The organism is Rhodococcus sp. MEB064 (assembly GCF_000834565.1).
GTDB lineage: Bacteria > Actinomycetota > Actinomycetes > Mycobacteriales > Mycobacteriaceae > Rhodococcoides.
This window is the reverse complement of the sequence record NZ_JXQS01000005.1, coordinates 1-57,671: the sequence shown is the minus strand read 5'-3', so window position 1 is coordinate 57,671 and position 57,671 is coordinate 1. Positions and strand designations below refer to the sequence as shown.

Annotated in this window: 40 protein-coding genes (1 of these 40 running past the window's edge); 16 read left to right on the top strand and 24 right to left on the bottom strand. The window is 63.2% G+C overall.

From position 1 onward, the window contains the following. The 3 genes in view from RU01_RS02520 to hydA are tightly spaced (at most 6 nt apart) and all read left to right on the top strand, a layout consistent with a single transcriptional unit that may run on beyond the window. Positions 1-510, top strand: partial view of an NAD(P)/FAD-dependent oxidoreductase gene (locus RU01_RS02520; RefSeq protein ID WP_231568572.1) — the 3' end only. It extends 645 nt beyond the left edge of the window; only the last 510 of its 1,155 coding nucleotides appear in the window; the start codon falls outside the window, past its left edge; it ends in the stop codon at positions 508-510. Positions 511-516: 6 nt separating this feature from the next. Beyond that, complete coding sequence (locus RU01_RS02515; RefSeq protein ID WP_042572931.1) at positions 517-903, top strand: allophanate hydrolase-related protein; 387 nt, start codon at positions 517-519, stop codon at positions 901-903. Beyond that, a complete protein-coding gene (hydA, locus tag RU01_RS02510) occupies positions 873-2,294 on the top strand; it encodes a dihydropyrimidinase (protein ID WP_231568571.1) in 1,422 nt (473 codons plus the stop codon). Before RU01_RS02515 ends, hydA begins: the two co-directional genes overlap by 31 nt. Before the next feature lie 23 nt (positions 2,295-2,317). Here hydA and RU01_RS02505 read toward each other — a convergent pair whose 3' ends face one another. From RU01_RS02505 to RU01_RS02495, 3 genes are all read right to left on the bottom strand, one after another. Continuing rightward, positions 2,318-3,043 (bottom strand): hypothetical protein, encoded by a 726-nt coding sequence (locus RU01_RS02505; RefSeq protein ID WP_042572930.1) that lies wholly within the window; start codon positions 3,041-3,043, stop codon positions 2,318-2,320. 46 nt (positions 3,044-3,089) lie between these two features. After that, on the bottom strand, positions 3,090-3,971 hold the full coding sequence (locus RU01_RS21985; RefSeq protein WP_269430084.1) for a DUF1942 domain-containing protein: 882 nt from the start codon (positions 3,969-3,971) through the stop codon (positions 3,090-3,092). Between the two features lie 86 nt (positions 3,972-4,057). Continuing rightward, positions 4,058-4,945: a hypothetical protein gene (locus RU01_RS02495; RefSeq protein WP_156148763.1), complete on the bottom strand. Its 888-nt coding sequence runs from the start codon at positions 4,943-4,945 to the stop codon at positions 4,058-4,060. A 384-nt stretch (positions 4,946-5,329) separates the two neighbouring features. Here RU01_RS02495 and RU01_RS02490 point away from each other — a divergent pair, with 384 nt between their 5' ends. The 3 genes from RU01_RS02490 (at position 5,330) to RU01_RS23505 (ending at position 9,666) form a co-directional block, all read left to right on the top strand. After that, positions 5,330-6,604, top strand: a complete 1,275-nt coding sequence (locus RU01_RS02490; RefSeq protein WP_042572928.1) for an MFS transporter — start codon at positions 5,330-5,332, stop codon at positions 6,602-6,604. A gap of 24 nt (positions 6,605-6,628) precedes the next feature. Next, positions 6,629-7,918 (top strand): competence/damage-inducible protein A, encoded by a 1,290-nt coding sequence (locus RU01_RS02485; RefSeq protein WP_042572927.1) that lies wholly within the window; start codon positions 6,629-6,631, stop codon positions 7,916-7,918. A gap of 1,043 nt (positions 7,919-8,961) precedes the next feature. After that, a complete protein-coding gene (locus RU01_RS23505) occupies positions 8,962-9,666 on the top strand; it encodes a hypothetical protein (RefSeq protein ID WP_331386520.1) in 705 nt (234 codons plus the stop codon). A gap of 126 nt (positions 9,667-9,792) precedes the next feature. On the opposite strand, the gene RU01_RS02475 is transcribed toward RU01_RS23505, so the two are convergent. Both RU01_RS02475 and RU01_RS02470 read right to left on the bottom strand, forming a co-directional pair. Next, complete coding sequence (locus tag RU01_RS02475; protein WP_042572926.1) at positions 9,793-10,101, bottom strand: hypothetical protein; 309 nt, start codon at positions 10,099-10,101, stop codon at positions 9,793-9,795. Positions 10,102-10,182: 81 nt separating this feature from the next. Beyond that, positions 10,183-11,775: an MFS transporter gene (locus tag RU01_RS02470; protein ID WP_042572925.1), complete on the bottom strand. Its 1,593-nt coding sequence runs from the start codon at positions 11,773-11,775 to the stop codon at positions 10,183-10,185. 117 nt (positions 11,776-11,892) lie between these two features. On the opposite strand from RU01_RS02470, the gene RU01_RS02465 reads away from it, so the two are divergent. Genes RU01_RS02465 through RU01_RS23495 form a run of 3 tightly spaced genes read left to right on the top strand, consistent with a single transcriptional unit; the run spans position 11,893 to position 12,855 of the window. Further along, entirely contained in the window at positions 11,893-12,489 is a 597-nt protein-coding gene (locus RU01_RS02465) for a TetR family transcriptional regulator (RefSeq protein WP_052493087.1), read from the top strand. Positions 12,490-12,510: 21 nt separating this feature from the next. Next, positions 12,511-12,651, top strand: a complete 141-nt coding sequence (locus tag RU01_RS23500; protein WP_331386519.1) for a hypothetical protein — start codon at positions 12,511-12,513, stop codon at positions 12,649-12,651. Positions 12,652-12,657: 6 nt separating this feature from the next. Next, entirely contained in the window at positions 12,658-12,855 is a 198-nt protein-coding gene (locus tag RU01_RS23495; protein ID WP_331386518.1) for a DUF2834 domain-containing protein, read from the top strand. A 282-nt stretch (positions 12,856-13,137) separates the two neighbouring features. Here RU01_RS23495 and RU01_RS02455 read toward each other — a convergent pair whose 3' ends face one another. The 3 genes from RU01_RS02455 to RU01_RS02445 are packed head-to-tail and all read right to left on the bottom strand — an operon-like array spanning position 13,138 to position 16,285. Further along, entirely contained in the window at positions 13,138-13,953 is an 816-nt protein-coding gene (locus RU01_RS02455) for a sugar phosphate isomerase/epimerase family protein (protein WP_042572924.1), read from the bottom strand. Further along, the gene (locus RU01_RS02450) at positions 13,950-15,131 is read right to left on the bottom strand and encodes a dihydrodipicolinate synthase family protein (protein ID WP_082042833.1); all 1,182 of its coding nucleotides are present in this window, start codon (positions 15,129-15,131) and stop codon (positions 13,950-13,952) included. Before RU01_RS02450 ends, RU01_RS02455 begins: the two co-directional genes overlap by 4 nt. After that, positions 15,128-16,285: a Gfo/Idh/MocA family protein gene (locus RU01_RS02445; protein WP_042572923.1), complete on the bottom strand. Its 1,158-nt coding sequence runs from the start codon at positions 16,283-16,285 to the stop codon at positions 15,128-15,130. Before RU01_RS02445 ends, RU01_RS02450 begins: the two co-directional genes overlap by 4 nt. A gap of 214 nt (positions 16,286-16,499) precedes the next feature. Here RU01_RS02445 and RU01_RS02440 point away from each other — a divergent pair, with 214 nt between their 5' ends. The 4 genes from RU01_RS02440 to RU01_RS02425 all read left to right on the top strand — a co-directional run bounded on the left by RU01_RS02440 (position 16,500) and on the right by RU01_RS02425 (position 20,401). Next, on the top strand, positions 16,500-17,531 hold the full coding sequence (locus RU01_RS02440; protein ID WP_042572959.1) for a LacI family DNA-binding transcriptional regulator: 1,032 nt from the start codon (positions 16,500-16,502) through the stop codon (positions 17,529-17,531). A 116-nt stretch (positions 17,532-17,647) separates the two neighbouring features. Beyond that, positions 17,648-18,517, top strand: a complete 870-nt coding sequence (locus tag RU01_RS02435) for an ABC transporter permease (protein ID WP_042572922.1) — start codon at positions 17,648-17,650, stop codon at positions 18,515-18,517. A gap of 40 nt (positions 18,518-18,557) precedes the next feature. Next, on the top strand, positions 18,558-19,583 hold the full coding sequence (locus RU01_RS02430) for an ABC transporter substrate-binding protein (RefSeq protein ID WP_042572921.1): 1,026 nt from the start codon (positions 18,558-18,560) through the stop codon (positions 19,581-19,583). A gap of 8 nt (positions 19,584-19,591) precedes the next feature. Continuing rightward, entirely contained in the window at positions 19,592-20,401 is an 810-nt protein-coding gene (locus RU01_RS02425) for an ABC transporter ATP-binding protein (protein ID WP_042572958.1), read from the top strand. Between the two features lie 84 nt (positions 20,402-20,485). On the opposite strand, the gene RU01_RS22705 is transcribed toward RU01_RS02425, so the two are convergent. The 7 genes from RU01_RS22705 to RU01_RS02395 form a co-directional block, all read right to left on the bottom strand. After that, positions 20,486-22,801, bottom strand: coding sequence for a pentapeptide repeat-containing protein (locus RU01_RS22705; RefSeq protein ID WP_156148762.1), 2,316 nt, complete (start codon positions 22,799-22,801; stop codon positions 20,486-20,488). Positions 22,802-22,914: 113 nt separating this feature from the next. Next, positions 22,915-25,095 (bottom strand): 3'-5' exonuclease, encoded by a 2,181-nt coding sequence (locus RU01_RS02420; RefSeq protein ID WP_231568570.1) that lies wholly within the window; start codon positions 25,093-25,095, stop codon positions 22,915-22,917. Between the two features lie 23 nt (positions 25,096-25,118). Further along, positions 25,119-31,523: a DEAD/DEAH box helicase gene (locus RU01_RS02415; RefSeq protein ID WP_042572919.1), complete on the bottom strand. Its 6,405-nt coding sequence runs from the start codon at positions 31,521-31,523 to the stop codon at positions 25,119-25,121. Further along, complete coding sequence (locus RU01_RS23030; RefSeq protein WP_197074667.1) at positions 31,523-32,305, bottom strand: hypothetical protein; 783 nt, start codon at positions 32,303-32,305, stop codon at positions 31,523-31,525. The genes RU01_RS02415 and RU01_RS23030 overlap by 1 nt, the downstream gene beginning before the upstream one ends. Positions 32,306-32,370: 65 nt before the next feature. Next, complete coding sequence (locus RU01_RS02405; RefSeq protein ID WP_042572918.1) at positions 32,371-36,252, bottom strand: DNA methyltransferase; 3,882 nt, start codon at positions 36,250-36,252, stop codon at positions 32,371-32,373. Further along, a complete protein-coding gene (locus tag RU01_RS02400; RefSeq protein ID WP_197074666.1) occupies positions 36,249-39,101 on the bottom strand; it encodes a helicase-related protein in 2,853 nt (950 codons plus the stop codon). Before RU01_RS02400 ends, RU01_RS02405 begins: the two co-directional genes overlap by 4 nt. Before the next feature lie 188 nt (positions 39,102-39,289). After that, on the bottom strand, positions 39,290-40,426 hold the full coding sequence (locus RU01_RS02395; protein ID WP_082042832.1) for a DNA cytosine methyltransferase: 1,137 nt from the start codon (positions 40,424-40,426) through the stop codon (positions 39,290-39,292). Between the two features lie 129 nt (positions 40,427-40,555). On the opposite strand from RU01_RS02395, the gene RU01_RS02390 reads away from it, so the two are divergent. Continuing rightward, on the top strand, positions 40,556-41,458 hold the full coding sequence (locus RU01_RS02390) for a ParA family protein (RefSeq protein ID WP_042572917.1): 903 nt from the start codon (positions 40,556-40,558) through the stop codon (positions 41,456-41,458). Further along, positions 41,455-41,934, top strand: coding sequence for a hypothetical protein (locus tag RU01_RS02385; protein WP_052493086.1), 480 nt, complete (start codon positions 41,455-41,457; stop codon positions 41,932-41,934). Before RU01_RS02390 ends, RU01_RS02385 begins: the two co-directional genes overlap by 4 nt. A gap of 7 nt (positions 41,935-41,941) precedes the next feature. Here RU01_RS02385 and drmB read toward each other — a convergent pair whose 3' ends face one another. The 3 genes from drmB to RU01_RS21980 are packed head-to-tail and all read right to left on the bottom strand — an operon-like array spanning position 41,942 to position 48,806. Beyond that, the gene (gene drmB / locus RU01_RS02380; RefSeq protein ID WP_042572916.1) at positions 41,942-43,651 is read right to left on the bottom strand and encodes a DrmB family protein; all 1,710 of its coding nucleotides are present in this window, start codon (positions 43,649-43,651) and stop codon (positions 41,942-41,944) included. Further along, positions 43,648-46,854 carry a helicase-related protein gene (locus RU01_RS02375; RefSeq protein WP_042572953.1) on the bottom strand — a complete coding sequence of 1,069 codons (3,207 nt, stop codon included), beginning with the start codon at positions 46,852-46,854 and terminating at the stop codon, positions 43,648-43,650. Before RU01_RS02375 ends, drmB begins: the two co-directional genes overlap by 4 nt. Beyond that, positions 46,851-48,806, bottom strand: coding sequence for a UvrD-helicase domain-containing protein (locus RU01_RS21980; protein WP_197074665.1), 1,956 nt, complete (start codon positions 48,804-48,806; stop codon positions 46,851-46,853). Before RU01_RS21980 ends, RU01_RS02375 begins: the two co-directional genes overlap by 4 nt. Positions 48,807-49,055: 249 nt before the next feature. On the opposite strand from RU01_RS21980, the gene RU01_RS23025 reads away from it, so the two are divergent. Continuing rightward, positions 49,056-49,649 carry a hypothetical protein gene (locus tag RU01_RS23025; RefSeq protein WP_197074664.1) on the top strand — a complete coding sequence of 198 codons (594 nt, stop codon included), beginning with the start codon at positions 49,056-49,058 and terminating at the stop codon, positions 49,647-49,649. A 611-nt stretch (positions 49,650-50,260) separates the two neighbouring features. On the opposite strand, the gene RU01_RS21975 is transcribed toward RU01_RS23025, so the two are convergent. The 6 genes from RU01_RS21975 to RU01_RS23020 all read right to left on the bottom strand — a co-directional run. Then, the gene (locus tag RU01_RS21975) at positions 50,261-51,013 is read right to left on the bottom strand and encodes a DUF6339 family protein (protein WP_156148760.1); all 753 of its coding nucleotides are present in this window, start codon (positions 51,011-51,013) and stop codon (positions 50,261-50,263) included. After that, positions 51,010-51,828 (bottom strand): hypothetical protein, encoded by an 819-nt coding sequence (locus RU01_RS21970; RefSeq protein WP_156148759.1) that lies wholly within the window; start codon positions 51,826-51,828, stop codon positions 51,010-51,012. The genes RU01_RS21975 and RU01_RS21970 overlap by 4 nt, the downstream gene beginning before the upstream one ends. 74 nt (positions 51,829-51,902) lie before the next feature. After that, the gene (locus tag RU01_RS02355; RefSeq protein ID WP_197074663.1) at positions 51,903-53,543 is read right to left on the bottom strand and encodes a hypothetical protein; all 1,641 of its coding nucleotides are present in this window, start codon (positions 53,541-53,543) and stop codon (positions 51,903-51,905) included. 188 nt (positions 53,544-53,731) lie between these two features. Next, a complete protein-coding gene (locus RU01_RS02350) occupies positions 53,732-56,296 on the bottom strand; it encodes a Z1 domain-containing protein (RefSeq protein WP_197074662.1) in 2,565 nt (854 codons plus the stop codon). A gap of 110 nt (positions 56,297-56,406) precedes the next feature. Next, positions 56,407-56,982, bottom strand: coding sequence for a TerD family protein (locus RU01_RS02345; protein WP_042572913.1), 576 nt, complete (start codon positions 56,980-56,982; stop codon positions 56,407-56,409). Between the two features lie 349 nt (positions 56,983-57,331). Beyond that, the coding region (locus RU01_RS23020) for a hypothetical protein (RefSeq protein WP_042572912.1) at positions 57,332-57,671 on the bottom strand (340 nt) is incomplete at its 5' end.

Here is a 57,671-nt window from a genome sequence, read left to right as displayed (position 1 = left end):
GCCGGCATCGCGTCGATGGCCGGCATCTCGTTGGACCTTCGGCCGACGTCACTGCAGATGCACGCACTCGCCGCACCCCCGCACACCCTCGACGTCCTCGTGCAGCACGTCGGGGAGGGCATGTCGATCAAGCAGGACCGGCGGGGTCGCCTCGTGCTCGGCGGTGGGTGGCCGGCCGGCGCGTTCCACGACACCGACGCTGCGTCGTCCCTGCCCGAGAGCACCACCGGGAATCTCGCACAGGTCGAGCGACTGCTCCCCTCCCTCGCGGCGCTCCCCCTCGTCGACACGTGGACCGGCCCCGTACTGACGACGCCCGACGAGATGCCGGTCATCGGTGCCGTCGACGGCGCACCGGGGTTCTACGTCGCCGGCGGCACCTACTCGTTGACCTTCGCACCGCTCTGGGCGCAGCTACTCACCTCGATGGTGCACGGACGAGTGCCGGACATCGACGTCAGCGAATTCTCACCGGCTCGACTCACCTCGTTCGCAGAACACGGAAGGTAGGCATCCATGGCACTGGTCACGATGTTCGTCAACGGACAGGCGATGTCCGGAGGAACGCTCAACGACGCCCTTCACCGAGCGCGACTGCTCGGCCCGGCCGTCACCGCACCGAAGTACCAGTTCTTCTCCGTACGAGACGAATTCCCCGGACTGCACCCCGTGTCCTCCGGTGGCCACGCGGTACCCGGTGAGCTGTACGAGGTGGAGTACGACGTCCTCCGAGAAGAGCTTCTTCCTCGCGAACCCGAGGAATTGGAGCTCGGCGTCATCGAGCTCGCCGACGGGGGTGGATCCCTCTCGATGCGCATGCGCCGTGAGGCGCTCGACCGCTCGGATGTCACCGACATCAGTGAGCTCGGCGGGTGGCTCGCATACCGGGCGACGCTGCGATGAAGGTGATCAGAGGAGGAACCCTCGTCGAGTCGAATTGGCACGGGCCCGCCGATCTCCTGATCAACGACGGCACTGTCGTCGCCGTTCTTGCTCCCGGCGCCGACGTGGACCCAGCAGCGGAGGTCGTCGACGCCACCGGGAAGCTGGTGATGCCCGGAGGCGTCGACCCGCACTGCCACGTCGGCTTCACGTCGGGCGAGTTCACGTCATTGGACTCGTACCGCGAGTGCACGACGGCTGCCGTGTTCGGCGGCACCACGACGATCGTCGATTTCGCGATCCCGCGGCCCGGTCAGTCCCCGCTCGATGCCGCGGAGCAGCAGCGGCTCAAGGCGACCGACGGCCTGTGCGACTCAGCCCTGCACGCGTGCGTCGTCGACTGGGACGACACGACCGCGGACCAGCTGGCCACGATGGCGCAGGACGGCATTCGCACCGTGAAGATGTTCACGACCTATGCCGGCGAGACCATGGCGAACGAGCACACCATTCTCAAGACCATGCAGACCACTCGCGATCTGGGTGGGATGGTCATCATCCACTGCGAGTCGGACGCCATCGTCACGGATTCGCAGACGACGGCGGCCGCCACCGAGGGCATCGACGCGGCCCACATGTCGATGACGCGACCCGAGATCGCCGAGACGGCAGCCGTTGCCGCCATTCTGGCGATCGCGGAGTCTCAGGACGCGCCCGTCTATTTCGTGCATCAATCCACGGCGGCGGCAGTCGAGCTGGTGGCGGATGCCCGCACCCGAGGACTCGTCGCCTTCACGGAGTCGGTGGCCCACCACCTGATCCTGGACGACAGCGCCTACGGCGGCGAGAACCCCGAACGGTTCGTGTGCTGCCCACCACTCAGGTCGGCCGACGCAGTCGAGGAACTGGGACAGCACCTGTTCACCGGCCACATCACCACCATCGGATCCGACCACTGCTGCTACGACACAGCGCAGAAGGAGGTCCACAGCCACGATGTCCGCCACATGCCCAATGGGCTACCGGGAGTGGAGACCAGGCTGCCGGTCATCTTCTCGCGCTACGTGCGCGACTCGAACCTGACCGCCAGCAGGTTCGTCGAGCTCACGTCGACGAATCCGGCCAAGACCAACGGGCTCTTCCCTCGCAAGGGAACGCTGATGCCCGGCGCCGACGCGGACATCGCACTGTGGGATCCGGACGTCGAATGGACCGTCGACGTCGACGCGCTACACATGGCTACGGACTACACGCCGTATCAGGGGATGACGCTTCGAGGGAAGCCCGTCACCGTGCTCGTCGGAGGAACCGTCGTCGTCCAGGACGCGGAGCTGGTCGACGGGACGCCGAGGGGTAGGCATCTGCGGGCCGCCCCGCTCGACTTCGAGGGCGGGCGGCGGACATCCATGTGAGCGTGCTGCGCAGGTGGGCCGGGCTACCGCCGCGCTCGCGCAGCTGGGATTCCACGTCCCGCGTTCCATAGTGCATGATCAACTTCCCAGGCAGTGATTCGAGACCCATCCGAGGCGGAGTTGAGTCGCTCGACCACTCGCGCAATCAAGCGCGCCGCCTGATCGGGCTCCAGATCAAGCTGGTGGGACGCAAACCAGCGCAGCACCATTCGGTCCGGTTTCACACGCGAATCGTCGCCGACCAGCATCCAGAAGTAACTTCGTCGGATGCCGTGAGATCCATCTCCAGGGACACCGCTCAGGTCCGTCTCCACTCGCTCGAACAACGCGAGGTCGGTGAGCGCGCTTCTGGCGTCATCGATCGTGTGAATCCCGTGGCGGACGAGGATTCGCGCGTACTCGAGTGCCGCCTCCGACTTGAGTGCGCCCCCACTGGTCGACGTTCGTTGCCGATTCGTGCGGCCCGTCAAACTGTCCACGTCGTAGGTGTCCAAGAAGCGCTGTAGCGGAACGGGATCTGCCGTGGCCGGCGCAGAGTTCTCCACGGAGGCTTCGTGAACTCCGAGATCGTTCGCCACCCGCTTCACGACTGGCACCACTGTCGAGTCGTAGCGCGATCCGATACTCCAGACGGCGTCCAGAACACAGAACGTGACGCTCACCCATCTGCGCTTCCGGGGTTCCGGCTTCAACGCCGCGACGGCAGCGGTGACACGGTCGAGGTCGGCGTCCGATATCGGTTCAATCATGTGAGCCATCGTGCATCGGCCGAGCCGATTGCACAGAGTTTCCGTACTAGCACGGAATTATGTAGCTCGGATCGGTCGTCTCGTCCAACCACTTTCCGTACGCGCCGCCCCCGGCGGCGCCGACTGCGGCGCAGATCTCGGACTCCGTCCGCCCGGCGACGCGGTAGACGGCGTAGATCGCATTGCCTTCCGCAGTTGCCTGGCGCAGCGACGGGCACGAATTGTCCGTCCGCAAGTACCGAGAACCCAAGTTCCGGGACAGTTGCTCGGACACCTCCTGTTCGTAAAAGCCCGGCGCTGTCGCCGAATACAGAACGACGATTCCGGTGCCATCGCAGGACGGAACAGTCATCGGAGTAGGCAGATCAAGGTCGCCCCGGATGGTTTCGCTCTGCCCACCCCCGCTTCTCGGCGCCGGCGCGTTACCGGGCGCGGACTGCCCGACCCATCGTGCCAACTCCTCACCCAAGGCACCGTTGTACCGGATAGATGTGATCGGCGGACCCGTCACGTCGAAGGCGACAACACCCTTGATGCGGTCTCCGGCGGACACAGTTCCCGCGAGAAGTTGACCGTCGACGGTTCCGAGTGCGGCCCCGTACGCCGTGCCGTCAGACGCCCGCGCCGTGAAGTACAGGGGATTGACGTTCGTGGTGCCGTCCACGCCCTCCACAGTGACGGTGATTTGCTGCAGGTCACCGGCGGCCGGGAGACCGTACGGCGAAGGCTGCGCAGATGAGAGGCTCTCGACCGTGACTCTCGTGAGCACGCCACCATCGTCGACGCTCTGCATGGCACCGATAGGCGCGGCGTCCTCCAACGGGGCAACGTTCGCTGTCGCCCCGCCGCTGGCAGGGCTCGCGGAACCGCTGTCGGCACTTCCGCTGACGCTGTGGCCACAGCCTGTCAGGGCGACAGCGAGAACCATGAAGACGCTTGCTGATGTTCTGACGACCCATCGAGGTCTGTCGGACGTCGACGCAGTCCGTCCCACCGAGACGATGCGATCACGAGTCACCATGCGTCTGCCGCCACGCGCTGAGCTGCGGATGACGACAACGATGTGATCGCATCGGCCAGTTCGGATTCACTCTGCCCACCGGCGAGCCCGGGAGTCGCCGGTACGGACGACATCGTGACGCTCAAGCTCACCGTCCCCACCGACCATGCCGCCTCGACGAGACCGAATTCGTCGTTGACGATGGCGCTGCCGCCGTCGAGGGCGACCAGCCGGCCGGCGTCGGAAAGGAAGTCGTTGGTAGCCAGCTCTGCCGACAGGACATCGTCCGCCGCAGCGGCCGGATCGGCGAATTCGGTCGCGGTGAAGCCGACTTCGCCTTCCGCGGTCGAGCACACCCAGGAGGCGGTGGCACCGTCGGGGATATAGGCGGTCGGGTCGTCAGTGACGTCGCCGAGGGTCGCGTTGAAACCATTGCGGGTGAGCGCGTCGGTGTCGATCAGCGCGCAGGCGTCACGACGGCGAATGTTCGATGCAGCGGCGAGGGAGGATTCGCGTTTCTCCCGATAGTCCGCAAGTGAGCCGTCCGGGTCTGGAAACTCGACACCACCGGGGCACTGATCGATGTAGGAAGTCGCTATCGCAGACGTATCGGTCCGCCCGTCAACACCGGCGACGGGTTGCCCTGAGTACATGATCCAACACGGCCTGCCAGTGCCGTATATGTCCTGGTCAGACTCCGGCGTCCAGTCGAAAGCGGTGATGTCGTAGTCCGCGGAGTTCGCGTACCCGTAGCAGTAGGCAGCCGACGTGTCCGCCAGATAGGACTTCACGCATTGATCGGTCAGCGACACGATGTCCTCGTAGTCGACGGTGTCCGCAACGAATCGGATGTTCGACTGACCGCCCTTGGCCTCTTTCGTAACGGACTCTGTTCGCACCATCGATCGATCGAACGTCGGTCCGGCCTCGTTGGCCGTCGATTCCGGCGAGGTAAGCATCTCGCTGGGGCCGGCCGTTTCCGACGCAGACGTTTCGGTCGACGGTGCACTGCACGCAGCGAGTACTGCAACGGCTAGGGCAGGCACGAACAGCATTCGCTTCAGATACAAGGCTTCCTCAACTCACAACGGACGACGACACACCACTGCGTCAGCACTACGTCGGTGTTGTCGCCTCTGTCCCGAACCTCGTTACATGGAGGAGCCGACGAACTGCCATGTGAACGAGTGTCACGTCACTGTCGTCCGGGGCCGGCCCGTGACGACCACGCTCCTACCCCACCCGCCCGAGAAGCAGGATTCCGACGGATACGCCAGACTTCCACCGTGTCGACGACCGACAGAGCACGCGTCCCCCGTTTCGGCATCGTCGGCGGCTCGTTCGCCTTGCTCGGCGCCCTCTACTTCGCGCAGGGGTTGCCCTTCGGCTTCTTCACCCAGGCACTGCCCGTGGTGTTGCGGCGGTCCGGCTACTCCCTGGTCGCGATCAGCGCGAGCGGAGTGCTGTTCGCGCCATGGGCGCTGAAGTTCCTGTGGGCACCGTATGTTGACAGGTACGGAAGTCGACGACGGTGGCTGCTCTCGCTCCAACTCGGCGCAGCGGCAGTCGCATTGGTACTGGCCTGCCTCGACCTCGCGTCCGGCCTGCAGTGGTTGTTCGTCGGCATCGCCGTGGTGAACGTTCTGTCCGCGACGCAGGACGTCGTCACCGACGGGCTCGCCGTTCGGCTACTCGATGCACGCGACCGAGGTGTGGGCAACGGGATCCAACTCGGGGCGTACCGCATCGGCATGATCGTCGGCGGCGGCGTTCTGCTGTGGCTGTTCTCGTTCGCGGGATGGCGAGCACTGTTCGTCGCGATGGCCGTGTTGATCATCGCGTCTACGATCCCGGTCCTCCTGCTTCGCACTCAACTCGACAGAGCAGATGTGCGGCCAGCGGAATCGACGACCGCTGTCCGCCTCGCCGGGACATGGTGGGTTCGCCTACGCCGACCGGGTGTCCTGGCGTTCATCGGCCTGATTGCCGCCTACAAGTTCGGCAACTCGATGGGGTCGGCCCTCGTCGGTCCGTTCCTCTCCGACCTCGGACTCTCCCTGGGTGAGATCGCGCTCCTCGAGGGCGGTGTCGCCTCGGGCGCTGCGCTCGCCGGTGCCGCCCTCGGTGCGTGGTACGCGACGCGCTTCGGTCGACGGCGCGCCCTGCTCGTCGCCGGCATCACCCAGACCCTCGCGCTCGGCTTTTATGTCGCCGCGGCACTCGACATCGGCGGGCTCGCCCTCGTGGTGACAGCCAGCGTCAGCGAGCACGTCTTCGGCGGCGCCGCGACTGTCGTGCTGTTCGCCCTCATGATGGACGCCTCCGAACGTGTCTACGCGGGAACCGATTACACCCTGCTCGCATGTGCCGTCGTCTTCTCGCAGGGCATCGCCGGACTCGCGGCGGGCGTGGTGGGCCAGGCCTTCGGTTACGCCGCGATGTTCGGGACGGGTCTCCTGCTGTCCGGGCTGGGGTGCGCGCTCCTGCTCTGGGCACTGAAGAAGGGCATCGGGCCTGTGCAGTTCAGCGAGTCGGGCGCTATGGCCCCCGATAGAGGCTGACCGCGGCCGCCGTAGTGTCGAACCATGGCAGTGCGCGCGGGTGTGGTGGTCACGGGTAGCGAAGTTCTGGCCGGGCGGGTCAGCGACCGCAACGGCCCCTGGGTGGCTCGGCAACTTCTGCAGATGGGAGTCGACGTCGCCCATCTGACGGTGTGCGGTGACCGGCCGGCCGATCTGACGGCCCAGGTCCAGTTCCTCGCCGACCAGCACGTCGACCTCATCATCACGACTGGAGGCCTCGGCCCGACTGCGGACGACCTCACCGTCGAGACCGTCGCCGCGCTGTACGGCCGCGAGATGCACCTCGACGTCGAACTCGAAGGCCGCATCACGTCCATCGTCGAGCGCTGGCGCAGTCGGCTCGGTAGCGTCGCCGACTCCGAACCACTGCGAGCCGGCGTACGCAAGCAGGCAATGGTTCCCGCCGGAGCGCAGTCGATCTCGCCGACAGGCACGGCACCGGGCGTGGCGATGGCCGACGACTCGGGCACCCTCCCCACGGTCCTCATCCTTCCGGGCCCGCCCTCCGAACTGCAGTCGATGTGGCCGGAGGCGATCGAGAGCGCACCCGTCGCCGCGGTGCTCGCGCAGAGGACGTCGGTCACAGAGGACACCATCCGGGCCTATGGCTTGTCCGAGGCCGACCTGGCCGCGACCTTGCGCACCGCAGAGAGCTCGATTGCCGGGTTCGGCGATCTGGCGATCACGACCTGCCTGTCGCGCGGTGAACTCGAGATGGTCACCCGCTACGAGGAGTCTGCGGCCGCCGCGTACTCCGACGTGCTGGCGCTCATCGAGCAACACCATGGCGCGCAGCTCTTCTCGACCGACGGCTCCACCATCGATGACATCGTGGCAGCTCGGGCCGGTGGCCGCCGCATCGCGACGGCGGAATCGTGCACCGGCGGCATGATTGCCGCACGGCTCACCGATCGGGCAGGCTCGTCGGCCTACGTGGTCGGCGGTGTGGTGTCGTACGCCAACGAGGTGAAGATCGGCTCACTCGACGTCCCTGCCGACATGATCGACGAGCTCGGCGCTGTCAGTGAACCCGTGGCGGCTCGCATGGCCGAAGGGGCGCTGCATCGCGTCGGTGCCGATGTCGCCGTCTCGACCAGCGGTGTCGCGGGACCGGGCGGCGGCACGGAGGCCAAGCCCGTCGGCACCGTGTGCTTCGGAATCGCTGTCACGGGCCGACCGACCGTCACGCGGACGCTGCGGCTACCCGGTGATCGTGCGAGTGTCCGGGCACTCTCGGTCACCGTCGCGATGCACATGCTCGCGGATGCACTGAGCGACGCAGCTAACGCCTGACCTCGAGGTCGCCACGCGCAGACGAGCATCGGTCACTACCGTATTGGTCCTCTGCGCGTTCCGGCCGCGCTCGGAGCTCAACCGGTACCGCGACTATCCGGCCCGAAACCACCGAGCGCGACCGCGTGGTGCGCCGTTCGGGCTCAGAAGTAGTAACTGGTATTCGCCTTCGGATAGATGAATCGCACAACGGTCTGATATCCACCGCCGAAGCCCTTTTTGCAGATGAGATTTGCGGTGATCTGTACACGCTGCCCCGTCGCGGACTGAACCGGGGCCCAATTCCCTGGCCGCCAGTTGGTCGAGCCTCCCGGGGATGCCGCAACTTGGAGGCTACTGACGGTACCACCATTACTACAATTCCCATTGGAGTAGTTCGGGTAGATAGTTGCCATCGGCCCTGCGGAGGCAGGCTGTACACCGAGGCCGAGGCCTAGAGCCATGGAACCAGCAACAAGCAATACAGATGCCGGTTTGCGCAGCGACGGACGCTTCATGTGCAACCTCTCCATTCGAGCGCTCGGTAGTTCGAGCGCTGAAGGTGATCGTGCACCAAAGGCGACGCCATGGCGATACTCCGATCGGACTACAAGGTGCAGACGATTACGCCGATAGAGCGACACGACGGCCCCTGCATATCGAACTCGTCGCGAAGTGTGGAGATAAGCTTGGTTGCCTCGTGCGCAATACATGCACCTGCAGGCGCACCGGCAAGACCATGCATGCGAATTTGTTTCGGCAGGTCCAATAGAACGCACTGTGTTGCCGGCCTCAGAGGTCGATGAAAGAAGCTCACGCAAGGCCTCGTCGACAATCGGTAGGCATGATCGAAGTGGGCTCCGTCGCGGTCCCGATCGTGAGGACACGGTTCCAACGATGGCGAGATTGCCTGCAATCCCCGCCAGGCCGGAATGCTCAAACTGAGGGCCAATGAGGCATAGAGCCGATGCGATTCGAACCGAACGAGACAGAGCCGGAGACACCGAAACGTCCCACGCCCACCTAACGTCGGACAGACCAGCGGGCGGAGCAGAATTGAGATCATGACTCCGAACGGTGATCCTCCCCTCCCCCGTTGGCAGTTCGCCTCGAACGACCTCCTCACGCGATACGTCGTGGTCACCGACGAGGACATGCGCGGCTGGTCCATCCACACCCACCACGTAGACGGCACACCTGACACGGCGCCGTTCACCCCACAGCCTGCCCTTGTCAACGACACCGGTCGAGTGTTCTTCCACGATGACGGGCCGACGCAGGTGTGGGCGGCCGAGATAGATGCCGCGGCCTTGCTGGTCAGTCTCGAAACGCCGACGGGCGTCCTGCTCGAGGTCGACCAGTGGGACGCGATGACCGCGTGGCTCGTCGAGTCGATGCAGGACGAACCCGCCGGGCTCGTCATCGATCTCGGACCCAACACCGACATCCCCGACGATGAGCTCGACGACATCGAGCTCATCACCGCGCAGTTGCACCGCCTCGACGATGGCGTGGTGATGGTGCGCCGGTCACGCCGCATCCTGCACACGCTCCGGTTCGCGGACCATTCCGTGCAGGGACTGGTTCTCGACAGATGGCACCACGACGGGCATTTCGACGACTGCACCGATGGCTATCTGTTCAGCCGCGATCTCGCGCTCGCGGCCGGGGCATGTGTCGCCTGGGTACGTGATTCGGGTGGTGTCGAGGCCGCCGATCGGCTCGGGTGTTCGTTCGACTTCGCGGACGAGCTACCCGGGCAGGCATGACGTCCTGCAATCACATCGCGCTCGGGGTCACGTGGTTCGAACAGGTGCGCGGAGCCGGGCTCCGCAAGAACAGTTCTCAGAGGGGGAAACTTGGTTGTCGCGAGACCCTGTCGCTGACGGCGACCGTCATCCACGTCCTGTGATGCGCAGTCCCCGCCACCCCGCCGCAGCGGACGCCACGGCCCCGGCTGCTCCCCCGATCACCGGATAACTCCACCAGGGAACCGGAAGCGCGTTCCACCATCCAGAGCCGGCGTGGTCGAGCGTCAGGGTGGTCGAGTAGCTCCTCGTCATCTCGACACCGCGCAACGGCACGTAGGCGCCGTCGTAGATCACCTCGCTCTGATCACGATAAAGTGCGAACCCCTCGACACCCAGGAAAACCAAGCCGATCACGACGCCCGCAAGGGCGCCCCACAGAACGAGGATGCGCACGCAGCACCCTAACCGGCGTCACGCCGTGCGCGGCTTCTCTACGCCGTAGCGGTCGTACCTCGACGGTTGGAACGGCTCGAGTCAGCCCATGTGAACCGGGGTGTCGCCGGCCGGCAGGTCGGTCTTGCGGGCACGAACCAACACCAGCACGATCGGGGTGATCAGGATGACCATGATCGCCGCTGCCGCGAACGCGTGCGCGTATCCGGAGACCTCCGCGGAGAACATGTAGTCGATCGTGGAGTTGATGAAGTTGCGGATCGGTTCCGGCAGGGCAGCGAGCTCGGAATCGGACGGCAGGGTCTGCGACGCCAGAGCCTCCGGGGGCACTCCGGCGGGCGGCACGGGCGCGATGTTCGACGACAGGTACGACGATTTGGCGGACGTGTAGATCGTAGTGAAAACTGCGGTTCCCAAGGCGCCACCGATCTGCAGGGCTGCGTTGACGAGTGCGCTGGCAGCACCGGCGTCGTGATCGGCGACCCCGATGAGTGCCACGTTCTGCATCGGCACCATGAGCAGACCCAACCCGAGCCCGAGGAGCATCACTCCGGGCAGCACGTGCGTCCAGTACGAGGTGTCGACGCCGATCTGCGTGAGCAGGACCAGACCGATGGCCGAGATGACGGGGCCGGCAGCCATCAACGGCTTCGGTCCCACGCGAGGCATCAATGCGGACGCTGCGGCAGCGGTGATCATGATGCCGCCGGTCATGGGGAGGGAGGCGACTCCGGCCACGACGGGGCTGAATCCGAGCACGATCTGGAAGTAGAAGGTCAGGTACAAGGTGCCGCCGAGAAGGGCGGCGCCGATGATGGCCGAACCGAGGTAGGCGGACCCACGGTCTCGATCCAGCAGGACGCCCAGCGGCAGAAGCGGATTGGCAGACCGGGACTCGACGACGACGAACGCGGCCAGCAGAACGATGCCCAGCGCGATGAAGCTGAGGGTTGAGACGTTGGACCAGCCGTCTTCAGCCTCGGTGAACCCATAGACGAGTGAACCGAGCCCGAGGGCGACCAGGATCGCGCCGGGAACGTCGTACCGCGTGTCGCCCTCAGCCTTGCTCTCCTTGACCAACGGGATGGCGGCGGCGGCCGCGAAGATCGCGACGGGAACATTGACCAGCAGGCACCAGCGCCAGTCGGCGTACTCGGTGAGCACGCCGCCGAGCAGCAGGCCTACGGCAGCGCCACCACCGGCGATGGCACCGAAGACACCGAACGCCTTGGCTCGTTCCTTCTCGTCGGTGAACGTGGTGGTCAAGATGGCAAGTGCAGCGGGGGCGAGCAGGGCGGCGAAGACGCCCTGTCCGGCGCGGGCGATGAAGAGCTGGTAGCCCTCCTGCGCCAGGCCACCGATGGCCGAGGCGATCGCGAATCCCGCCATGCCTACGAGGAAGGACCGCTTGCGGCCCCAGTAGTCGGCGATGCGGCCACCGAGCAGCAGCAACGCACCGAACGCGAGCGCGTAGGCGGTGATGACCCACGCGCGGCTGCTGTCGCTGATGCCCAGGTCTTCCTGCGCCTGCGGCAGAGCGATGTTGACGATGGTCGCGTCCAGCACGATCGTCAGCTGCGTGATGGCGACGATGCACAGCACGAGCCAACGACGCTCGTAGTTCGGATTGGCGTCGTTCTTCTCTGACGACACGATGTCGGGCGTGCTGGTCACGGGCGTGCCTCGGTCCTGGAGAGGTAAGCGGTGGATTGTCTTTTCGACGATTCGAAAATGTACCTTCGCGGTCCGACACGGTCAAACGAACTAGTTGGTTGGCGTAGGATTCGGCCTGTGAAGTCGGACACCCCCATATCCCCCGTCGCCTCTGACACGCGTGAACGAATACTCGATGCCGCACGCCGCGAGTTTGCCGAGCACGGCCTCGCCGGCGCTCGCGTCGACCGAATCGCACTGGCGTCTCGCTCCAGCAAGGAGCGCCTGTACGCGTACTACGGCGACAAGGAGCGGCTGTTCGGCGCGGTACTGGACCAAGGTTTCCGGCGGTTCGTCGAGTCCGTGCACTTCACCCCACGCGATCTACCCGGGTACTCCATGAATGCCTTCACCCGCCTCGCGAGTGAGAAGGATGAGCACCGGATGCTGCTCTGGGCGCAGTTGCAGGGCCATCTCCCCGCGAGCGAACACTCCGAGGTGATGAGTGAGCGTGTTCGTGAGGTCGAGCAGGCTCAGCGCGACGGATACGTCGACTCCCATTGGAGTGCAGCCGATTTGATGACGTTGATTTTCGGTGTGCTGTTCAGCTGGTTCACCACACCGGACCTCGACCAGCGAGCCCATCGGCGGTGGGACGACGACGAGATCGCGCGGCATCGTCTCGTCGTCGGCGAGGCGGTCCGGAGATTGGCGGAGCCGCGGGTAGAACGGTGATCACCCGATAGAAGGAGCCCCGTGACCGTGACCGAGGAGCGCCTCCTGATCGCCATCGCCGCAGTCGTCGGCGTCGGCGTCGCTCAGAACGCCATCGCGATCCCCTACGTCCGAGAGCGCGGCACTCGTTCGGTGGCAGACTTCTTCGTCGGCAAGATCTAGTCGACGGTGCCCGGCAAGCTCGCGATGGTCGATCTGATTCTCGTCGTCGTCGCGTTTCACGCGTGGGCGCTGCCGGAGTCGGGTCGACTCGGGATCCGCCGATGGTGGTGGGCAACGCTATTCATGACCTTTACCGTGGGGATCGGCACCGCGATCCCCTTCTTCCTCGCTGCACGGGCTCGGGCGTTGCGACTGTCGACCTGACGGGGTTCCCGCGCGGGAAGACCGTGCCCCCGCTGCACAGCATTCCGCGTAGAAACTTGTCCTCGACAGACGACACCAACGACGCGCGTATCGACGCCTGCACCGACGGGTGCCTGATGATCGCCTCGACCGGCATTGCCGCGGGGTTGCCGCTGTACATAACCAACCCCGACGATTACATCCGACTGGACAAGCTGCTGCAGGTTGTCCCCGTCGCGCGCCCGCGACTCCGCACGAGAGCAGGCAGTGACGGGTGGTCGACTCTCTGCTTCACAACCACGTTCACCCCATCGCCACCAGATCCCGGTACCGCTCCACCACCGTCCCGATCACCTGATCCCCATCCGCAGCCCAGACAGCCGCGTTGAAGATCTCCACTTCCACGTCACCGCGGTAGCCGGCCTCCTCGACCCACCGCCCGATGGTGGCGAAGTCGATCACCCCGTCACCCATCATCCCGCGGGACAGGAGGGGGTCTGCTTCCATCGGCACCAACCAGTCGCACACCTGGTACGAGCTGATGCGGCCACGCTCCCCCGCCTTCTTTATCTGCGCCTCGAGGTCGGGGTCCCACCACACATGGAACGTGTCGACGACGACGCCCACCGCCTCCACCGGATGCGGCTCCGCCATGGCCAGAGCCTGACCCAGCGTCGAGATCACCGCCCGGTCGGCCACGAACATCGGATGCAACGGTTCCAACGCAATCCGCACACCTCGCTCCAGCGCGTACGGCACCAACTCGGCGAGTCTCTCGGACACCCTCGCCCTCGCACCGATCAAGTCGCGACCCGGGATCCCGCCCATCACCATCACCAGTTCGGGAGCCCCCAACTCGGCTGCCTCGTCGAGCGCGCGACGGTTGTCGTCGAGCCCGTCATCGTCGATGGCCGTGAGGAAGCCACCGCGGCATAGGGTCGACACCCGCAGCCCGGCATCGGAGATCATCTTCGCCGACTCCGTCACCCCGGCTTCCTGCACACGATCACGCCACGGCCCGATCGCACCGAGCCCTGCTCGCGCCGCGCCCTCGACGGCCTCCTTCAGGGTCCAGTTATTCACCGTCTTGGTGTTGAGAGACAGGCGTTCGAGACTCATGCCGACACCCCGTTCAGCTCCAGGTACACGCCCATCCGGTGCACGGCCAACGCCGGGTCTGCCAGTAGCCCAGCACGATCCGCCAGGACGAACAGTTGCGTCAAGTGCTCCACACTGCGCCCCGACGCCAACCCGCCGACCATCGAAAAGCCAGGCTGCTTCCCGTTCAACCACGACAGGAACGCGATGCCCGTCTTGTAGTAGTAGGTGGGCGCCGCGAAGATGTGCCGGCCCAGGTCCTGCGTCGACCGCAAGATCTCCTCGGCCCGAGCCGTGTTGCCGCGATCGAGCTCCTGCAACGCCGTGGACGCCGCGGGGTAGATGCCGGCAAAGATGCCGAGCAGCGCATCCGAGTGATGTTCACCGTCGCCCATGATGAGCTCCGGATAGTTGAAGTCGTCCCCGGTGTACAGCCGCACTCCGTCGGGCAGAGCCGCGCGAAGGGCGATCTCATGCTGAGCGTCCAGCAACGACACCTTCACGCCGTCGACCTTCGCGGCGTGCGCGTTGATGAGTCCGCGGAACGTCGCGGTCGCCTCGTCCACGGACGCGCTCCCCCAGTAACCCTCGAGCGCAGGGTCGAACATCGTTCCGAGCCAATGCAACACGACGGGCTCGTCGACTTCGTCGAGCAACGTCGAGTAGACGGACAGATAGTCGTCTGGCGACGACGCCACCCGCGCCAGCGCACGCGAGGCCATGATGATCACCTTTGCGCCGGACTCCCGCACCACCGCGATCTGCTCGCGGTAGGCGTCGAGGACACGAGCGAGGCCCTCCCGGCCCGACGGCAACGTCGTCAGGTCGAGCTGGTCCGTTCCGGCTCCGCAGGCGAGTAACCCACCGACCCGAGCGGCCTCGGCACCCGATCGTCGGATCAGCTCGGAGGTCGCCGCCCAGTCGAGGCCCATGCCGCGCTGCGCGGTGTCCATCGCATCGGCGACACCGAGGCCGTACGACCACAGCTCGTGCCGGTATGCGAGGGTGGCATCCCAGTCGATGTCGGCTGGTGCGCCAGGTGTGTTGTCGCCCGTCGTGCGCGGAATGACATGTGCCGCTGCGTAGGCGATGCGTGAGGTGATCGGGGAGGTGGGCTTCGTCCACTCACCGGGCTCCCCCAGCTGGTACGAGCCGTGGCCCGGCAGTGCGATGGTCAGGCGCGAGTCGACGGCGGTCACAGCGAGATCTCCGGCACGTCGAGGCGGCGGCCCTCCGCGGAACTGCGCAGGCCGAGTTCGGCCAGCTGGACACCGCGCGCGGCGGACAGCAGGCCGTAGCGGTGGGGGCGCTCGGCGATGACGTCGCGCAGGAACTCCTCCCACTGCAGCTTGAAGCCGTTGTCCAGATCGGCGTTGGCCGGGACGTCGAGCCACTGGTCGCGGAAGGGTTCGGTGACGGGCAGATCGGGGTTCCACACGGGCTTGGGGGTGTGTGAGCGGTGCTGCGCGACGCAGTTACGCAGTCCCGCCACCGCGGAACCGTGAGTGCCGTCCACCTGAAACTCGACCAGTTCGTCGCGGAACACACGGACGGCCCATGACGAGTTGATCTGCGCGACAACACCGTTCTGCATCTCGAAGATGCCGTACGCAGCGTCGTCGGCGGTGGCGGCGTACTCGTTGCCCTGCTCGTCCCACCGCGTCGGGATGTGGGTGGTGGCCTTGGCGGTGACGGTCTCGACCTTGCCGAGGATGCCCTCGAGCACATAGTTCCAGTGGCAGAACATGTCGACGACGATGCCGCCGCCATCCTCTGCGCGGTAGTTCCAGCTGGGGCGTTGCGCCGGCTGGCCGTCGCCTTCGAAGACCCAGTAGCCGAACTCGCCGCGTAGGGAGAGGATGCGCCCGAAGAAGCCCTCGTCGACCAGTCGCTTCAGCTTTACCAGTCCGGGGAGGTAGAGCTTGTCGTGGACGACGCCGGCCGTGACGCCCGCGTTCTGCCCGATGCGCGCCAGCTCGATGGCCTGCGTCAGTGTCTCGGCCGTCGGCTTCTCGGTGAAGATGTGCTTGCCGGCCTTCATCGCCGACGACAGTGCCTCCGCGCGACGTGAGGTCACCTGGGCGTCGAAGTAGATGTCGATCGACGCATCATCGATGACCGACTGCGCGTCGGTGGTGTACTCGGCGATGCCGTGCTGAGCGCAGAGTTCCTGCAGCTTGGCCTCGTTGCGGCCGACGAGCACCGGCTCGACCTGGACGCGCGATCCGTCCGCGAGCAGCAACCCGCCGGCGTCGCGAATCGGGAGGATGGAACGCAGAAGGTGCTGACGGTAGCCCATGCGACCGGTGACGCCGTTCATGGCGATGCGCAGGGTTCGGGTGGGGTGAGACATCGAATGGCCTTTCTGACTGCTCGGCAGCCAGGTCTGAAGAGTGCACGACCGAGGGGAACGAGGCGCGCGAGGGCCTCGGGAGACGGTGCGGCGGAAAGTCCTGCACGCGTCGAGGGGCAAGTCAGCTTCGGAATGCGCTTTCCAAGCTATGCTGTCGAGGTCGATCGGTCAACAGGCACCGGCAGACCGCAACGATTTCATGGGGGTGGCGAGCATGGCGGCAGTGCGATTGCGTGACGTGGCAGCAGCGGCCGGCGTCTCCCAGGCCACGGCATCACGGGTGCTCAACGGCTCGTCGAGGGTGCCCGGCGAGGGCGTCGCCGACCGAGTCCGCGCCGCCGCAGCCGATCTCGGTTACATTGCGAATGCCCAGGCCCAGGCTCTGGCGCGGTCGTCAACGGGGCTGATAGGCCTCGTCGTGCACGACGTCGCCGACCCGTACTTCTCCTCCATCGTCCGCGGCGTGCAGAACGAGGCACGTGACGCCGGCAAACTCGTGCTGCTCGCGAGCACCGAGCGCGACTTCGCCATCGAGCGACAGTCGGTGAGCACGTTCATCTCCCACCGCGCCGATGCCATCATCCTGGCCGGATCGCGGCAGAGCGGCGACCTCGACCGCGCCCTGGAACGCGAATTCGAGGCGTATCGGGACAACGGCGGCCGCGTCGTCGTCATCGGCCAGCCCATGCCGTTCGGAGCGGCTGTCGAACCCGAGAACCATTCTGCATCAGCAGCATTGGCCGAAGCACTGTACGAGCACGGCCATCGGCGGTTCGCCATCATCGGCGGACCGGGCAACATCCGGACGTCCGCGGACCGTCGCAACGGATTCGTCGAGGCACTCTGCCGTCACGGCATCACGCCGGAGATCGAGGTGGCCGGCGACTTCTCCCGCGACGGCGGCTACAGCGCAGCACGACGCCTCGCGGCGGCGCTGGAACTGACGCCCGGTCACGGCGCTCCCCCGTGTGTCTTCGCCGTCACCGACGTCATGGCCATCGGAGCCATCGCCGCATGGCGTGAGCTGGGCCTGAGCGTTCCTGCCGACGTCTGCGTCGCGGGTTTCGACGACATCCCGACGCTGCGAGACCATGTCCCGAGCTTGTCGACGGTGGCATTGTCTCTCGTCGACATCGGCGAGCGTGCCGTCCAGCTAGCGCTCGACCCATCGGACCGCGCCCTCGACGCGCACGAGTACGCACCGGGAACGGTCGTCCTGCGCGCGAGCAGCGCCCTGAGCAGGTAGTTGTCCGTTTTCCTTGACACTGTGGGCGCGATCACATTAGATTCGGCCGCAGCTTCGGAAAGCGCATTCCAGCGGGAGTAGTCGGACCCGCACCACTACTAGCTTTAGGACTCCTCATGGCGGTAACAACGTCGGTCGAGGCCCCACTCGCTGCACGGTCGGCACCGCATCCCGCGCCGACGCGTCGTCGACGGTTTCCCTCGTTCCGCAACACCTGGTCCGGCTTGTGGCGGCCCCTCGCTCTCGTGGCTGCGCTCGTCGTCGCGTGGTGGGCGGTCACGACCACTGAACTGGTTGCGCCCTACATCCTTCCGTCCCCCGGTGACACCTGGTCGACGATGGTGGACAACGCGTCCTACCTCGCCGGACACACCTGGGTGACCACCTACGAGACCATCGCGGGCTTCGTCATCGCCGGCCTGGTCGGCATCGCCGTCGCGGTGGTGATGATCTACTCGTCGTCGATCGAGAAGACGATGTACCCGCTCATCCTCTTCGCTCAGGTCATCCCGAAGATCGCCATCGCACCACTGTTCGTCGTGTGGCTCGGCTTCGGCGCCAGCCCCAAGATCCTGGTCGCCGTCCTCATGGCCTTCTTCCCCATAGTCATCGCCGGCATGGCGGGCCTGCGGTCCGTCGACCCGGAGATCCTCGAACTGACGTCCACGATGGGCGCGAGCAAGTGGAAGACGTTCTGCAAGGTGCGTTTTCCCGCCTCGCTGCCGCAGCTGATGTCCGGCCTCAAGATCGCGGCGACGCTCGCCGTGACCGGTGCGGTGGTCGGTGAGTTCGTCGGCGCCAACGAGGGACTCGGCTACGTGATCCTCCAGGCGAACGGAAACATCGACACCGCAATGCTGTTCGCCGCCCTCATCATCATGTCTCTGCTCGGCATCCTGCTGTTCCTCGTCATCGAGATCGCCGAGAAGTTCCTCATCCCCTGGCACGCATCGCGCCGCTCCACCGCGTCCGTCGGCGCAGTGTGACCCGGCTGCCTCACCCACACCTCCTCGAAAGAAGACTTCCATGAAGCTCAAGACTGCCCTCGTGGCTGCGGTAGCCGCGTCGCTCGCTCTCGCCGGATGTGGCGGCGGCGGTGGCGGTGCGGAGAAGGCTCCGGGCGCCGACGGTGAGACCACCGCAACGTCCCTGATGCTCAACTGGTACCCCTACGGCGAGCACGCACCGTTCTACTACGGCGTGCAGGAAGGCATCTTCGCCAAGCACGGCATCGACCTCACCATCACCGCCGGCCAGGGGTCGACCAAGACCGCGCAGGCCGCCGGCTCGAACCAGACCGACTTCGGCTGGGCCGACTCCGCCGCCGTCATGTCCAACATCGACAAAGGCGTCAAGGTCAAGAGCCTGGGCGTCTTCCTACAGACGACGCCGTCGGCCGTCCAAGTATACGCCGACGGTCCCATCCAGACCACCGCGGACCTCGCCGGCAAGACCATCGCCGTCTCCGCCGGTGACGCGCCCACCACCACGTTCCCGATCTTCCTCGACCGCGCCGGTGTCCCCGAGGACCAGGTGCAGCAGCAGAGCCTCGACTCCGCGGGCAAGATCGCCGCCATGCTGTCCGGCCAGGTCGACGGCCTCATCGGCTTCGCGCACGACCAGGGGCCGAACATCGCGAACAAGTCGGGCCGAGAGATGCGCTACCTCCGCTACTCCGACGAGGGCCTGAACTTCTTCAGCAACGGCCTCATCGCCAACACCTCCACCATCGAGAGCTCCCCGGAACTGGTGCAGGCCATGGTCGACGCCACCACCGAGTCGTTCGAGGCCGCCATCGCCAACCCCGAAGAGGCCGTCAAGGCCATGGTGGGCAAGGACCCGCAGACCCCGCCGGAGTCGGTGCTGCTGCAGCAGTGGCAGGAGACCATCCCGCTGCTCACCACCACCAACACCGAGGGCCAGGCACCGGGCGTCAACGCCGAGGAGGACTGGACCAACACCATCTCCATCCTCGGTGACGCCGGTCTGACCGAGGTCGGAGCCGAGCCGTCGAAGTACTGGGACTCCTCCTTCACCTCCAGCAAGGAATGAGCGACGACATGAGCGCCATCACCCACGAACGGCCCACCACCGTCACCGACACCGCCGTCTCGGTCGACAACCTCACCGTCCAGTTCTCGTCCAAGCGCGGCGACGTCACCGCGTTGTCCGACGTCGACCTGAAGGTCGGCAAAGGTGAGTTCGTCTCCATCGCCGGCCCGTCGGGCTGCGGCAAATCGACACTGCTCAAGGTGGTCGCCGGTCTGACCGGCGCCTCCCGCGGCTCCGTCGAACTGGCCGGCCGCGAGGTGAAGGGGCCGCAGCGCAACATCGGCTACGTCTTCCAACGCGCAGCGCTCCTCGAGTGGCGAACCGTCCGCAAGAACATTCTGCTCCAGGGCGAGATGCGCGGCATGAACAAGAAGGCTGCCGCGGCGAAGGCCGACCAACTCATCGAGATGACAGGCCTCACGGGCTTCGAGGGAGCACTCCCCCATGAGCTGTCCGGTGGCATGCAGCAACGCGTCTCCCTGTGCCGGGCGTTACTGCACGAGCCCGAGGTGCTGCTGATGGACGAGCCCTTCGGCGCCCTCGACGCCCTCACCCGCGAGAAGATGAACGTCGAACTGCACCGAATCTGGCGGGAGACCGGCACCACGGTCATGCTGGTCACCCACTCCGTCGCCGAGGCCGTCTACCTCGCCAACCGCGTGGTCGTCATGAGCCCCAGGCCGGGGCGGATCGTGGACATCCTCGACGTGGACCTCCCGGTGCACCGGGAGTACAGCGCGACGATGGAGAAGCCGGAGTTCATCTCCGTGGCCAACACGGTGAGGGACCTGCTGGGGGCTACGACGGGGGCGGATTGATACCGACGCGCTTCGGCAACTCCTGGCTATGGCTCACGGGTAGTCGTTCTCCGTTTGTGATAAAAGCAATCTTCGGCGGCGATTCTATCGACGGCGCACGAGACCAGTCATTGCCGCGAGACCGATTGCAGCAAACACCCATGCCGCTATGCGGAGCAACGCGAGAAAAATGCCGAGCAGAACCGCCCACTGGCCTGAACCCGCTAAGGTCCATTCTGGCCGGACGGCGCCAGATGCGGTCGGAAGCAAATTTTGGAGGGTGAAATTGAGCGTACTGAAGCAGGGCGTACCACCACCATCACCTCGGCACAGATCATTGGCACTCCGTCCAGATGACTGATTCACCGCTACCACTTTTGCCTTATTTGTCCAAATAAGTAAGCCAGCAAGCGTTATCGACCCGAGGAGCCAAAGAGATGGACGTGCTGGCATATAGCCATACCCAGTGACAGCTGCGTAGGAAAGTCTTAAGATCTTGGTCCGACCAAACGCCATCCGCCTGGTTATCTGACGCTCGACGTGCAACCTCATATGTCTTGCTTGGTCAGGATGGCCAATTCGCTCGTAAACATCGGCAACCTCGAACCAAGGCTGCGGTATGAACTCGACATAATCTGGCGACCTTTCGGGGTCGCGGTAAATTTTCTCAAGATAACCGCGTGCTTCTTTCCAATCACGACGAACCCCACCCCGAATGTCGGAAACGCGCCAACCCGCAGCAGAGATGGTGGCGTGCTCGAATGCGGGGTGCCACCAGTCCGTCGACCCTTCGTCTAAACGTGGCAGCTGGAGAGCATCGATAGACGAGAGATCGAGATGTAGATTACCTGTGATTTTTTCGGGTCTCAAAATGAGGCTGCCGATTTGGGCTCCTTCGAGATTCAGAGCGTCAGCACCTAGGTTCTGCAAGATCGAATCTTCGAACTCTAGCCGGCCTCGGATACTTATGTTGATGGCCCGGATCTCACCCCTTACGAGAGTTCGATGCAGGTACACCCCTCCGTCGATGCGACCACCGCTGATATTTAGCGCGCACTCTCGGTCGTCCTGGTCTCCATCAATGAAGGAAATAAGCGACGAATCAACGATCCGACAACACTTGAGCAAACTATCCGAAAACGTCAACTCACCGCCTATTCGGACACCAATTGCATTTACTTGACCCGACACACTGGATCCTCGGGCGACCAAATCGCCCGTAATTGATGTAGCATTCAAGGAAAGGGCAATTCCAAATTCACTAGCCAAGATTGCATCACTCAGATCAACGAAATTCGCAACGTTGGCGCCGTCGAGAACCAGGACGGCGCTTCCGTTACTGTTCCCAAGTCTCGCCTTCTTCATATCCAGGTGGCCGCTGACCGATGCGCTCTTAATCGCGATTTCCCCAAAGGCCGTCAAATTAGACATTTCTATATTCAGCATCCGGACTCCTTTCAAACTGAGCGCTGGTCCAGTCCTGTTGGAGAGATGTCCTCTATTCATCTCTAGACTGCCCTTTGAAGACAGCCCGTCTGCCGAGAAGCCACCGATGGCAATAAGATCATCGGCGGCTATTCCTGAAGTGATGTCTGCACTATCTAAACAAAGCGCATATTCAGAATGCGATCGTATTTCAGCGTGTTCCAAACTAATCTGACCAGACACCTTCAGACCCTGCCCTCGTAGCCCGCCCAGGATGAACGAGTGCACGGCAAAGATGCTACCGTCGATGTTCGCCCCGTCGAGATTCAGAGCCGAACCTCGGGCGGCATAAAGACGAGCACCGCAGATATTGAATTGGTCGGCGAGCTTCGTCCCGACGGCGCGGAACGCAGCACTTGTAAGCAGACCCTCCGCGAAGACCCCTAAGTCAATATGGGCTGAATCTAATACAACCGCATTATCGCAATCAGTGCCGTCAATTGCAACTTGACTCAGGTTCAGTTGGCCCTCGATTCGCGTACCCGCAGCACTGAGTTGTCCTCGGATCACACTCGCCGATAAGAGCAAACCGCCCTGAATGTTCGCAGCGTCCACCACAAGCCCGGGCAAATTGCAATTTTTGAAGGCGATAGTCGCCAGCTTGGCATCCCGCAACTTTACAACCGAATCGAAACGGCAGCCTTCGAACTCAACTCGATGTAAGAATGAGACACGGTTCCAGTTCGCGGCACCGGTGATAGATGCTCCGCTGATGCAAATGCCGTTTGGGTCACACACACCGACGGGGTAGTTCTGCGTGAAGACTCTTCTTATAGCATTTGCCGGGATAGCCGGTAACGTCGACTGTCTTCCCAACTCTCGTGCTCGACCGCATTCATTCCTGCCTTCTGGGAACAGGTTCAAAACGCCTCCTGCTGCGAGCGCATCGGTTAGTCGACTAACCCAAACATCTTCGTCTACCAGCGTTGCGTGCATGTTTAAATCTTTCTGTGCGCAGCAATTGGGAGTCGCCCGAATTTAGTTGCTCATAGTTGCGCAACGGCGAGTCGATTCGAACAAGCTTTGAGAGAACAGACAATTACCGCGAGTCACAGGGCGTTGCCACTCGGCACCAACGCGCTCCTCTCCCCCACCCACATGACCGACAACTGGTCCCTCGCCCTCGTAGCGGCGACGTACACCAGTGACCTCTCCCGCTGCAGCGCATCACCGCGATCCCCCTCTGGGAGTTGGGCGATGATGTAGTCCCTGGGCATGGCGTTGGCGCTCACACCCACGAGGATGACGTTGGCGAACTCCATCCCCTTCGCCCGGTACATGGTCATCGCCTGCACTCCACCCGAGGATGACTTACTCGTGTTGTCGACAAAGCTGGCCGTGACCCCGCGCTCCCCGAGCGCACGTGGCAGTGCCGACGCTTCCTTGTTCGCCGGCGCAAGCAAACCTATCGATGCCGTTTGCCCGCCTCCCCACGCCAACACTTGCTCGGCGACCTTGTCGTAGAGGTCGGACAGATTCGCCGCCTGCACCGTCGAGGGCGTCGGGCCTGTGCGTGCTGAGCGATAGCCCACGGAGTCTTCCGAGTCCCCCTCGAGACCGACGAAGTCGTCGCCGGTGAGAACGCTGAGGGCGTAGTGCAGGTTTTGCTGAGTCGTCCGGTAGTTGAGAGTCAGCCGTCGCGAGCGACCCACAATATTGATTCCGAGCTGCTTCAAGACGATCTTCTGGCCATAGATGCGCTGGTGTGCATCCTCGGCGAAGAAAAGATCATCGGGGCCCAGTGGGGCGAGCGCCCGCAGAAGCTGGAATCGGCTCGGTGTTAGGTCCTGCGCTTCGTCGACTATGACGTGATCAACGGGCCCCCTGGTCACCGGGGTCACCACCTCCGCCGCCAGCGCGGCCTTCTCCTCGAAGTCAGCGTATCCGGCTGCCGCGGCGGCCGAACGATAGCTCTCGACGACGTCCCACACCGCGTTGCGACGTGCGCGGTTGAGCGACACACCGCGCCCAGCGCGACGCACACGGAGGTACTCTCCCCGGTCGATAATGCGATTCGGCAGCACGACCAGGCTGTACTCCGTCTCGAAGAACGAGGGGACACTCAACTCGGGTGGGAGATCGACTCCGCCGACGACGATCGCATTCTTCCACGCATCATCGACGCGCCGGCCGAAAAGCTCCGAAGTCCTGGGCCCCAACACCCGTGCCACCGGACCCGGGTGAGCTGGATTCCCGTCGAGGTCAGTCTTGTAACGGTGCAGAATGCGCGCGGCAATGCTGTCGACGCTCGCGATGAACACTCCCGGCTGCCCGACGTCCCCGGCCAGGGTGAGAGTCGGATCGAGTAGCTTCATCTGCTCGACGAGACTGTCGGCAAGTGTTCGGTTGAAGGTCGTCAACACGATCCGCGCTGTGGGATCACGTCGAGCGAGAAACCTCGCGCGGTGAAGCAGCACCACCGTCTTTCCCGTTCCAGCGCCTCCGGTCAGACGGAAGGGGCCGGTCTGCCCCTTCTCTACCCACACCCGCTGTTCAGGGTGCAAGAACACTCTCCATGCGGCGAAGTCCGCAGCCTCGATCGCAGCACGCAATTCGTCATTATCCTCGACGAACGCAAATTGCATGCGCGCGGCCGGGTGCTTGAGTGCGGCGATGAGACGCTCGTCTTCGGTCCCCTTCTTGGGAATCTCGAGTCGAAGCGCGTAACGATCTCGAACGTCCGACAGCGCAGTTCCGGTCGCGAGATCGACGAAAGCCTCGCCTTGCCATTTCGCCGGTGCCTTTTGCGCGTACGCGAGGATCTCGTCCTCGTCTCCGATATCCAGAGCACCGTCGGCGAAGGAGCTGTCCATTCCCAGAGCAGTGAGATCCTCGAGCGCGAATCCCCGTGAGCGCAGCGTGCGATCGTCGACTTGTGTGTGCACAGGCGGCGCCGGTACCGCAGCACTTGCCGCCGCAACTCGCTCCGGCTGGTACGAAATCTCGGCGATACCGTTGCGTGGGTTGATAGCCAACCGTCGGGTTCGTGCGATCTCGATCGCTTCGTCGTGAGGGTAGGCACCGACGAACACGAACAGTCGATCGCGGTCGGGATCGGTGATCTCGAAAAGAACAGCACGCCAAAAATTGTCGACGCGACCCGTACGAGCACGAGGGTCGGCCGAGTTTGCCATCGGCTCAATGTGCAAGCCGGACGATGCGTGCGATTGCATCAGTTTCTGGAGGAAGGCAAACACCTTTCTCTGCACACTGCCGTCGATGTTGTTCATGTCGCCCAGGACGATTTGCGGCATTAGCTGCTCCCATTCGTTACGGCGTCGAGTGCGGCCGCGGCAATTTCGGCGTCAGGCAAGACGATGGTCCAACCGGCATCCGTTAGTTCCTGCCGGTCGCGGTCATTGAGGTCGAAGTCGCTTGCAATGTGCTGTTTCGGCCAGGAGATCTCGATGGGTAGCCCATCCACTTCCTCGCCGACCACCGGTACGGGAACACCAGCCGCGGCGAGTGCCAGCACAAAGGACTTGGCGACGTCGGTGACCTCGTCAAACACTTCTTGCCACGCCGCATCCAACCCGGTGGCCGCCACGGTCTCGGCAGTTGTGTCATCGACACCGATCGTCATCGACGCCGACGCGAGGTGGCGGCGCGAGCTGAGGACGGCAGCTCTGGTCCGCAGCTGCAGCAGGTTCGACCACAGCAACCATTCGCGCCAGGCATCGACCGAGCTGTCGCCCAGAACCTCCTCGCTGTCATCGAGAACGACGGCAATTTCCGACTCCTGATGTCCGCCTGCTGGGATACGAATCGCCACCGCCAGTGTTGCCGACCGCCAGACGAACGTGTCACCGTCCGCATGGGTGACTGCTCCGCCGTCGAGCGCGGCCAGCGCCAGCTGGGCGGGCGACCCTCCGCCCGACCGAACGGCCGTCGCCGCCACGGCACCGACGGCGAGAATCGGAAGATGCTGCGCGAGTGCCCGCCTTGGTGCAGGGGTGGGGTTCTGGACCCAGGCGATGAGCAAATCGAGCGCGGTGCCGAACACCAGGTCGAGAGAGCTCTTCGACAGGGTGTCGCCCGCGATGCGCAGGACCCCCGGGACGAGTTCACGACGCAGCGCACCGCTGACCACGGAGTTGTCTTGCAAATCTTGATGGGTAACCGCTACGACCTGATACCCACCGTCGCGAAGATTACGACGCTTTTCGGCGTCGTCGGCAATGCGGTTGTGTGTGGCGGTGGCGTGCCAGCGTCGTCCGTCGGTGAAGATCGCCGTCGGCGGGACACCGGGGTTGGCGGATGTCAGGAGAAAGTCCGGCTTGGATCCGAGCACATTCTCCTGGGGGCGAAGTGTCCACCGGTTGCCGGGGCCAAGCGAAATTGTGAGAACGATGCCGCGATCCGACGGCGTCTGCGACACATTGGCGCCCAGGGCGTCGAGGCGCCGGGCGAATTCGGTACGGAACCTGCGTTCAAGCGCAGATTCGGGATCATCGTCGGCCGGTTCGTCATCGACTATCACCCACGGCATTGCCGCGGGTAGAGCTGCGTCGTCGTCCGGTGTCAGTTCACGGCCGGCGAGCAGCGTTCTGAGATGTCGCTCGGCAGCGCTGCGCGAGGTGTAGCGCACCTCCGACGGGGCTGCGAACGGCAGCAGGCACTTTTCACACGCCAGCTTGCCATCACCCGCGCAAGGACACGTGGCAACGACCTCGTGCGCCAACCGCAGCACGTTCCAGATGTTCTCGGGGCGGGCGAGGTCTGCCAGATATCCGGTCCCGCCGGGTACGACGTCGTGCAAAAGCAACCCGGGAACGACAGAGCCGGACGTGGTTGGATCCTGCGCGACCACCACCTGCAGATGGTCGGGTTCGCCGCCGATGCGTTCACGCAACCCAACAAGCAAGGCCGCGGAGAGCGACGGCACCGCGAACGAGTCACCCCAGGTGATCGACGGCGGAAGCCGCAGGACGATGCCCTCGGTGGTGAGGGACCGCGCAAGCGCCAGCGTCGTCGTCGACTCCTCTATCGCCTTTCGTAACGAACACCACGGCCGGTGTTCACGCGGATGATTCTGCCGCGTGTCGGTGTCGAGCTTGCCGCACTCCGAGCAGACCCGGAACAAACCGGATTCCACCTCGGATCCGGCCAGTTGGCGCGATGACCCGCCGGTGCGGCTGCTCCCCGTGTTGATCCACCGGATCGTCATGTCACGACGATGGGTAACGCCGAAACCGAGACCGTCGACGAACCACCGCCGTACGTAGCGCGTCGGGTCGATGTCGGCGGCCGTGACAATGCTGTACGGGGTGCGATTGCGCTCATCCCTACTGTCGTCGATCGCGGCCTCGTCCCGGCGGATGACTGCAGACACACTCGTGAGTTCGATGACCGGCAACGTCTGGCCGGTATCGGCGATGGCAGCGCTCCCACATCGCGGACATGTTGTCGGTGCAACCTGGTCGATTTGCAGCTCTGCGATGAATCCACAAGCGGGACAACACGCCCATGTACGAATGGCGTCGTTGTCGACGCCAAGATCCACCGCGTCGATCTCAATGGCGTAACCGCCGGCGTAAAAAGTGGAGCCTGGCGCAAAGTCTCGAAGCGCCTGTGCAGAAGCACGTTTGAGTTCGAAGTCCGTCTGTCGCCATTCTGCGGACGCCGGGTCGATCCAGTGGACGGCGACGGACAAAGTCACCGAGTCGTCGAGGAGTGTGTAGTTGGGTAATAGCCCGAATGTCTCGAGCGCGCTGATCCAGTACTGCGAACGCAGCGAAGCGAGCTGCTTGGAGACGAGACCAGCAGAGACACGCGCCGTGCGGTAGGCAGCCTTGTCCTCCTCCGTCGCAGCAGAATTGCCGGCCTGCTGCCCGAGCTCTTTCATACCCGCGTTGATGGCCTTACTGCGATGGAGCAATGCCTCGACGCGGTGCTTCCAGTCGAAGGACGCTCGGTGACACCGCTTCGCGAGCGGGCTCGTTCCGGGCCCATGCGTTGGTTCCGAGAAAGTGCGAAGGCGCTTTGCGACACCGTCGTCCAGGTCGCGGAACCCCGCGAGAAATTCGTTGATGTAGTCGACGGCGTGTACTTCCGCGTCGAAGATGAGTTGGCCCAGATAAGTCTCCGGACCGGTCGTGCCCAGCACCTCGGAGATGGTGCGCGGGTGGATGCGGTCCGATCGTCGTGCCGAGCGGTCAGCGACCGACGCGAGGAACTGACGACGAAGGATCTCCTCGGCATCGAGATACGTCGCTGGTGGTCTGACCGAGCCATTAATCGTGGTGTCCGGTCTGGCGAACCGCGGGAGCTGGTCACCCCGCGCGGTGACATACGCGAGGGCCAGGGCGTTGCCGGTGAGGCGACCCGCTCGACCTACTCGCTGCACGTAGGACGCCACCGATTTCGGCAGCGATGACAACATCACGGCAGACAGGTCACCTATATCGATGCCCATCTCCAGGGTCGGGGTTGCTACCAGAACGTTCGGAGCATCCGGCTCGGGATCGGATGCTTTGAACTCCGATTCGTACCTCAAACGTGTTTCGTCATCGAGCAACGATGTGTGCTCGCGTGCCACGACGCGTCGAACATCATTGTCCCGATACATCTCCCGGTAGAAATTGTCCTCGATCGAATGCGGTTCGAGAATGCCACTACACCGATCGAGGAAGCAGGGTCCGAGTGCCAGCTGCACAGTTGCGGTTGCCCCGAGCACACTCACATCCCCGCACACCGAGCAGATCAGTGAGGCAAAGTGCGCCGCGATCGCGGCTGCGTCAAGCGGCTTCACAACTACGGAAGTGGGTGCAAGGGCAAAGGTTCGGTTGCCGGTGGCGGTTGAGAGTTCACCGAGAAGTCCGTCACGAGCAAGGCGTTCGACCAGTAATCGCGCGAGACCCGCACCCTCGGCGCGCGGAACGCCAAGATTTTTGGCAGCCCATTGGGCGTGCCAACCGCGCGTTGCGGCCACCGGTTCCAGGTCGGAATCACTGCGCTCTAGTGTGCCGATCAGAGCAAAGCCCGGAGCCGAGCTGCCGCGGCCGAACGCAGGCATCCCCTCGCTGCGAGGTCGCCCTCCCGTCACACGCCAGCGCGCACCGTCCTCGTAACGAAACTTCTCGAACCACACGTGGGCGATTGCTCCGCGAAGCCTCATGTGTTCGAGGACGCCTCGTACCCATCGGACCAGCTGGTCCTCCGACGGTCCATCATTGAATGCTGTCTGTACACCGGCAGATTCGAGAGCTGATCGGCCGGCGGTACGTAGAGCAGCGACGGGAACATCGACTTCGGCGACAGCGGTACCGGTACGGCTCAGTGTGCGGCCAACTGTAGATCGCAGTCCGAACTCAAGCGACAAGTCGAGCAGCAGTCGCTTGGTCACCCGTGCCCTCGACTCCCCCACCTGGCTGAGCTTTGGGCGCGTCCAGAACTTCTTGAACTCATCGCGGTCCGCGAGATCGGGCGGTAAAAGCCGGTAGCGGGCATGCTTGTCGTCACCGGCATCAGAAATCATGGTCTGCGCTAGCGATTCGAGGTCGATGCCGTCCTCGGGCACTGCCTGTCGGATCAGTGCGCGCAGGGTCAGTGATCGCGACCTTGCTTGGACGAAACCTGCCCGGTGAGCGGCATCTTGCACGCTGTCAGTGAAAACGAGTGCGCGCTTCTCAGCAGAATCGAGTTCTGGCGTGCCGAACATTGTCGACAGCGACACGGAAAGCATTGTGGCGATTGCTGATCCAAGGAAGCGGATTCCGTCCCGTTGCCCGCAGGACGGGCAGACGTCGCGCACAGCGCTCGTTCCGGCGTCCGCGCTGAGGTCGACGAGCACCGGGACTGCCCCGCCCTCGGCGAGAGTCCCGATGTCGGGGCGCGTCGTGACAATCCGGCGCTCGGGGCTAACGAGCCACGCCAGGCGTGCTGCGTCACCGGGCTCCGCTGCCGAAACTTTGGTGTCGGTGGCGAGGTCGCCTTCGGCCGGGGCATGGATGAGTGCGCGGAAGCGATCGTCGTTGGCCGCCCGGCGTCGACGGATCGTCGCCTCGTCAGTATCGAGGTCAGTTCCGGTCGGGGCGAGAACGACGCCCCATCCGGATCGGTTGCAGAGGCGGCAGTACACGGCGGGAAGCGAAAGCGCAATGTCCTGAGCACCGTCAAGCGCGTCGATCTGAATACCGTCGTCACCCCACGTGAAGGACGGGGAATCCGAGACTGCCCTATCGAGACGCGTGAGCTCACGAATCCAGAGATGGACGTCGACCGAGACTGCGTCTCGATTCGGTCCGTCGGCACGGACGTGACTGAGCGCAGTGATCAACGCGCCCAGCGCCGCCCGGCGTTGTGTGGGTTCGATACCAGACGGGTTCCGCCCGGTGCGATTTTTGGGGGTGATACCGAATGTATATGTCCCGTCGTCGGGCGTGAAGAGATCGGACTCTGCGAGATCGGCGACGGAGACTGCTGTCGTGCATGCGCCGACAAGTCGACACACCAGAGGATGGGCGCGCATGATCGCCAACTGATCGGACCGAACCTCGGCGCTGTCTATGCCGAGAGCTACACCAGTCAGAGCGCGACACACCAGTTCGGTGATCTCTGCTGGATCACGACTCGAGGCGGCTTCGGCAAGTGCGGCGACGAGGTCCTCGTCGATCACCGCGAGCGAAGACGATGCGGTGTCCAGCTCACTTGAAGCACCGCCCCGTCGCCACTCGTCCAACGAGAGCCGTGACTCGGTGATCACGGCATCATCGGTGAATTGCTGCCCGAAGACGGTTCGCGCGAAGTCCAACATCGCCGACGGATCGTTGCCGTCTCCGAGAGTTGCCGATGTGGCGATCGGAGTGATCATCCCCAGCGGATTCGATTGACTGTCCAACGAAGCGTCAGCGTCGTCACCCCTAATAGCGCGGAGGGTCATGCCGAGCCGGCGGAGGAGCATCGACACGTCGGTGCCTTGCGCGCCGTCATAAGTGTGAAACTCGTCGAGCACGAGGTACTGCAGGCTGTGGGCGCTTTGTTGCCACAACCCCGCGTCGGCGCTGCGGAGCAGTAGCTGGTCGAGCATCTTGTAGTTGGTCAGCAGGATGTCCGGGGCGACGCTGCGTATGACGTCGCGGTCGGTGATCAGTCCATCTGCTGAAACCATGGTGCGCTTGTCGCCAGCCTCACCGGTGTAGAGAGCGGCGGTGACTCCGGCCAGTGCGGTGTGGCCGGCGATGGTTCGAGCGAGGCGACCTGCTTGATCGTTGGCGAGCGCGTTCATCGGATAGAGGATGATCGCTTTGGTGCCGGTAATGCCACGACGCTTCGCCCGCTGAACGTGATCGAGAATCGGGTTCAGGAACGCTTCGGTCTTGCCCGAGCCGGTGCCCGTGGTGACGAGCGTCGGCCGGGGTTGAACCTCTTCGCCGTCCGGCCCGTACGAGCTGAGCCGTTCGAACGCCGCGGCTTGGTGTCCGTAGGGCGGGAAGCCTTCGTACCATTCGAGAGTTTCGCGCCAGCCCTCAGCGGCGGGCCGGAAAGGAAGCCTCAGCCGGAGATAGGGTCCGCGGAACATGCCGTTTGACCGGTCGGATAAAAAGTCGTCGAGAATTCGCCGAGCGTCGGGATCAGATAACGCGAATGTCGTTCCAAGATAATCGATCAGGCTTGCAGCGATCCGGTCGGCTTGCGCGAGCGGCAGTAACTCCGCCATCAACGACCCTCGGCGTTGATGGACTTCCAAGACTCGGGCGACGTCCCACCAACGATGCCGAAGCGACGCTCGAATTCCGCGTAGGCCTCTCGCATGTCGTTCTCCCGGTCCAGGAACTGGAAGGGCAGCTCGTACACGTAGGTATTGCCTGACGCGTTCGCGGCGGTCCGCTGATCGACGGTCAAAGAATCACCCCTTTTGCGCCACTCGACAAGCACAGACTGCGGGACCAGACGACCGTTCGAATCGTAAAGGTACGTCTTCCGGTCATAGCCGTACAGGACTGGAAATTGGGTACGATATATGGTGCAAAGCTCATCGGCCGTCAGGCCGAAACCCAGAGCAACAAGTGCGTCTATTTCTATATGAGCCTGACGACGGTCACGCGAAACGCGGAGTGGCGTGTCCGTCGACCATGCTGAAGCGGCAGTAACCGGAATCGAACCTATTGACATTTCGTTCCAATCCGTACGAAATACGTCTGCCCAAATCGCAGAATAGGCCTCAGTGATAACACTCAATAAAAGAAATCGAACTCGAAGTTCTCTACGAATTCTCCAGTTAGTTACCATCGGCAGCCGTGCAATCACAGATCCACGAATATCGTTCTTCGGTGCGCTCCGGATTAAGAAATCGATCGTCAACGACGATAGGACGGCCCCAACTTCAAGCAAGGATTCGCCGCTCTCGGGAACGGCCAGGCTTGATATGCCGTCTACGTGTGCCACCGATGGTGGAATCAGCGCTGGAATTAGAGTTCTCTCACCAGTGTTGCCTGCCATTCGACGCCATGCGACTCGATAGCAATCTCGAGCCCCGACTGCAAGCAGCAACCCATCCTTACTGGTCACATCCCAGGAGGTATAAGCAGCGTCGTACCGCGCCCTGCTTCCTGCAGGCTTGTACGAGGTGTCGGCAGCCAATTAGCAGATAACATCTCCAGGTTTACTGGCGTCCAGTCTTGCTGGTGCAACATTGTCGAGTTCGGCGACTTGTAAGCAGGATTCCCGACATAGATGTGGGGGCCCTGAAGGATGACATCCTCCAACGAATTCGGCACGCCCCAACTCGATTCGAAATACCCCTTGGTACGGTCGTTCTTCTCATGCCAGCCGGCGGAGAAAAATAAGCCCAATTTGTCGATCCGCGGAGCGGCTGCAAGCTTTTCAAGGACGGCAGCAGAAGAAGCGTTCACCGAGTAGACCATGCGCGTCTGGCGCGAAGGCACATCGGGCGCTTCGAGCACGTTCTTCCAAGATTCCAAGATCAAGTCATCCACTTCAATGATCCGACCCGAATGAGGTCGAAGATCCCAGTTGCCATCTGGATCTTTTATTCCCGTCTCCGGACCTAAACCGTCATGGTTCATTGATCGAAGAACGGTCTCTGGTTGATACATTGAAGATGCCGATAAAAATTTGACATCACGTGGTGTTCCATAAACATTGACACCGAAACTTTTTTGGTGCTGAATTTCAAATAGATTCAGTTCATTTACAAAATTCCAGTGACGACGAAGCCGTTTAAATGTTGCTTCACGCAGTAACCCCGCCTTTTCGTCGGTAAAATGAGATTCCAAATGAATCAAAGCCGATATTCCCTTTGGAGATTTGAGGGCCCAAACGCGCTCCATGAAGCATCGGTATAAATCTGGTTGCAATCCTTCTAGGTGGTGATACTGTCGACGGTCCCCTAGAATGGCCGCGACGGCAGCTACTTCGGACGTGCCAGCGACTGCAAGATCTCGTATCCTCGGTTCTTCTAGCACAGTCACGCGACGCGCTTTATACTCAGCCTGAGTTGCTTTCGTGGCGAGCGAGAACCAGGGATCACCCTCTGAAAGAAGCGCATCGACATCCGACCGCGGTCGGACCCACGGAGGGTTGCCAACCTGGAGGTCAAACCCACCTCGCCGAAACACGGACGCAAAATCTAGCTCCCAATGAAAAAAGCCTTGTCGCAGGGCGACTCGCTCAGCGACGGCCAGCCACGGTCGATCCGTCCGGACGTCTGCAACGGGCCGTGCTCCGGACAGCGTGCGGTCGAAACCCTCGGCTGTGTCGAGGTCGTACCAGGTACGGATGTCAAAGAGATTCATTTGGCCGTCGCGCTTCTCGCGAGCGGTCTTGGCGACGGGGGTTCCGAGAAGCTCGGTCAGCGTGTCGATCCAGTCCGCCATCGTCGGCGGCGCAACAACTACCCCGTCAACGGTCGCGTCACTGTCCACGAGCGGCCAAAACCACAGCGCGCACCACCCGTCCATCACGCGACGTAGCCGCCGGTACGCGCCATCGGGGTCAGCAAGACTCGCTTCGATCACCGCACGGGTCACTACCGGCCCTGCCGGATGCTCGGCGGGTTCCGCACCCCACAGATGCAGGTCGCGGGCTACTTGGGCCTCGGCGATCTCGAACCGCCGGGTCGCCAACAACCACAACGTCTCGACGCGCGCGGCCAGCCCTACCAGCGTGGTCACCTGCTTGGCAGAGGGAGCGGTCCGCAAAGTCCTCTGCCACGCTTTCACGCGGGCAAGTTGCTCGGGAGCGAGTTCCTTGGCATCCTTCGCTGCCGTCGTGGACCCCCACCCACTGGTCGGCACGAGGAAATGGTGAATCCCGTTCTTGGGGAACGTAATTTGCTCACCCGGCATGACATAAGCCAGGCCGATCTCGACGGGAGTGGCGTCCAGCCACCCGCGCGATCGCAACTCGGCACCGGGAATCAAGGCCCGACGCGCACCGATTAGCGAGTTACCCCGCCGCAGTCTTAGCCCGAACCAGGGTGCTTCGAGATCGCGGACCATGGTGTCCAGCCACATCGAGATTTCTGCGAACTCGACGGCCGTGGCATTCAGATCCACGCCGTACACCTGATGAAGTGCGATAGACGCTTTAACCTTCTGCAGCTCGATCGGATACTTCTCGGGGTCGATTTTCTCCCCCAGCTCGCGCTCTCGCCGCACCAAGTACTCGCGCGCGAGTTGGCGTACGGCTTCGATAGCGAATGCACCCGATCCGAGCGCCGGCTCACACACCGTCAACGCGAGAATGTCAGCAGAGGACGTGGTTTCACCGTCTTGATCCAGTAGCTCCGCGAGCGCCTGTCCCACCGTGAACCGGGTGAGTACTTCCGGGGTGTAGTAAGACGCGGACTGCTGCCGCTCGCGGCCGGCGAGACGGAACACGAAGGTCCCCCGCTCATGGCGCACGGGAACCAACTCTCCCGAATGTTCGTCTATGACACGGACGTAGTCCTCGGGTGACACACCGTCGATGCGCCGCTCGGGTACCACCCAGGTGCCCTTGGACGGGTCGCCGTTCTTTGCCACCTCGTACAGCGTTTCTTCGGCGAGGAACCCTGAGTAGCTCATCAAGCCCTCGTAGACAGCACCGAGTTGGTTGATTCCGAGTTCCGCGTAGGAGATGAACCCACGGTCCCGACCCTTGACTTCCTTGCTCAGCAGCAGGTGGCGAAGTACGCGCTGCATCGCCGCGTTTCCCAGCCCGACCTCGTCAATGAGTGGAATCGCGCTGTCCGCGAACAGGTCCGCCTCCAGCCGGCGGAACACCAACCCTTCGGCCAGGCTCGCCGCCTCGCTACCGCCGTCGTATCCCTGATCGACCCTGCGGCACAGCAGGCCCAAGGAATCGAACAGGTGCGTACCGCGTTCCGCGCGTGGAGTCACCAGGTCGACGAGAAGGAGCTCGCGTAGCCGGTCGAGGCTGTAGCCGGCCGAATACGTCGGGTCACCGACCGGGAGAACGCCCAGCTCCGGTTTTGCCTCCGCATAGAGCAGGAACAGCACCCGATACAGCAGACGCAACGACTGGCTTCCCAGATTGCGCGCTTCTACCGACGTGAGCTGGTCGAAGCCGGCGTTGCGGCGCCTCGCCACCACGTCGTTGGCGATGATCTCGATGGACAGTCGCACGCCCTCTCGGAGATCCTTCGACACACCGACCGTGTGTTTGGCGGATTCCTCGATGACCGAGGCCCACCAGAGATCGCCCTCGGCGTTGGGGGCCAGCCCATCAGCGGACAGGCATGCCAGCGCACGGTCCGTTTCACCGCCGCGTTTGTCGTCGGCGCGCTCGGCGACGAGGCGAATATCGACTGCCAGATAGCGACCTTCCGGCCAACGCCCGCGAGCGGTCAGCAGCGCCGTCGAACCAGCGAGAACGAGGACGAACTGGGGTCCGTCGTCGTCCGTCACCAGATTCGAGATCGTCTTCGCCACCGAGTGCAGCGTCTCCGACTCGTCGATGTTCGGACGGAACGGCGTCAGCAAACTTTTCTCGTCGCGGGCGAGCAGCTGCTCTACAGACAGGTTCGCGGCGGCTTCGACGATGGCCAGGGGCGCCGGCCCGGCGAGGCCGCGCGCCTTCACCGTGAGAACCGGGCCACGTTCGGTGTCGGTGGCACCGACGCGATCGACTTCGAACTGCGACCCACCCGTGTATCCGAGCGCGTCCAAGATGGTGCCGTAGAGGGATGCAACAACCGACCGGTCCGAGTTCTCCCCGAGCTGAAGCATGGTCCGCAACAACGCGGCGCGTTGCTCGACGAATCGGGTGCGCGGTGTCGCGTGGCCTTCGTCTCGGACGGTATCCCATTCCTTGCGCACGGATAGGACTTTGGCGTGGAACGACTGCGAGGTGGCGTCGGTGGTGAAGTAGTGCTCGCTGACGAATTCTTCTCCGAGAACGAATGCATCTGTAGCCGAACTCATCTCGCGGCCTCCTCAGCAGTGGTGTACGCGGAGACGTCGTCGCCAACGGGGACAACGACGAGCAGCGGACGTACCAGACGCCGATCCGGATTCATACTCGCCGCAGTTACTTTCTCGCGCTCGACCGCGTCGGCGCGAGCTATGAGATCGCCGAACGTCTTCGCGGCACTACGCTCACGCTCCCATCGATCAGTCCGGGCCATCCAGTCGTCCATTCGTGCACGAGTGTCGGCGACGATCGCGTCGGACTGCAACTGCGCCGCTGCGTCGGCGCCTCGCACCGCGGCAGCGACCAAGGGTTGCAGAGCCGCGACACCGTCGAGGTCACCCGCATTGATGTCGGCAATGTTCAGCGCGGCAATCACGCCGGCAAACGACGGATAAGGCGTGATCATCGCGGCCTCCGGCGCACCGACATCACTGAACCCGACGGTGTACCACGAGGCACCCACCACCTGGCCGCGGGTGTTGGTCTGTGTGCTCTGCACCAGAACGGTCGGCCACGGCACGCCGCCGCGCACCGCTAAGATGCTCCGACGGCCCAGCTCGGCGAGCACCCGATCCGACGCCCAGTCGAGCACGGGATGCAGAGGTGCGAGATAGTGCGCTTCCGGCCACGCGGACGACGATGCTCCCGACCTGGCGGCCACCAGCTCCTGCTCGCCCTTCAACGTGGTCAGCGCGAGGACGAATCGCTCGTCGATGCGCCGCGCTTTCAGATACGACTGCGGCAGTACTTTCAACCGCTGCGCTAGGTCGCGCGGCGGAACCAGACTCGCCAGGCTCCCCTGGTGACGAGTCCACGCAACACCGCTCGGAGGAGGCTTACCGGGGGTACCGAGCACCTGATCCAGAGCGGCCGAGAGGAAGTCGACATCGGTGTCGTAGAGCCCCGAAGCACCGTCGACAGTGGTCGTCACAGGTACCTGCTCCTCGGTCTCGGTGGCTGCGCCCTGTGCGAGCTGGGCGAGAAGTCCTTCGATCCCGCCGCCGGTAGCAATGTCGTCGACGGACTTCACCACCTCGTCCAGCGTCGACTCCCCTGCCAGGACTTTGCGAATCGCTTCTTCCTCGGCCTTCACGTCATATGTCCCCATCAGAGACGACGATTCGCCGAGCGCTCGGTGCGCCTCATGCTCACGCTCGACCAGCCGGGTCAGTACGCGCAGGTCTCCGGAGAAGCGCGGAGTCGACGGGGTGAGAAGCAGCGTCACGATTTGTGGACGCTCACGCTGGCCGAACCGATCGATGCGGCCGTTGCGCTGCTCGATTCGGATCAAGCTCCACGGAATGTCGTAATGCGCCAGGTGGTGGCACTGCGCATGAAGATTCACACCCTCCGATGCCACGTCGCCGGTCACCAGGATCCGCACCGGCGACGAAGCGAGCTTGAACGACTCCACCACGCGTTGCTGGTCGACGTCGCTGAGGCCGCCGTGCAGCACTGTCACCTGACCTACCTCGTCACCCAAGGACGCGGTCATTCGCAAGTCTGTCGCAAGTGCGTCATGTAGTGCTGTCAAGGTGGCTACCCGCTCGGCGAACACCACCACCCGCGTCTCCGAGGCCGCCGATACACCGATCTCCCTCAGGTGCACAAGGAGTGCCTGGTACTTGGCAGACTGCCGAATGGTTTGCTGGGCAGTCAGTTCGAGAAGACTGTCCAGTGCCCTCGCCTCCCGCTTCTCCGCCGCATCGTCCATGTTCATCCGGCGACGACGCTGGGTCAAAGACTGTATCAGCGCCTCGGGCGACGACAAGTAAGCCTTCGCGAGCACCCAGGGGAACAGCCGTGATGTGCTCGACGAGGGTGACCCACCGGCTCCTGGCCACAGCCACACGTCTTCGAGCTCACGCGCCACTGCATCCTCTGCCGCCGTGGCCGGAACAGTGATGTTGCGAGGTGGTTGACGTTCGGCCCAATCGGACCCGACCTCACCTGCCACGTCGGGGTGGTGACGGTGTCGTCGAATCACCAGCCGCGCAACTTGGTCCAGATCGAGCTCGCCCGACGGCAGCACCGCACTCGGGTCCAACATCCGCACCAGTTCAGCGAACGACTCTTCACGCCCGTTGTGCGGAGTAGCCGACGCCAGGATGAGAGCGTCGGTTTTCGACGCAAGGAGGCGCGCCAAGCGGTTATTCTGCGCAGCGGTGTTGGTGACGTTGTGCGATTCGTCGATCACCACCGCGTCCCACTCCTGCTTGCGCAAGTGGTCGAGATAGCGATCGCTCTTGAGGGTGTCGATCGAGATGATGACGCGCTTGTAGTACGTGAACGGGTTCCGCGTCGCCGGCAATATCTGTCGAATCCGCTGAATCCCCGCCGAGTCGAGACGCACGAACGGCAACGCGAAGCGTGTCCACAGCTCCATCTGCATCTGCTCGAGCACATGCTTCGGAGTGACAACGAGGATGCGATCACCGCGGCCGCGGCGCACCAGCTCGGACAGGATCATCCCGATCTCGAGGGTCTTACCCAGCCCAACCGCATCGGCAAGCAGGATTCGCGGCCGGAGCTTGTCCGGGTGCAGAGCCTGGCGAACCGCCTTGTACTGGTACTCGAGTGGGCGAGCGACACCGCGATGAGCAGTGGTCAGGCCGGGCTCGGAAATCGGCACCGGAGTCTTGCGCACCATCGCGTCCAACCACAGCCGCGCACTACGGAAGCGCTCCGATGTATCGGCCTCGATGGTGACAGCGGTGGGCTCGACTTCGACGATGTCGTCCAACCCCGTCGCAAAACGGGCCGACGTATCGCGGACCAACTCGCTGAGACCGATGACATCGACGACGAACCCGTCTGAGACGGACTCGACCTTGGTGACCAGCCACTCCTCGTCTCGCACCTCGACGATCGAACCGGGTGCTGCGGTGAAAGGAGATCGAGTTACCGAGGCAGACGTCACCCGGCTGATCCTGTCATCACCGTGTCGAAATAGGTACGGCGGTACGGTTCCATTCACTCACCGTAGCGGCCGCCGTCAACGCGTGTGGACCGTTCATCCGCTTCCGCCTTGTCGCGCGATCATTGGTCTCAAACAGGCTGCGTTTCAAACAGGTTTGCGTCCGCCAACCTTCGCTGAGGGTGCACCAGAGCCACGGCGGGCTGCGACTCGGGTGTCCACGGCGCTGCAACACGCGCATCCAGCGTGGCCTGATCAGGCACGCATCCGAACACGGCGGCGAGCAGGTGGACACCTAGCCGCGGCGGAATGGCGTTGCCCACCTGCTGCGCCCACCCTGACAGATCCCAGGGGTAGTCGTGAGGAAAAGTCTGAAGCGCGCCCGCCTCCCTCGCTGTGAGCCTGGGGAGAGGACGGCCGTTCCGGTCGACCAAGCGGTTCCTCGACACTTTGCCCGTCACCGTCGCCGAGGGTTGCTCGCACGTTCGCCGGCCACGAGCTGCGGGGTTGCCACCCGACCCATAGTTGGAGATGACCTCGAACCACTCCGGCCTTGCGAGAGCGTCGTTCATCGAGACCCACGGTCGAGGCTCGGTATTTCCCTGCGGGAGCCTGGCGGTGCCGATCCGATAAGCCTGGTGTGTCGGTTCCGGCGTGATCGGCTGCGTTCGTAGGTTGGCCAGCAGTACCGCTCGTCGTCGAGTTTGCGGTACCCCGAACATCTCCGTCCTCACCACCGTACAGATGACGTGGTACCCGAGCGCTTCGAGCACCGGCTTCATCGCCGTCCATATCGGCAGTGCGGCCTGCACTTGTTCCAGAACGACTGCCTCGTACGGGTGGCCGGCATCCATGGCTCCGAGGATCCACTTCAGTGGTTGAAGGATCAGACCGGACCGCTCATCTTCCAATACCTTCAGCGACGCCGTGATGTCCTTGTCGTTCGCCATCTGCCCCACCAGGTGACCGATGTGGCCGAGGGCTTTCCTGCCGCTCCCCGTCCCCGCCACGGTGAACGTCTGGCACGGCGGGCCGCCGGACAGGATGGTCGCGGCACCATGGAGCGCGGGTCCGTACGCCCTCACGTCGCCCTCCGTGGTCTCGAGCTGCGCGTTACGGCGAGTGGCGTTGGCCTCCGCGTCCCATTCGATGCCGTGCGCGGTGAGTCCGACCCAGGCGGCAGCCACATCGAGACCGCCCGGACCGGCGAAGAGATCGATCATGGAATGGTGAGACAGAACGAGCTGCGTCTCGACGTCGTCACCCATGGTTGCGGAGTTTACGACACGGAGGGTTCTGATCGGCCGCCCATCGATGTGTCGGTGGCTCGTCGTAGGGTTCACTCACGAACCGTCCGGTATGGACGTCACGCTCATCCCGGAAGGATCAGCACCATCATGGTCACCGCTATTGCCACGATCAACCTCAAGGGGGGCGTCGGCAAGTCGACGATGACGGCCGCGCTCGCGGAGTTCATGGCTGGGCGCTTCGGCAAACGCGTCCTGCTCATCGATCTTGACCCGCAGACCAACCTCACGACCATGATGATCGGTAGTGAGCGTTGGCAGGAACTGAACAAGTCTCATCGGACGCTCAAGGCGCTGTTCGAACAGGCTTTGGATTCTCGTGCGCATGCGTTCGACATCGAGGAAGCGATCCAGCGCGACGTGTCCCCGCTGTCCAGCGTCACCGGCATCGACCTGCTCGCGTCCTCGCTCGACATGATTGAGATCTCCGAAGAAGTCGCTGCGTGGCAGTACGAGGAACCCGAGTCACTGGAGCCACTGTCCGTGCTCAAGACTGCCGTCGACAAGGTCGGGCACAACTACGACTACATCCTGATCGACTGTCCGCCGAACATGGGCATCGTGACGCGCAACGGCCTGATGCTGGCCGACGCGTACGTCATCCCCACAATTCCCGACGTTCTTTCGACCTACGGCATTCCGCAGATTCAGAAGAGGGTGTCGATGTTCACGGAGAAGTCCGGCCATTCCCTGAAGGCGCTGGGGCTTATCATCACCAAGTACCGCAAAGGCACCAACCTGCATCGCGACACTATTCGCACGCTCCAGAACGCCGTACTGAATTTCGATGCGACGGCGCCGCAGGACCGGACGACGGCGGAGCGTCCACCGAACGTGATTCCGTTTTGGGTTCCCGATGCCATCTCGATCGCTGGCGCGGCTGAGTACATCGACCATCGAACACTCACCAAACGCTACGGCGGCGGTGACACCGTCGAGACTCTGCACGACCTGACCGAGCACGTGATGATGAATGCCAAGATCTACACATGACCGAACCTGGATCCGTCGTCGATGCTCGCGCTCAATTCAATGAGGCCCTCGATGCTCTCGCAGCCACGAACAAAGACGCCGCCTTGGTGGTGCTCACGATGGCCCGTCTGGCCGCACACGCGATGCTTGCCGGCGACGCCGCCCTCACCGTAGCGGCCAGCCGCGTCATCAATACTGAAGCGAAAGTACCCACCCGTCCCGCTGTGGCCACTCCTACCACTACAGCGACAACCCGATCACGAACCTCGCGCGCCGCGGCGGAATTGGATCCCTTCCAGGTCTATAGAACCGACGGCAGGGAAGGGTTGCAATCAGGACTCGCTGCGCTCGACCTCGAGCAGCTTCGCGACATCATCCATCAGTTCGGGATGGATCCGGACAAGCGAGCGATGAAATGGAAGACGATCTCCAAAGTGCGCGAGCGCATCGTCGAGCGCACCGAGTCGACTCGCAATCGGGACAGGGCCTTCCACTGAGCATCGCTCAGCCGGCGAACAACACGTCGCTGAACAGGCCGTGATCTTCGTGTCCATCCTCGGGCGTACCGAACAGCAACGCACGATCAAGGTACCGGTTTCCGAGTTCACAGGACGTCTCGGGTAACAGGACGCAGGCGTGGCACGCTGCCAAGTTAAGAGCGTCCGAACCCGACCCCCTCGATTCGATACATACCGGATCAGCCGAGCACCACGACAGTCGAGTGAGCCCCTCTTGAAGGGCAGGCCCAAAGCTGTCCGGCTCCGCCTGCGAGGCAACGCCTCCTAAGCTTCCCGCCGAATCTGAACTTGCCGTGTAGATGAGGAAGCCGGCCATCGCCTCGTCGACGTACAGCCGCTCCCTCAACGACGCGGCCGGATAGCCGGCCGTCAGCGCGAGCTGATCGATGATCAGATGTGCGAACGTGTGCAGTGCGACGCCGATCAACCCCGAGACACCGGGGAGATCCTCCCACGGTGACGTTCCCCCGGACGCGGCGGTGAACATCGCCCATCTTTCTGCAGCGAATGTGGTACCGGCCCAACGCTCCAACTCGTCGCGGTGAAACGACACGAAGATCCCTTCACCGATCACCTCCACGGCAGGGAGCCAGAACGTCTTCTCCGGCGAGAGATCGCAGAGGTTCTCCTCTCCGGTCTCATCAGCCAACCTGGTAAATCCGTAGAGCGCGCGAACTTCACGCAGTCGGGTCACTTTTCGGACGTCCGAGATGATGTGTTCGAAATCGACGGGAACATCACGCTCGACGCATACGAAGTCATCGTCAAGACCGTCTTGCTCCCGGCCCTCCAGAAGTGCGCGGTACTCCTGCTTGCGCAGGGCTGCCTCGGTCAGCAGATCATCCAGCTGTTCACCACGCCGGCGTTCGACCTCGGTCTCGATCTCCTTGGCCGTAAAACGGCGAGAGTGCCGGGCCAGACTTTGAAGAAGTGCCTGACTCACTGCGTCGGGGTCTTCGAGTGACGCCCAATTCCGGGTGACGAACTTCGCCAGCGCTTGCGAGTAGGGCGGGATGGAGATTGCGGATCTGACAGCGGGGAGCCACACGTTGGAGGCACCACGCTGCACAGCACGCGGAATCTCGTCACACGGTTGCGTGGCATCCGGACCCAACCAGGGTCGATGTCCTTGACAGGCACCGAACTCTGCCAGCGCCTTCGGGCCCGCAGATCCATCGAGTGACCGCGGCTCTACCCCGCACGTGCACGTCAGCTCGAGGTCCGCCAACGATGATGTTCGCCCGCGGGCACGGAGGTGCATCGTATGATCGCTCCCCGAGTCTTGCCCCTTGTGCAGCCACCTGAAGTAAGGGAATTCGTCGATGTGCCCACGGGTACACGCAATCACCAAGCGGAAGGGGCTGAGCTCCGTACGCTTCTCACACGTGCACCGGGCCTTTGCCGGGTCACCGGACAAGCGAACGAGCGAATCGATCCGTCGGCACGACGGGCAGACCTGCGTGATGGGGAATCGGATGACCGGAACATCGCGCCTGTTCTTCGACCCGGCGGGCGGCGACTTCAATTCTGACACCCCGAGACTGCGCGCTAATCTCGGTTCAGAAATAGTGTCACCATCGCGGGGCTTCCACTCGTGGATGCCGGCGATCATGTAGCTCGTCGTCTCCGAAGGAAACAGGCTGCCCACCCCGTACGTGCTGAGCAGCTGCGTCCGTCGGGCCTTGGCCACGCTCATGAATGACTCCTCATACGAATCGGGTAGAGAGCACTCTCGGCATCGACGTCGCGAAGACTCATCAACGTCGGCCAGGGCGTCTCGGTCTGGTTGTACTCGATGTCGATGTCCGTGAGGGCGGCGCCAGGCTCGACCATCAACGCGTGCATCGCGGATTTCCGATCCTGGTATTTCAACGTGTCTCGCGACGACGCTTCGTCGATCCACACCTTCATCATCGCGTTCAGCTGCTCGACGGTGTCTTCTGCTTCGTCGGGCGACGACGCGAGAACACGGCGCTCGATCGTGTCGATGAGCGCCCGCAGCTCGGTCTCGTGCTGCGGTGCCGCAACCGCGCCGCCCTCACCCGACATCGCGTCCACCAGAAGCCTTGCCAGCGAGACGAACACCCCGTGTAGCCCGCGATCTCGTGCACGTGCTGCGAAGGGAGTTGCACTCGTGGCCTCGACAGCGCGATACATGGCTTGATGGAACGGGATGAAGTTCTCGAAATGTGAGCGGTCCCGCGACCGAGCGGAGTTGAGGATGGTCACCACGAGGCCGGGATACTTTCGCCCCACGCGGCTTGTCGCCTGGATGTATTCCGAACTGGACTGAGGCTGACCCATCACCGTCATGAGCCCGAGGCGGTCGATATCGACCCCGACCGAGATCATGTTCGTCGCCAGGACGACATCGTCTGCGGCGCCCGAGTCGACGGTCCGCTCGAGACTCTTGAGCCGCCGGGGGATTTCGGCCGATGACACGCGGCTCGTGAGTTCGTTCGCCGACTGGAGGTTTCTGGCTGTTGTCCCCGAGCGACGGGACACCACCCCGAGCCGCTCGCGCACGTCGCCCTCGACCTGAAGGAGCGCACTTCCCAACACACGGAGGCTATTGAAATAACCCAGCAAGGTCCAGTACGGATCGCGGACAGCAGGATCCGCGTCGATGTCCTTGGCAGCTTGGAGCAGCGCTCCGTAGGTCCGCACCAGCAAGGTCGCATGACTGGTTCCGGGGCTCATCACCCCCACGTACATTCGGGTGCCCGCTACGTCCCGCGGTGCGGGCTCGGCAAAGAACGACTGGTCGGGGTCGATGCCCGGAGGCGGGAACTGGCGGGAATCACGATCGAACACACTCTTGATCTGCGCACTCGACCGTCTGATCGTTGCGGTGGACGCCACGATCTTCGGTCGTGACATGCGATCCGTTCCCGTGATCGGTACCGAACAGGCGGCATCGACCGCTGTCTCGTACAGGCCGACCATCGACCCCAACGGGCCCGAGATCAGGTGGAGCTCATCCTGAATGATCAGGTCAGGCGGACTGCCGATGCCGTCCCGCGCAAATAACTTTCGAACGTCCGACCGCCAGGCCATCATCGCGAACTTGTCGACAGTTCCCAGGATGAGCTCAGGGCGGTACTCGTAGATGTCCTGATCGACCACATAGACGGGGAGACCGGCGGAGAAGTCACAGGCAGTGTTGCCACACGCGATACGCAGGCGTGCTGCCGGTCCGGTCACCAGCGAGTACTTGGAATCGTCCATCGCCTTACCGCACCAGGGACACTGAGTCAGCTGGACGGGATTCGCCTCGGTGATTTCAGTACCTTGCCGCAAGGCACGAAGGGCCTTCTTCACGTCGTCGTGCGTGTTGGGGGTACCCCCGCGTCCCACCCAGAGCCCGATGCTGAACGGCCGGGACCCCAAGCCACCGTGCCCGATTCGGATTCGCTCGAGAGCGCACAGCAACATTGTTGCTCGCTCGAACTGCTGGATCGTAAGCAGGCGCAGGGTGTATCGCATGATCACTGCCACACCGATCGCCTCAGTATTCCTGATGCGTCGTAGCAGAAGTATGAACGCGACCAGCCCCAAGTACGCCTCGGTCTTTCCACCACCCGTGGGGAACCACAGCAGATCAGCTATATCGCGGTCATTGTGACCGGCATCAGCGAGTCCGGGGAGGTTCAAGAGGACGAAAGCGATCTGGAAGGGGTACCAAGTCTGGTCGAGGCCCTCGTCCATGGGCCCTGTCGCGCCGTTTCGGACCCACACCTGCCGTGCGCGCTGAGTCTGCATTGCCTGGTTGGCCAGCTGAAAAGCCTCGAACACCTCAGGATCATTCTCCAGAAGCGCGATTCCCGCCTCGATCCTGTCAGCGGCATCGCGTGCATTTGCGAAATGCTGCAATGCTGTCGGCTCCAGCGACTCGGGAACGTCGGTTCCGCCCGAGGTAACCGCGGCTTCACGTTCGGCGATCCACGAGCGGTAGGACTCGACGAGACGCTCCAACCCTGCGACGACGTCTGCGGAAGAGGCGTGACCCAATGTCGACATTCGCAGATCTATGCCGTCATCGTCGACGGATCCAGGGCGAGCCCGTGAAACCTCGTAGGTCGGCAGCAGCGTGGACTCGATGCGGTCGGTGACGACCTGTCCGGTGGTATCCCATGTGACAGCGCATCCATGTCCGATTCCGAACGTACGCGCCTTGCGATACATCAGATCGGCACTGAGGAGATCAGCATCGTCACCGAGACGGTTAGGGGCTCCACGATCAACGAGAGCGGCGCCTTCGGTGGTGACTGTTATGCCGACCTGAAACCACGCATTGGCGTCGCGCAGTTCACCTTTGGAGGACGCGAGGGTGTTACGTAGGACTGCGGAGATCGTGACGGTGCCGTTGCGGGGCTTTCTGGTCAGCGTGTAGAGCTGCAGGCCCGGCGCGACGTCACGTGTCTTCGTGCCAGGCGCGGTAATCGAGTGAATTATGTCGTCGGGATTTGCCGCCAACCGGCTCCACGTATCCGGCTTCGCCCGGGTACGTCGACGTGTCCCGCCGTCCGCGGGGGTGGCGTCGGGAATATCCGACGGTATGTAACGAGCGCCGGCAACGGAAAGCGTGACCGTTTCGGCGAGCTTTGAATCGACAGTGAAGGTCAGTCCCATCGATGTGGGGTATCGCATCATCGACTGAGCGACTGGGGTATCGCTTGCACTGTCCACGGGATCGGACTCGGCGCTGTCGGGTTCCGGCTCTTCCTGAAGCGCCTCTTCGGCGGGCCAGAGGACCCCGACCACGTATCGGTCGAGTGGCGCTTCGTCGAGGATTTCGCCTTCTCCCCCGCCGGGGCCGAACAAGTCCTTCTCCAGTTGTTCGACCATGTCGCCCCGGAAGGCATACATCGAATCCAGCGAGTTACCAATGTTCGTCATGACACTCCGTCCCACTTCTGATCCCATAGCGGGCGCACCAATCCCGAAAGCCGCGGCGCGAGCCAGATTCCCGACTCTCCGAGTCCAGCTTCAGCACACACCTCTGGCGTCCCAGTCACTGACTCCACCGTCATCACCGTCACGCCTGTCATCACCATCGGGTAGGCGTGCTGCCAAACTGTGAACAGTCGCTTGACACTCCGGCCGAAATCCTCGTTGGTACGGCCGAAGGCCTTTCCATCATCGCCCTTGACGAGGTAGATGGGTGCATCTCGATGGCTCCACTCACGATCGAGTTCCAAGGTCACGGAGAGCCCCGTCACCCGACCGGACGCCAACAGCTCCTGTGCGGCCATGGGCGAAGCTGCGTCCGCCGTGGAAAAGGGCGAGTCGGTATCGATGTCGCCGTTGCGGAACTCGATCGACCGTGTCACCTGCTTGCCGCCCTTGCCGAATGACTTCTCCATCCACCGCCCCGGCGGCGCAGGATCCTTTTTCATCCAGGACTTCGCCGTTTTCGGGGCGCACCGCCGAACTTCGTCCCGAGCACGACTCAGCGCCACGTAGTTTCGCCGAGCAATCGCGAAATCGTCTTGATCGGACTCGTGGTCGGTGTCCAGGAGGAACACGCGATCGAACTCGAGTCCCTTTGCCCGATGCACGGTGGAGATGACCACGTCTTCGGTGGTGTCCGCCATCAACGCCGTCGGGATGCCGTATCCCCCGATCACGCGGCGGATACGAGACATGTCTAGGTCGTCGGGGGAACGGAAGACGCCTTCTGCTTCCTTGAGAACATTCCAGGCGTCTGTCGGATCGGCAACGGATGTGAACTCGAGCGCTGCGATCACGTCGTCACGCCGGTTGACCACTCGCGGCAGAAGCCGCGCCAACTCCGACACCCACGCACTGGCACCCTGCTCCTGCGATGTCCGGCGGAGCGTGTGGCGGACCCTCAATGATGTCAGGAGCTGGGACACGCGGAGGGCGTCACCGTTCGTCTTCGTGAGGACAGCTGTGGTCCGGCCCGCACGGTAGACGTCGGCGAGCCAGGTCTCCGCCTCGGCACGCGGGAGCGCCTCGACGAACGACCCGACCTCTCCGCGGGCCGCTGCACCATCCTTCATCGTGCGAAGGCGCTGCCCGAGGTCCACGACGGCGAGAGGAACAGGACCCCGTGCACGGAAGTTCTGAGTGAGCCGTGTGACACGAACATTCTCCAGGTCTCCGAAATCGTCCACGATCTCGGAGTGGTGGGCACGCTCGGTATCGGTCAACTGGAAGTCGTACAAGGCCTGGTTGGGATCGCCCAGCGCAGTGAGACCGACATCAGCACCTGCCCGCGCGATCAGCGCCAGTGCCAATTTCGCGCGCTTCCCTACCAGATCCTGCACCTCGTCGAGAACGACGTGCCGGACATCGTCCAGCATCGGAAGCTCGACGTCGTCATCGAGCAACAGTCGCGTCGCGTGCTCGATTCGTGCGTCGAAACTACCCGTAGGTTCCTGCTCGGCGTCGATGATGACCCTGCTCGCGAACGAATCGAACGTTCGGATCTCCGCGCCTGCGAGCACCCGCGTCGCCAGTCTCTTCCTGACAGCTGACACTGCTGCGCGCGAGAAGCTGAGGACAAGGACCTCAGTGGAGAGAGACAGCTCATGTTCGCTCGCCAGGTGCTCCAACCGCGCTGCGACGACCTCGGTCTTACCCTGCCCTGCGCCCGCGACAACCACCAGTCGGTCCGAGGGCGACGCCTCGGCCACTGACCGCTGGCGTTCGTCCAGGGTGAAGGAGCCTGATGTGGGATCGGACTCGTCGAGCGAATCCGGAACAGCAACGGTGGCTGGGGTATCGACTCCCACCTGGCTCGCTGCCTGCTCCGCCGCTGCGGCGGCCGCCGCTCGACGACGATCGCGGAACCGAAGTAACGGGTCCACTGTGCCGGCGCGCACGCGAAGACGGTCCCTGAATTTGCTCGGAACCGGCAACGCTGAATCACTGATGCGGACCGTTCCCGAGGGAAGAGGGTCACTGATGCCGACCGAGTGCAGGATTCTTGCCAACTCTTGTTCCAAGGCACTCAATGCTCCCGGGGCGCCTTCGAGCAACCGCTCACTCGCGGTGGCAATTCCTGGCCATCGACTCAATTGCCCACGAAGCGCGGTGACGCCCTCGAGGGCGTCCTCGGTAGTTGACCGGTCGTGGTCGCTGATCAGCAGTGCTGGACTCATCGTCAGCGACCATTCGGCACCGTCACCGAACCGTGCGCGCAAGCCATCTTGAATCCTGGGTCGGATGTCAGCGAGCACGCGCTGCCGGACATGCGACCCCAGCGGAAGATCGTTGCGTTCGACGAGGCTTGGACGAAAGGCGTAGTCGTCCGCGGAACCGAGTTGTGCGCTCAGCGCCCGCATGTCGTAGTGAAGTGCATCATGGGGTTCCACTGCCAGCACGATCGCGCCGACCTCTTGGCCACGAATACCTTCATCGTCATCGTCGAACAAGGCGTAACGCGGATTGCGTGTCGAAATCATCTCAAGCTTCACTCGTCGGCGAGCCAGACGGGTGTCAATACCGTACTCAGGCACGGTCAAACGCCAAGCCGAGAGGTAGAGATTCTTGACCTTCGTGGCGCTGGTCTGGGCCAATTCATGAAGAGCATCGAAAAGTTCGGCACTCTCAGCCGCACGGCTCTGGCTGATCGCCCACTGATCCCACACAGGTCGATATCGTGCGAACAGGCGCTCGACATCGACGCCATACTCCTGCTGGTAGAAGACAGCTTCTCGTCGTAATTCTCCGAGATCGACGGCCAGCGGTCGCGATCCCCAATCGGTCAATTCAGACTCATCCACCAGCCCGTCCAGAGGCCACAGCATCGGGGGCGGCGTGTCGGTTGCTGCCACATCGGGTCGAACGAACTGGAGTCCGTCGGACGTTGCCGTCACACCGAACGGCAGATCACCGTGTGAATCCACGAGGTCTGCCAGAAGCGACGCAGGCTGTGGAGGTTGCTGGTCGCCGGCCTTCAACGACCGGAGAGCAGCTACATGAGTTTCGAGCGATCGAAGCGCCGCCACCCCGTCAAGCGTGTCCAACAGACTCCATCCTTGATTCCGGCCCCGACAATCCGACCATACCGCCTGCCCGGTCTATTCATACGTCTTGCAACATCTTTGCGACCGTCTTTACGTCCGGGTGGTCAGCACTGCCGCACGTCGACCCGGCAACTGCTGCAGCGACACTGCACATTTGTACGGCCGCCGTTCCGATGGATAAGTCCTGCGTCGGCCACACCGTTTGATCCCTGCCGGGCAGGCTGCTTCGCGGTGTCACCAGGTCCGCTACACCAGAGCGGGGGATGCGCCATCCATCAAGCGCCTCGACGCGTGACGGTGTGTCGACGTCAGCCGTGACGATGGACCGAAGACGAGGCCGCACCGAAGACGGCTCTGACACGGTCATCGAGCTGATCATCGGACAAGGTGGCGAAATCCACGAATGCCATCAGCCGCCGGAGCCGAGGAACAGCTTCGCGGAAAACCGCACGTCGGCTGTCACCTGAGTCGAGGCCGATCGACACGCGAGCTATGGATCGGGCGAGAGGCGTGATGCCGGCGATGGACCGCCGTTCGGTGATCTGATTCAGGTCACTCTCGGACAGGCTGCGGAGAAGCGAGTAGTCGTTACCGGCGTCTGTCACGACCACGAATGTGGTTGCTTGCCACCACAGTCGCGAGAACATGTGCCGCGTCAAGTCCGTGGCAATCCACCGCTCGATGTTCCGATTCGGGAACCGCCATTGCGTGATGTCCGGCATCGCGACGATCGCAAGGAAGGACCACACTCCGCGGGTGGAGGCCTCGACCGCCGTGATGTTCATCGACCTGTGGATGGCCTCTGCGGCGACTCGATCGAAGCGAACGAGGTCGGCAGCCTCGGCATCGTGTGGATACCCGAAGTCCTCGGCGATCGTACGCAGCGAGTCCGTGAGTTCGCGAACCCCAGTCTCACCCATTCGTCGACCACCGGTTGCCGCATAGGTCATCTGCGAGTGCTTCGTTCGTGCCGCACGAGCCATCTGCGCAGGCCCGCCCTCCAGCTTGCGATAAGCGACCGTTGCAGGTGCGAGACCCAGTCGTGGCCAGAGCTCCGTCATGAGAGCGCCCTCCCAAAACCGATGGCGCGCGTCCCGGCAACGATGGAGCTCCGGAGGTCCATCGACGAACGCAGTACGGACTCCGACGTCCACGAAGCGGGATCGTCCAGCACTCGCGACGTCAGAACGCGCGCAGCCGCCCCGAACGATTCTGAGTCGCAATCTCCCAGCTCGTCCCAGTGTGCCAACGACCACCGGACCATCTCGTCGACCAGGCCCTCCTCCATGCTCTCGATCAATGCCAGCTGATCGTCCGTATGATTCTTCACGCGTTGCACCGCCTTCACCAGCTTCGTGTCGAGCGGATTGAGCAGAAGAAGCAACGCCCCCATGGCCGGCTCGTCCGGCGTAGCAGGCATCACGAGGTGCCAACTCGCCCCAGGATCGATTCCGAATGCCTGGAAGTCCACCACCTCGGTGGGGAACATGGCCTCAGGGCCCATGAGCCGAAGCGGCTGCTCATCGCTCCAGAGAATGGACCCCGCTTGGCAGGCTTCGCCGGCCGACGAACTCAAACGGTCACGTTCGAGAACCAGACGCCGGGTCAACACGATAGACGTACCCGCGAACTGTGGGTCCACCTCGATCTCGACGTCGAACTGCCTGTTGACCACCGGAATTCGGGTACTGGGACCGACAAGATATGTATCCGACGCACGCCAGCCGAAGTGGAAGGCAAGAGGAGACCCATCGGTCAGATGCGTTTCGGCTCGGATTCGTGGAACGTCTGCCTCGATCCGGCACCGGAGCCGTAGCTCAGAGCGGTAGTCCCAATTGTCCACTGCCTCGCCCAAAGGTTCCCACTCGCCCTCCACGAGGTGGGCCCAGGGCGACATCGTCACGGTAGCTGCGCTGGGGACAAGGTACGGGCGCACGTCAGTCATATGTTTCACCCCTCCCGTGACACGGAGACAGCAAGCCGCACGACGGCATCGGTCGGCGGACGGACCGAGACAACCCACCGTCTCTCGTCCCGCGGGCCGGCTCTGAGGTCAGCGCCCTGTCGAAATTCGTTCGCTTCCAGGCTCGTCCATCCAACTACCACCGGTGCATCCAGGGACGCGTGGTGTTCGATACCTCCGTCGATCACCACGAACGGCTCGGCGGTCACCGTCGTGGTGGTGGACCAGGCCGGCAACTCGATGGTCGCCTGGATCAGCGCTTGCCCGTCCGTGACCACCAGAGCGGGGCCCTCGACCACTTTGGGCTTGGAGCTACGGACACTGGAACCACGTCCCGCGCGATGCCCACCCTCGCGACCCGCTGCTCCGGGAGACGACGCGCCTTCGGTCGCGCCGCCGACCAAGCCCGCCAAGCGTCCCGCGAGCGGAGCCAACGCGGCGTCGTGTTGCGACTCTGGGCCAACCTCTACCGAAGTGGGCTTCAGGTTGGCGTTCACGAACCGTGCGGCAAGGCGGATGACTCCCAGAGCCGTGCCGTGGAGACCACTAGTCACCCAGTCGTCGTGCGTGGGCGGTTCGGCATCCGCAAAATATCGATCGGCCTCGACCGCAGACTTGAACACGGCACCGTACTGAATCGCCTCGTTTGGATTCGGTTCCCCAGGAACGTAATCCACAACCAGGTTCGCTTGCCGCATCCGAGCACAGTGCCGTGCGGACCCTGCAAAAGGCGCGGCGAGCGCGAGCAACGGATGCTTCGCTAGTGGTGCCATCGACTCGACCTTGGCGAACCTGCCGATCTCCGTGGGTTTCGCACGACGAGGAGGGATGTCGTACTCGCCCTCCCGCGACAGCTTGCGAAACGCGTCGACGAACGGTCTGAGTTCGATCGTGTGGTCCGGGGCAGGGAGCTCCACCGGAAATCCTTCGAACTTCACCGAGCACTTCAACCGGTTGTCCACACCGTCGAGCATCTTGGGCCAGAGATTCCACATCATCGTCGATGCGATGTACTCCGCTGCGGACTGCGGATTTCGTGATTCCTCGGAATCCCCTGTTCTCACCGCGCCGAGATCGGCCGCAATGATGGCAACCGTCGTTCCGGTCTGGCCCTCTGCGAATTTCGGCAACCCAAGCGCGTTAGCCACGTCCTCTGCGTCCCTGTCGATCAAAGCCTGTGCAATGTCGCCGTCCTGCACCCCCAACCAGTGGCGACCGGTGTATCTGACCCCGTCGTGTTGGAATCCATCGCCCATGGCGGCTCCGATGAGTCGGCGCTGAACTTTGCCGCGAAAGACACACTGACTGTCCGCGACGATGACATGGCACCTGCTCACGTTGTAGAGGATTCCCTTACCGAAGCCGTAGGAACCCCCGCCGAGATCCACGCCTTTGCGCTCACCCACGTTTCGAATGAACTTGACGAAATCACCTCTCTCGCCATCGAGAGGAGGCTCGTCCGCTCGCAACGGGCCGCCGAGGCCTGTCGTTCCGCGATCGGAGATGATGAGGACGGTCGGCTTGGTCGTCATTTCCTCGACCAAGCCCAGATCGGCTCCCTCGGGACCGGGCAGCAAGAAACTTCGCCAACCTTCGAGCCTCTTGCCGGACAACTCGCGGATCTGCACGTTGAATTCCACGTCGCGACCGGGCAGTGCCGCGTCGCAGCTGTTCTGCGCCGCTTCACGGACCAACACGGTGAGCGGGTCGAGCTTGGGCTTCCCCAATTGCCGACGAATGCCTTCGGACGCGGTCGAGCCTTCGGCAGCGACACGCTGCGACCACCACGTAGCCGCCGTTGTCGAACTCACAGGGCTCAACCGTCCGACCCGACCAGCGCGACCAACTCGTCGTCTTCCGACTCGATCTCGGCGTCGGTGAGATCGACACTGACGTACGTCTGACTGACCTTGCTGTCGTCATTCGCCGATCCCGGGAAGACGAGCGCAACGCCGATCACATCGGCTCTCGCGTCCAGCGGGTCCCTCGACTTCGAGTTCGCCGGGTCCGGCTCCGACATCGGGTCGATGGGATAGAGCAGGATCAATCCCTTCGATCGCACATCTGGGTTCTTGTCTCGCGCATCCATCAGCGAATTCTCGCTCATCTTCCGCGCCTCAGACTGGTCGAGGAAGTCGACCGCACGATGGTCTTTCGACATCAGAGTCTTGATGTCGGAGCGCTCGACTCCATCCACCTTCAACTGCGATCGCACGATACGGCCGAAATCCAGCCCGCCGAGACGCACGGTTCCCCGCTCCGAACCGGGTTTGGCAGCCATGACTGCGAGATTCCACATGTCGAGACTGCCTCGACGACGTTGCTTCGCAACATATTTGCCGATCAAGTCGACGTCGAGATCAGGAGAATCCGGGTGCACGGAGTAACTGTCCAGGAAGCTCAGCACATCGTCGGCGTCGACGTTCTCGAACACGACGGACCCGGAGTCGAGGGTCCTCGGTTCGATCCCCTTGGTTCTGACACGGGACAGGAGTCCGTCGGCGGCGTCGACATTGCGGAGTAGCCAATCTTCATCCCGAGTGCGGAAATATCGGGTTTGTACACGCCGCCCACCGTACGACGCGTAGGCCGGTATCGCCGCGCCCATTTTGGCGGTGATCCGCAGAGTCGGATGCGTCCTGATGCGCACACCGAACTCCGTGGGTGTCAGATCCTCGGACTCGTAGCGATCGATATCGAGACGAATTTCTCGTTCGACCGTGGCCAGGTGACGGAACCACTGGCGCAGCTCTTCTGTCATCCAGATCCGCGGAAGATCTTCGTAACCAAAGCGGAATCCAAACCACCGGGCCATCTGCAACAAGGTGTCGTACGCCCCTGCTGCCCTGACGAAGTAGCTGACCGTCAGACCCTCGAGCGTCAGCCCGCGACTCAGGGTGTTCCCTCCGACTGCGATCGCCACCTGACCATCCTCGGAGTAGTCCAGGCGATCGTCGCTGCGGAAATTGTCTATGACCACGCGACACTTGCCGAGCACCTCACCGACGAACGGACGCACGTCCTCGAACGTGAGCGGTGCCAGTCCGAACGTCGCGGACGTCACCAGTGACGTTTCGGCCTGCCATTGGGACGACAAGCGTTGCACGGCCGTGGGATCACCGGTCTCCCACTTCTTGGCGAGCCCAGACACGAAAGCGCTGAGCGGCCCTCGGAACTGGTCGTGGATGTCCGTTTTCACCGACGTGTGAATCAGCATCGTCGCGTGGCCTTTGTCGCCCCGAGCACGCCGGGCGGCGGTGGCCAGGACGAACCAGGTCAGTGCAAGGTCGAGAGTGGGCGGTATCGACGGGAGAAACACCTGGGCGGCACTCTTGCCGGAAGGTCGCACGTCGTCGACGTCCTCGTGCGGAATGATCCGGACCATGTTCGATCCGTCCAAATCCACGCCGTTCGCCTCGTCGCCCTCGACCACGTCCCGGCCGAAAATTCGCTCGGTGCCGAAGTAACCCTCCGGTTCCGGCAGGTTGAGGATGAAGTCCTTCGGGTAGAGGTCGCCGGCAGCCGGGTCGATCAGGATGTTGGCGAACGGCGTCGCCGTGTATCCGATGTAGGTGCTCTTCGGCAGCTTGGCGATGATGCCACGGATCAGCGGGTTGATGATGCGGGTCTCGACGCTCGCCTGGTCTGCTTCGTCATCGATGATCAGTGTCGGCACATCATTGAGTGCGCGCTGTTTGACGGCAGGTTGAAGCCATTTATCGAGCCGCTTCAACACCGCGGCATTCTTCTTCACCACGGCCAGGATCACACCGCTGTCGTCGACGTGCAGCAGAGCCGTCGACTGCATGGTGGGTGCTCTGAAGTCGCCGTCCGCGTTGGTCAGTTGCTTCCACTTGGTCGGTGTCAACTTGTGAAGCTGCTCATCCAGGCGTTCTTGCGTCTGCTTACGCAGGCCGTTGTGGATTCCTGACAGAACGATGACGAACTTGTACCCGACGTCCGCAGCTTTGGCGATGACCGCAGTGAAGTTTGTCGTCTTCCCGGACTGGACGTACCCGACGACCAAACCCTTCGAGTCCCAGTCGGACTCGTTGGGCCGTGGCGTGTACGCGATGACCTTGTTGGACGAGCTGTCCAAAGTGCTCACCCGGCCATCGGGCCAGGCCAGGTCCACCCGAATGAACCGCTCGAGCGCAGGCCAGTACACATCCGCGGACGCATTCGGTCCGGCATACCACGGCTCGCGTGGGCCGTGAATGATGGGCGGGCCACCGCTGATGACTCCGGTCACCTGCTTGCGATATTCCTGGACGTACGACTCGAGCTCATCTCGGCTGAGCCGGCCGGTGAAACTCTTGATCGCAGAATCGAGCGAGGTCTTTCTCGCCCACCCCGCGAACACTTCATAAAACGGGTCCACGGCTATCATCCTCTTCAGCGCCCGAGCGCACCCCGGGCATGGTGTCGGAACCGGGAGTCATCAGGGAGGACTCTCGGTTTCGGGTCAATCTGAAAGGTCGAAGGTCCGCGTCAGACGTTGATCCCATAATCTCGGGCAATTCCAGCCAACCCCGAGACGTAGCCCTGCCCGATCGCGCGAAATTTCCATTCTTCGTTACGGCGATAGAGCTCACCGAACACCATAGCCGTCTCGGTCGACGCGTCCTCGCTCAGATCGAAGCGCGCAAGCTCGCGGCCATCGGCCTTGTCGACCACGCGGATGAACGCGTTCACCACCTGGCCGAAGTTCTGCCGGAGGGCGTCGGCATCGTGGATGGACACCGGGAACACGATGGAATCGACGTCGGGCGAGAGCGCCGTCAGGTCGATGTCGATGCTCTCGTCATCCCCATCCCCCTCGCCGGTTCGGTTGTCACCCGTGTGTTCGATCGCGCCGTCGGGCGAGCGAAGGTTGTTGTAGAAGACGAAGAACTCGTCGCTCAGGACCTTGTGGGAGGGGTTGAGGGCGATCGCACTGGCATCGAGGTCGTACGCACCACCGCTCGTCGAGCGAACATCCCAGCCCAGTCCGATGCTGACAGCCGTCAGGCTGGGCGCTTCCTTGCTGAGTGAGACGTTCCCACCCTTGGCCAGTGTCACAGACATGTTCGGTTCCCATCCTCACGTCACCAGGTTGCAATATCAATCTAGCCATACCGACAAGCCAAGTGGTCGGAATGGTCCTGCAGTTCCCGATTCGCTCGAGTTGCTGACGCGATCCGATCTCGCAGCCAGGCCGACGATGGACGCCCCGGGCAGTCTCGCCGACAGCCGCTTTGGACCCCGTCCGAGAGTATGCCGCGGCCTCCGACCGCCCGTCAGGTCATGAAGAACAAGGAGTCGTCACCGGGTATACGAAGTCGGAGTTGAAGACATCGTCGAACGTTCCGCCAGACAGACCCATCGACCAGTCGTGTAGCCAAGTACAGCGAACTCAGCAGTCCGCGCACACCATTCAGTGGCCACTCGCTTTGCGGACCAGGGCATCATCGCGGACGCACGTCCAACCGTGTGCCTGTAGAGCCTGCACGATGTCGACCTCATCGCTCACGTCGAAGTGCAGGAACTCGCCGTCATGAATGGTGTCCTCGACCTTCCCGTATTGCTCACGAACCGATTGCGGTACGTCGCGGAGCATCTCTCGGGCGGGCCAGGCCGGCCAATCACCGTCGGCGTGTCCGGGAACAGTGTCCAGGTCGAACACTTCGCCGTCCGCAGGAAGATCAGTTTCGCCATCGGCGAAGCGCTCGACCACATCGGTCCAGCTTTCGGCGGTTAGGCTGTTCTTCGCGTCC

Bases quoted from the DNA above. Each gene is read 5' to 3' on its own strand.
- RU01_RS21975 (WP_156148760.1), bottom strand. From the start codon at position 51,013: ATGACGGAGCTCTGGCCACGACTGGGTCTCGCACCTGCAACGGTCGCT.
- RU01_RS02425 (WP_042572958.1), top strand. From the start codon at position 19,592: ATGAGCGCCATCACCCACGAACGGCCCACCACCGTCACCGACACCGCC.
- RU01_RS23030 (WP_197074667.1), bottom strand. From the start codon at position 32,305: ATGGCAGGCAACACTGGTGAGAGAACTCTAATTCCAGCGCTGATTCCA.
- RU01_RS02430 (WP_042572921.1), top strand. From the start codon at position 18,558: ATGAAGCTCAAGACTGCCCTCGTGGCTGCGGTAGCCGCGTCGCTCGCT.
- RU01_RS02505 (WP_042572930.1), bottom strand. From the start codon at position 3,043: ATGATTGAACCGATATCGGACGCCGACCTCGACCGTGTCACCGCTGCC.
- RU01_RS02415 (WP_042572919.1), bottom strand. From the start codon at position 31,523: ATGGCGGAGTTACTGCCGCTCGCGCAAGCCGACCGGATCGCTGCAAGC.
- RU01_RS02385 (WP_052493086.1), top strand. From the start codon at position 41,455: ATGACCGAACCTGGATCCGTCGTCGATGCTCGCGCTCAATTCAATGAG.
- RU01_RS02495 (WP_156148763.1), bottom strand. From the start codon at position 4,945: ATGGTGCGAACAGAGTCCGTTACGAAAGAGGCCAAGGGCGGTCAGTCG.
- RU01_RS02440 (WP_042572959.1), top strand. From the start codon at position 16,500: ATGGCGGCAGTGCGATTGCGTGACGTGGCAGCAGCGGCCGGCGTCTCC.
- RU01_RS02375 (WP_042572953.1), bottom strand. From the start codon at position 46,854: ATGACGAACATTGGTAACTCGCTGGATTCGATGTATGCCTTCCGGGGC.
- RU01_RS02455 (WP_042572924.1), bottom strand. From the start codon at position 13,953: ATGAGTCTCGAACGCCTGTCTCTCAACACCAAGACGGTGAATAACTGG.
- RU01_RS02515 (WP_042572931.1), top strand. From the start codon at position 517: ATGGCACTGGTCACGATGTTCGTCAACGGACAGGCGATGTCCGGAGGA.
- RU01_RS02420 (WP_231568570.1), bottom strand. From the start codon at position 25,095: ATGAACAACATCGACGGCAGTGTGCAGAGAAAGGTGTTTGCCTTCCTC.
- RU01_RS02445 (WP_042572923.1), bottom strand. From the start codon at position 16,285: ATGTCTCACCCCACCCGAACCCTGCGCATCGCCATGAACGGCGTCACC.
- RU01_RS23505 (WP_331386520.1), top strand. From the start codon at position 8,962: ATGACTCCGAACGGTGATCCTCCCCTCCCCCGTTGGCAGTTCGCCTCG.
- RU01_RS02345 (WP_042572913.1), bottom strand. From the start codon at position 56,982: ATGTCTGTGACACTGGCCAAGGGTGGGAACGTCTCACTCAGCAAGGAA.
- RU01_RS21985 (WP_269430084.1), bottom strand. From the start codon at position 3,971: ATGGTTCTCGCTGTCGCCCTGACAGGCTGTGGCCACAGCGTCAGCGGA.
- RU01_RS02395 (WP_082042832.1), bottom strand. From the start codon at position 40,426: ATGGGTGACGACGTCGAGACGCAGCTCGTTCTGTCTCACCATTCCATG.
- RU01_RS02435 (WP_042572922.1), top strand. From the start codon at position 17,648: ATGGCGGTAACAACGTCGGTCGAGGCCCCACTCGCTGCACGGTCGGCA.
- RU01_RS02405 (WP_042572918.1), bottom strand. From the start codon at position 36,252: ATGAGTTCGGCTACAGATGCATTCGTTCTCGGAGAAGAATTCGTCAGC.
- RU01_RS22705 (WP_156148762.1), bottom strand. From the start codon at position 22,801: ATGCACGCAACGCTGGTAGACGAAGATGTTTGGGTTAGTCGACTAACC.
- drmB (WP_042572916.1), bottom strand. From the start codon at position 43,651: ATGAGCGTGGCCAAGGCCCGACGGACGCAGCTGCTCAGCACGTACGGG.
- RU01_RS02390 (WP_042572917.1), top strand. From the start codon at position 40,556: ATGGTCACCGCTATTGCCACGATCAACCTCAAGGGGGGCGTCGGCAAG.
- RU01_RS02485 (WP_042572927.1), top strand. From the start codon at position 6,629: ATGGCAGTGCGCGCGGGTGTGGTGGTCACGGGTAGCGAAGTTCTGGCC.